35 protein-coding genes, 1 rRNA gene and 1 riboswitch are annotated in these 45,037 nt (G+C 56.0%); of the genes, 25 read left to right on the forward strand and 11 right to left on the reverse strand.

What is annotated here, in order from left to right:
- The first annotated feature begins 209 nt into the window (after positions 1–209).
- A 5S ribosomal RNA gene (gene rrf / locus NG99_RS23045) occupies positions 210–325 on the forward strand.
- 268 nt (positions 326–593) lie between these two features.
- On the opposite strand, the gene NG99_RS23050 is transcribed toward rrf, so the two are convergent.
- From NG99_RS23050 to NG99_RS23060, 3 genes are read right to left on the reverse strand one after another with little or no spacing between them, the layout of a single operon-like run.
- Positions 594–2,273: a M28 family peptidase gene (locus NG99_RS23050; protein WP_034898240.1), complete on the reverse strand. Its 1,680-nt coding sequence runs from the start codon at positions 2,271–2,273 to the stop codon at positions 594–596.
- Positions 2,260–3,066: a transporter substrate-binding domain-containing protein gene (locus NG99_RS23055; protein ID WP_034898243.1), complete on the reverse strand. Its 807-nt coding sequence runs from the start codon at positions 3,064–3,066 to the stop codon at positions 2,260–2,262. The genes NG99_RS23050 and NG99_RS23055 overlap by 14 nt, the downstream gene beginning before the upstream one ends.
- Entirely contained in the window at positions 3,063–4,271 is a 1,209-nt protein-coding gene (locus NG99_RS23060) for a M20 family metallopeptidase (RefSeq protein ID WP_034898245.1), read from the reverse strand. The genes NG99_RS23055 and NG99_RS23060 overlap by 4 nt, the downstream gene beginning before the upstream one ends.
- A gap of 161 nt (positions 4,272–4,432) precedes the next feature.
- Here NG99_RS23060 and NG99_RS23065 point away from each other — a divergent pair, with 161 nt between their 5' ends.
- The 5 genes from NG99_RS23065 (at position 4,433) to aceK (ending at position 11,315) form a co-directional block, all read left to right on the forward strand.
- Complete coding sequence (locus tag NG99_RS23065) at positions 4,433–5,284, forward strand: LysR family transcriptional regulator (protein WP_034898248.1); 852 nt, start codon at positions 4,433–4,435, stop codon at positions 5,282–5,284.
- A 106-nt stretch (positions 5,285–5,390) separates the two neighbouring features.
- Positions 5,391–6,320, forward strand: coding sequence for a homoserine O-acetyltransferase MetA (metA, locus tag NG99_RS23070; RefSeq protein ID WP_034898250.1), 930 nt, complete (start codon positions 5,391–5,393; stop codon positions 6,318–6,320).
- A gap of 329 nt (positions 6,321–6,649) precedes the next feature.
- Positions 6,650–8,248: a malate synthase A gene (gene aceB, locus NG99_RS23075; RefSeq protein WP_034898252.1), complete on the forward strand. Its 1,599-nt coding sequence runs from the start codon at positions 6,650–6,652 to the stop codon at positions 8,246–8,248.
- A gap of 18 nt (positions 8,249–8,266) precedes the next feature.
- Entirely contained in the window at positions 8,267–9,571 is a 1,305-nt protein-coding gene (gene aceA / locus NG99_RS23080) for an isocitrate lyase (RefSeq protein WP_034898254.1), read from the forward strand.
- A gap of 19 nt (positions 9,572–9,590) precedes the next feature.
- Positions 9,591–11,315 (forward strand): bifunctional isocitrate dehydrogenase kinase/phosphatase, encoded by a 1,725-nt coding sequence (aceK, locus tag NG99_RS23085; RefSeq protein WP_034898256.1) that lies wholly within the window; start codon positions 9,591–9,593, stop codon positions 11,313–11,315.
- Positions 11,316–11,635: 320 nt separating this feature from the next.
- Here the strand turns inward: aceK and iclR are convergent, their stop codons facing one another.
- The gene (gene iclR, locus NG99_RS23090) at positions 11,636–12,469 is read right to left on the reverse strand and encodes a glyoxylate bypass operon transcriptional repressor IclR (protein ID WP_034898258.1); all 834 of its coding nucleotides are present in this window, start codon (positions 12,467–12,469) and stop codon (positions 11,636–11,638) included.
- A gap of 150 nt (positions 12,470–12,619) precedes the next feature.
- Here iclR and metH point away from each other — a divergent pair, with 150 nt between their 5' ends.
- A complete protein-coding gene (gene metH / locus NG99_RS23095; protein WP_072017654.1) occupies positions 12,620–16,351 on the forward strand; it encodes a methionine synthase in 3,732 nt (1,243 codons plus the stop codon).
- 24 nt (positions 16,352–16,375) lie between these two features.
- Here the strand turns inward: metH and NG99_RS23100 are convergent, their stop codons facing one another.
- Positions 16,376–17,101 (reverse strand): UTRA domain-containing protein, encoded by a 726-nt coding sequence (locus NG99_RS23100; protein ID WP_034898262.1) that lies wholly within the window; start codon positions 17,099–17,101, stop codon positions 16,376–16,378.
- A 208-nt stretch (positions 17,102–17,309) separates the two neighbouring features.
- Between NG99_RS23100 and NG99_RS23105 the strand changes: the two genes are divergently transcribed.
- From NG99_RS23105 to NG99_RS23130, 6 genes are all read left to right on the forward strand, one after another.
- Entirely contained in the window at positions 17,310–18,371 is a 1,062-nt protein-coding gene (locus tag NG99_RS23105; protein ID WP_034898264.1) for an ABC transporter substrate-binding protein, read from the forward strand.
- Positions 18,372–18,380: 9 nt separating this feature from the next.
- Positions 18,381–19,196 (forward strand): alkaline phosphatase family protein, encoded by an 816-nt coding sequence (locus NG99_RS23110; protein WP_034898266.1) that lies wholly within the window; start codon positions 18,381–18,383, stop codon positions 19,194–19,196.
- Positions 19,196–20,035: an ABC transporter permease gene (locus tag NG99_RS23115; RefSeq protein WP_034898308.1), complete on the forward strand. Its 840-nt coding sequence runs from the start codon at positions 19,196–19,198 to the stop codon at positions 20,033–20,035. Before NG99_RS23110 ends, NG99_RS23115 begins: the two co-directional genes overlap by 1 nt.
- Before the next feature lie 10 nt (positions 20,036–20,045).
- Positions 20,046–20,831, forward strand: a complete 786-nt coding sequence (locus NG99_RS23120) for an ABC transporter permease (RefSeq protein WP_034898267.1) — start codon at positions 20,046–20,048, stop codon at positions 20,829–20,831.
- Positions 20,832–20,833: 2 nt separating this feature from the next.
- Positions 20,834–21,826, forward strand: a complete 993-nt coding sequence (locus NG99_RS23125) for an ABC transporter ATP-binding protein (RefSeq protein WP_034898269.1) — start codon at positions 20,834–20,836, stop codon at positions 21,824–21,826.
- A 124-nt stretch (positions 21,827–21,950) separates the two neighbouring features.
- A complete protein-coding gene (locus NG99_RS23130) occupies positions 21,951–23,576 on the forward strand; it encodes a Na/Pi cotransporter family protein (RefSeq protein WP_034898271.1) in 1,626 nt (541 codons plus the stop codon).
- A gap of 38 nt (positions 23,577–23,614) precedes the next feature.
- On the opposite strand, the gene panS is transcribed toward NG99_RS23130, so the two are convergent.
- From panS to NG99_RS23145, 3 genes are all read right to left on the reverse strand, one after another.
- Positions 23,615–24,532 (reverse strand): ketopantoate/pantoate/pantothenate transporter PanS, encoded by a 918-nt coding sequence (panS, locus tag NG99_RS23135; protein WP_034898273.1) that lies wholly within the window; start codon positions 24,530–24,532, stop codon positions 23,615–23,617.
- Between the two features lie 200 nt (positions 24,533–24,732).
- The gene (gene lysC, locus NG99_RS23140) at positions 24,733–26,085 is read right to left on the reverse strand and encodes a lysine-sensitive aspartokinase 3 (protein WP_034898275.1); all 1,353 of its coding nucleotides are present in this window, start codon (positions 26,083–26,085) and stop codon (positions 24,733–24,735) included.
- A 94-nt stretch (positions 26,086–26,179) separates the two neighbouring features.
- A riboswitch (Lysine riboswitch) is annotated at positions 26,180–26,431 on the reverse strand.
- Between the two features lie 53 nt (positions 26,432–26,484).
- The gene (locus NG99_RS23145) at positions 26,485–28,290 is read right to left on the reverse strand and encodes a cation:proton antiporter (RefSeq protein WP_034898276.1); all 1,806 of its coding nucleotides are present in this window, start codon (positions 28,288–28,290) and stop codon (positions 26,485–26,487) included.
- 217 nt (positions 28,291–28,507) lie between these two features.
- Here NG99_RS23145 and pgi point away from each other — a divergent pair, with 217 nt between their 5' ends.
- The 8 genes from pgi to ubiA all read left to right on the forward strand — a co-directional run bounded on the left by pgi (position 28,508) and on the right by ubiA (position 36,653).
- Complete coding sequence (gene pgi, locus NG99_RS23150; RefSeq protein ID WP_034898278.1) at positions 28,508–30,157, forward strand: glucose-6-phosphate isomerase; 1,650 nt, start codon at positions 28,508–28,510, stop codon at positions 30,155–30,157.
- Positions 30,158–30,793: 636 nt separating this feature from the next.
- Positions 30,794–31,039 carry an exopolysaccharide production protein YjbE gene (gene yjbE, locus NG99_RS23155; protein WP_034898280.1) on the forward strand — a complete coding sequence of 82 codons (246 nt, stop codon included), beginning with the start codon at positions 30,794–30,796 and terminating at the stop codon, positions 31,037–31,039.
- A gap of 77 nt (positions 31,040–31,116) precedes the next feature.
- Complete coding sequence (locus NG99_RS23160; protein WP_034898282.1) at positions 31,117–31,764, forward strand: YjbF family lipoprotein; 648 nt, start codon at positions 31,117–31,119, stop codon at positions 31,762–31,764.
- Entirely contained in the window at positions 31,761–32,516 is a 756-nt protein-coding gene (locus NG99_RS23165; protein ID WP_034898285.1) for a capsule biosynthesis GfcC D2 domain-containing protein, read from the forward strand. The genes NG99_RS23160 and NG99_RS23165 overlap by 4 nt, the downstream gene beginning before the upstream one ends.
- On the forward strand, positions 32,516–34,612 hold the full coding sequence (locus NG99_RS23170) for a YjbH domain-containing protein (protein WP_034898287.1): 2,097 nt from the start codon (positions 32,516–32,518) through the stop codon (positions 34,610–34,612). Before NG99_RS23165 ends, NG99_RS23170 begins: the two co-directional genes overlap by 1 nt.
- Before the next feature lie 100 nt (positions 34,613–34,712).
- Complete coding sequence (psiE, locus tag NG99_RS23175; protein WP_034898289.1) at positions 34,713–35,111, forward strand: phosphate-starvation-inducible protein PsiE; 399 nt, start codon at positions 34,713–34,715, stop codon at positions 35,109–35,111.
- 128 nt (positions 35,112–35,239) lie between these two features.
- Positions 35,240–35,755: a chorismate lyase gene (gene ubiC / locus NG99_RS23180; RefSeq protein ID WP_034898291.1), complete on the forward strand. Its 516-nt coding sequence runs from the start codon at positions 35,240–35,242 to the stop codon at positions 35,753–35,755.
- A gap of 13 nt (positions 35,756–35,768) precedes the next feature.
- Complete coding sequence (ubiA, locus tag NG99_RS23185) at positions 35,769–36,653, forward strand: 4-hydroxybenzoate octaprenyltransferase (protein WP_034898292.1); 885 nt, start codon at positions 35,769–35,771, stop codon at positions 36,651–36,653.
- Positions 36,654–36,964: 311 nt separating this feature from the next.
- On the opposite strand, the gene NG99_RS23190 is transcribed toward ubiA, so the two are convergent.
- The 3 genes from NG99_RS23190 to plsB all read right to left on the reverse strand — a co-directional run bounded on the left by NG99_RS23190 (position 36,965) and on the right by plsB (position 41,941).
- Positions 36,965–37,651, reverse strand: coding sequence for a DUF2931 family protein (locus NG99_RS23190; protein WP_034898294.1), 687 nt, complete (start codon positions 37,649–37,651; stop codon positions 36,965–36,967).
- A gap of 10 nt (positions 37,652–37,661) precedes the next feature.
- On the reverse strand, positions 37,662–39,350 hold the full coding sequence (locus NG99_RS23195; RefSeq protein ID WP_034898297.1) for a T6SS phospholipase effector Tle1-like catalytic domain-containing protein: 1,689 nt from the start codon (positions 39,348–39,350) through the stop codon (positions 37,662–37,664).
- Between the two features lie 167 nt (positions 39,351–39,517).
- The gene (plsB, locus tag NG99_RS23200) at positions 39,518–41,941 is read right to left on the reverse strand and encodes a glycerol-3-phosphate 1-O-acyltransferase PlsB (protein WP_034898299.1); all 2,424 of its coding nucleotides are present in this window, start codon (positions 41,939–41,941) and stop codon (positions 39,518–39,520) included.
- A gap of 128 nt (positions 41,942–42,069) precedes the next feature.
- Here plsB and NG99_RS23205 point away from each other — a divergent pair, with 128 nt between their 5' ends.
- From NG99_RS23205 to NG99_RS23220, 4 genes are all read left to right on the forward strand, one after another.
- The gene (locus NG99_RS23205) at positions 42,070–42,429 is read left to right on the forward strand and encodes a diacylglycerol kinase (RefSeq protein ID WP_034898300.1); all 360 of its coding nucleotides are present in this window, start codon (positions 42,070–42,072) and stop codon (positions 42,427–42,429) included.
- A gap of 115 nt (positions 42,430–42,544) precedes the next feature.
- On the forward strand, positions 42,545–43,153 hold the full coding sequence (gene lexA, locus NG99_RS23210) for a transcriptional repressor LexA (RefSeq protein ID WP_034898302.1): 609 nt from the start codon (positions 42,545–42,547) through the stop codon (positions 43,151–43,153).
- Between the two features lie 103 nt (positions 43,154–43,256).
- The gene (gene dinF, locus NG99_RS23215; protein WP_034898304.1) at positions 43,257–44,579 is read left to right on the forward strand and encodes an MATE family efflux transporter DinF; all 1,323 of its coding nucleotides are present in this window, start codon (positions 43,257–43,259) and stop codon (positions 44,577–44,579) included.
- Positions 44,580–44,820: 241 nt separating this feature from the next.
- The coding region (locus tag NG99_RS23220; protein WP_034898306.1) for a CsbD family protein at positions 44,821–45,037 on the forward strand (217 nt) is incomplete at its 3' end.

The following is a 45,037-nucleotide window of genomic DNA, read 5'->3' on the forward strand; positions in this document are numbered from 1 at the left end:
ACGCCAGAAGCGTTCTGGTGGCGTCTGAGAGACGTAAATCAAAATTCAGCTTGTTAGCGGATAAAGAATTAGCGGGAACGAAAGATTTTGTGCTGAGGCAAGGCGTCAAGTGCAGTGAAGGAAGGAGCATACTTCAGTATGTGACTGAGTTTACAAGCGCAGGCAACGCAGCATCAGTACGAAAGATTCGTTTCATGCACAGGAATTTGCCTGGCGGCTTTAGCGCGGTGGTCCCACCTGACCCCATGCCGAACTCAGAAGTGAAACGCCGTAGCGCCGATGGTAGTGTGGGGTCTCCCCATGCGAGAGTAGGGAACTGCCAGGCATCAAACAAGTAAAAAGGCCACCCGGAAGGGTGGCCTTTTTGCGTTCAGGTCATTCCGAATCCCCGGAAAGCAGTAACGGGTTATCCGGGGCAGTTCGCTACTCTCAGAGAGCAGGACAGACAAACCGGGAGGTGCAGTCTGAACGTTGCAGAGCAACGGCCCGGAGGGTGAACGTGAGTTCATCAACTGCCAGGCATCAAACAAGTAAAAAGGCCACCCGGAAGGGTGGCCTTTTTGCGTTTAAAGCCTCCTGAATCCACAGGAGGCTCAGCGCAGCAAAGCCTGACTTTGCTGAAGCAGGAAAATTGCCCGATCGCGCTGACGGTAAAACTGCGTGGTTGCCATCAGAAAGGCGTGAGGTGATGTTGTGGCCTGCTGATACCCGCGTAAAATCTGTAGGCCGGGATAGGCACCGCCATGGTAACTCCGGTCGTAGTGGAAATCATCGGTCGAGCTGTAGCGAACCCTATGCCACAAGCCGACTGCGACCTTAATCGATTGTTCCCTCTCTTCAGTCCATACTCCTTCCAGAGCCCTAATTTGCTGCTCTATAGCGACCAGCGTCTCTCTCAGGGAAGTCAAATCGAAACGGGGGTCAAGAGACAGCTTTAAGTTGTCCAGCTCTTCCTGCATCTGGATAAGGCAAGCTATGGGATCAACAGGCAGCGCTGTCTCAGTCAGCAGTTCGCTCAGCCAGTGGAGATGGATCTGGCAATCTCGCCATAGCAAAGCGCTGTCCACTTTGTCCCGGGTATCGGCTTCAGTGTGCCACCACCACCCTCCGCCGCTGCCTGGTGACTGACTGGTTCGGGTTTCGGGTTCTTCCCTGAAAGCAAAATGTAGCGGGATGCCGCAGTTCCAGAATGACTGATCGCCGCCTTTACCTAACGGCGCGATCCGCCGGGCATCCTTTCCCGTTATCTTGCGAATTGCCCGGTTCAGAAAGAGAAGATTTTCTGCCCCGCTGGCATTGACCACGACTTCGCTCGCGCCCAGGCAGCCGGGAGAATCGACATTAATATGCGCCACACATTGCTGCTGTAAGATCCTCCTGTAGCGATCGGCGAACCAGGTCGACCCGCCATAGCGAGCGTTCGAGTGTCCGGGCCACCAGGCGATACGCAACCCACGTTTCAACTGGGGTTGCAGGCGATGGAAATGGGCGGCAGCCGCCAGGCATAAAGCGTTGCCCGTTGCGTTATCGGTCATTCCCTCGTGCCAGGAGTCATAGTGGCAGGAGAGCAGAACAAATTCGTCGATCTCGCCGGGAATATCAACAACTGGCAGGCTACAGTCGGCTACATGCTCGTTTAGCTCGGTACGCAATACGGCCATAATGGGGTCGCTATGCTGGCGAAGGATTTCCAGTAATAGCTGGCCCTGTTGGTGGTTAACCGAGATTACCGGGATAGTGGGATAAAGCGGCTGGTCGTCAGGGACTGGCGTCCCCCAAATCGGGCCTACGGTTTCCTCATGTAGCGCTTGTTCAGCGGAGCCCCAGATATGAACCAGCCCCAGCGCGCCAGCGCGATTGAGCCGCTGGACATAGTCCTCGAACCCCTGATCGGCGATGACGATTTTTCCCCGAACCGAAGTTTCCCACGCGGAAACCTCAAGGTCGGGGATAGCTTGCAGGCAACGAACGTCATAAAACAATGGGCCTTCTACGCCCTCAGGGCGAGATGCGGAAAAGGATCGCGTTTTTGCCTGGCCCTGCCATGCGGGCACATCAGGCAAAACCAGCGATCCCATCAGAGGATCGCTCAGCCAAAGCGGGCAGCGGTGGCGCACTGGCGAAAGGCCCATGACGTGGAGTTGCTCAATGAGAATATCGACCGCGCGCTCCGCTTCTTCGCTACCAGACAGACGATGAAGGGGTTCAAAGCTATCCAGCAGATTCTCCATCAGCGGTACAAGGACGTCATCCTGCGCCTCATTTTGCCGCATTCGCCGTCTCCGTGCGGGTAACTTTCATCTCAATGTCGCCGAAGTAGTGCTGTTTAATCTTCTGCCAGGTGCCGTCAGCCATGATTTTCGCCAGCCCTTCATTCAGCATCTTTTGCGTCTTTTCATCGCCTTTGCGCACGCCATAGGCAGAGCCAATACTGAAGATTACATCATCGCGAACTTCCGGACCGGTCAGGGCAAACTCTTTCCCTTCTGGCTTCTGCAGGAAACCAAAGGTGACGGCAACTGCCGGGCTCAGCGCGCCGTCAAGACGCCCGGCGGCCAGGTCCTGATAAATGACGTCCTGATCGGGATAGGTTTTGATCTCCACCCCCTTAGGGGCCCAATACTTATTCGCGTACATTTCCTGAATCGAACCTTGCTGCACGGCGATATTTTTGCCCTGAAGCGATTCTGCGGTGGGCTGTAAGTGAGTGTCTTTACGGGCCACCAGCTGTGAGGGAACGTGATAAATAAAGTGGCTGAAATCGATCGATTTCTTACGCTTCTCGGTGGCGCCCAGCGGAGAAATAAAATCTACTTTTTTGGCCATCAGCGAGGGGATCTCGGCGTCAAAGCTGCTGACGACATACTCGCATTTAACCGCAACGGCTTTGCAGACGGCATTGGTTATGTCGATTTCAAAGCCGGTGGGTTTGCCGTTGACATCGCGATACTGGAAAGGAGGATAGGTCAGGTCGGCGGCAACGCGCAGCGTCTCACCTGAAGCCAGCGCTGATGAGCAGCAGAGGGCTAGCGCCGTCAGCGTCAGAACGGGGGTCATTTTGATCATTGTTTCTCTCCTGCCAGGACCGTTTGTGAGTGCCATTGAATAAATTCGTTTTTCACCGCAGCCAACTGAGCGTCGTCATGGCATAAATCATAAGCGGTCATTGCCAGCGCCTTTGCGGCCGTCAGCATGGCGCTCAGGCCCTCTTCAGACCCCGCCGCCGCAGCGAACTCGGGCGTATGGGGAGTCACGTCGCCGATACGCAGATAAGGATGAATGGCCGCCGTAACCTGGCTGACGTTGCCGATATCTGAGGAGCCAACGCCGCCGCTGGTTGGCGGGTCGTAGCTGTCCACGCCAAGCTGCGTAAGGTTGTCGGTAAAACAGGCGGCCAGCGCCAGATTGTTGTTGCGCTCGGCGTAAATCAAACCTTCGTCAATCTCCACTCTTGCGCCGGTCATTTCGGCTGCGCCTTGCACGACGGCATAAACTTTCCGGCGGACTTCACTTAGTCCGGCTACCGTAGCGGCGCGCAGGATAAATTTGGCTTCAGCATAGGCAGGAACAATGTTCGCGGCGCTGCCACCGTGGGTTATGACGCCATGCACGCGTACGTCATCGGTAAAGAACTGACGAAGCGCGTTGATGCCGTTGAAGGTATGAAGCACCGCATCCAGCGCGCTGATTCCCTGCTGTGGGGCAGAGGCCGCATGTGCCGCTTTGCCATAGAATTTAAACGTGGAGTCATGGCAGGCGAGGGCGCCCCGCAGCACCATATTCTTCTCTCGCGGGTGAAACATCATCACCGCGTCGACACCTTCAAATACACCTTTCTCCACCATGATGATTTTACCGCCGCCATCCTCTTCGGCCGGCGTACCAATCACCTCTATACAGCCAGTAAACTCAACGTCTGCCGCTTTCAACGCCAGCGCTGCCGCAACTGAAGCGGTGCCGATCAGGTTATGACCACAGGCATGTCCCAGCTCCGGCAGCGCATCATATTCCGCCAGCAATGCGATGGTTGGACCGCCCTGTCCTCGTCTCCAGCTGGCGCGAAACGCTGTTTCCAGGCCGCCAGTGCCGGTTTCTATGGCGAAACCTGCCGCCCGCAGCGGCTCGATCAGTTCCGCCGCCGAGCGGTGCTCTTCGAAGCTCAGTTCAGGATGCTGGTGCAGGCTCAACGCCAGATCGCGCATCGCCGGACCGATCCGATCTGTCGCATAAATAATTTTATCTTTCTGCGCGCTGATGGTGCGTTCAGACATAATGGCCCCCCAAAAAGGTGCAGTTAATTTCCGTAAAACCAGTGTCTTAAACAGGTATAGGCTTTTTTATACGCAATTCCCAATTGAGCTTTTTTATGGCTTGCAAAGGTCAGCCAAAAAATATTTTATGGATAAGGCTGACAAGGTAAAACGAGGGTGAGATGAACGAGAAAGACTGGCTGATTATTCGTACCGTCTGGCAGTACAAAAATATCACTCGCGCTGCAGAGGAGCTGTTCACCTCCCAGCCTGCATTGAGCTACCGACTACGGCAGATTGAGCGCAAGCTGGCGATCCAACTGTTTGAAGAAGGGGGGCGTGGTCTGAACTTTACCGCCCAGGGCCGCTATCTGGCGCAGCATGCAGAAACGGTTCTCGATGAACTTCAGCTGTTGCGCACCACCCTGCAAAGCCTGAACGGTCCACAGCAAGGCGAATTGCGGATCGGGGTTTCCAGCAACTTTGCTGCCTACCGTCTGCCGGACCTGCTGGCCGAATTCTGCCAGCGGCATGGGGGAATTAATGTCAGCTTAGTTAGCGGGTTAAGCGAGGAAATGTACCTTAAGCTTCAGCGCGGTGATGTCCATCTTGCGCTGGTGAAAGACGACTATGGTTGGAAAGAGGGAAAGCGGCTGATTGATGAGGATGATTATTATCTGATTAGCAGTCAGCCGATCGATCTGGCGCTGCTGCCACACTTGCCGCAGATTAAAATCAGCCACGGCGGGCATATTACTAAACTTATTGAGCGCTGGTGGAATGCTAACTATTCGCTGGCTCCCCGCGTGGCGATGAGCGTGGATAAGCTGGAAGTCTGCCTCGCGATGGTGGAGCGCGGCCTGGGCTATGCCATTGTCTCCAGCTATCAGCCGCTGGCTCCGTCGCTCTTTCGCACACCAATCGCGGTAGGAGGGGAAGCGGTAAAAAGCCGGACCTGGCTTCTGTATCGCCATGCCAGCACGGACGCCGCCGTGACGCTCCCATTTATCGAGATGTTCAGCGACCAGAGATGAAACATTTTCAACTACCTGATGAAACCTCGACATTTGCCGGTCATCACGTTATCTTTGGCTGTCTGGATGTCTAAACGTTTAAATGGTTAATTGAGGAAGCAAGGTTATGCCAATCAGGGTGCCCGATGAATTACCAGCCGTGAGTTTTCTGCGCAACGAGAATGTCTTTGTGATGACCTCCTCGCGTGCCAGTACTCAGGAAATCCGTCCGTTGAAGGTGCTGGTGCTGAATCTGATGCCAAAAAAGATTGAGACAGAGAACCAATTTCTGCGCCTGCTTTCCAACTCGCCGCTGCAAATTGATATTCAGCTTCTGCGCATCGACAGCCGCGAAACCCGCAACACGCCGATGGAGCATTTGAATAACTTTTACTGTAATTTCGAAGATATTCAGCATGATAACTACGATGGGCTGATCGTTACCGGTGCACCTTTAGGGCTGGTAGATTTTAATGACGTTGCCTGGTGGCCGCAGATCCAGCGGGTGCTGCACTGGGCAAAAGAGCACGTCACCTCAACGCTGTTTGTCTGTTGGGCCGTGCAGGCTGCGCTAAATATTCTGTATGGCATTCCCAAGCAGACGCGTGAAACCAAGCTTTCTGGCGTGTACGATCACCAGATCCTGCATCCTCATGCACTGTTAACCCGGGGATTTGACGATACCTTCCTGGCACCGCACTCGCGCTACGCGGATTTCCCTACTCAGCTTCTGCGTGATTACACCGATCTGGAAATTTTTGCTGAATCGGATCAAACCGGAGCCTATCTGTTTGCCAGCAAGGATAAGCGACTGGCCTTTGTGACCGGGCATCCAGAGTATGATGCTCTGACCCTTTCCGGTGAATATCATCGCGACTATCAGGCCGGGCTGAATCCGGCTATTCCGTTTAATTATTTTCCGCAGAATAACCCGGAACTGCCGCCGCGCGCCAGCTGGCGTAGCCATGGTAACCTGCTGTTTTCTAACTGGTTGAACTATTACGTTTATCAGATCACGCCGTTCGATTTGCGCCATATGAATCCCAGCCTGGACTAAGCTGTCCGGGATAAAAAAAGGGCCGTTCTCTGCAAGAGAATGGCCCTTTTTTATGGTCACAATCCTTATCTCATTGAAGCAAAATCTCATTGATCTTCCTGTATTTACAGAGACTTTTCTGTTTCTCAAATCCAATAATGAAACTCACTTCCCTTCATGTTTTACCTTTAATCATTTTATTATCAATATGTTAAAGTGAAATTAATAATAAAATGGAAATTGTTTTTGATTTTATTATTTGAATGTTTATATTTTGATCCTGCGGGTTAAAAAGCACCCAATGTCACAAAGGTCCTCCTGAGGACGCAACCAGGCTGGGAGTGAAAGCAATGACACAACAGGTAATCAGCACGGAATTGGCGTTCCAAAGCCCTCTGGGTCCGGAAGAAAGACAGATCCTGACCGATGCGGCGACAGAATTCCTCGGCGAACTGGTGGCGCGCTTTACGCCACGGCGCAATGAACTGCTGGAGGTAAGACAGCAGCAACAGCAGCGATTTGATGCCGGCGAGCTTCCGGGTTTTATTTCGGAAACCAATTCCATTAAAAATAGCGACTGGAAAATTCGCGGTATCCCCGCGGACTTGCAGAATCGCCGGGTTGAAATTACCGGGCCGGTTGAGCGCAAGATGGTGATCAACGCGCTGAACGCCAACGTCAACGTCTTCATGGCAGATTTCGAGGACTCACTGGCTCCGAGCTGGAACAAAGTGATCGAAGGTCAGATCAACCTGCGCGATGCGGTTAACGGCACCATCAGCTACAGCAATGAGGCGGGAAAAATTTATCAGCTGAAGCCCGATCCTGCGGTGCTGGTTTGTCGGGTTCGCGGGCTGCATTTGCCGGAAAAGCATGTCACCTGGCGCGGCGCGGCCATTCCCGGCAGCCTGTTTGATTTTGCGCTTTATTTCTTCCACAACGTGGACGCCCTGCTGGCCAAAGGCAGCGGCCCCTATTTTTACCTGCCGAAAACCCAGAGCTGGCAGGAGGCGGCCTGGTGGAGCGAGGTGTTCAGCTATGCCGAGGATCGTTTCGATCTGCCTCGCGGCACGATCAAAGCGACGCTGCTGATCGAAACGCTGCCAGCTGTATTCCAGATGGATGAGATCCTTTTTAGCCTGCGCGATCACATTGTCGGGCTGAACTGCGGCCGTTGGGACTACATCTTCAGCTATATCAAAACCCTGAAGGATCACCCCGATCGTGTGCTGCCCGATCGCCAGTCGGTGACCATGGAAAAAGGCTTCCTTGACGCCTATTCGCGGCTGCTGATCGGGACCTGTCACCGCCGTGGGGCCTTCGCGATGGGCGGCATGGCCGCGTTCATTCCCAGCAAAGATCAGGAGCGCAACCAGTGGGTGCTCAACCGCGTCAAGGCGGACAAAGAGCGGGAGGCGACAAACGGGCACGATGGCACCTGGATTGCGCATCCAGGCCTCGCCGACACGGTCATGGCCGTGTTTAATCAGGCGCTGGGCGATAAGCCTAATCAGCTGGACGTGCTGCGCGAGGAAGACTTGCCCATCACCGCAGAACAGCTACTGGAGCCCTGTGCGGGTGAGCGCACCGAAGCCGGGATGCGTGCCAACATCCGCGTGGCGGTGCAGTACATCGAAGCGTGGATTTCTGGAAACGGCTGCGTGCCGGTCTACGGGCTGATGGAGGATGCGGCGACGGCTGAGATCTCCCGTACCTCTATCTGGCAGTGGATACGCCACGGCAAAACGCTGGACACCGGCGAGCAGGTGACCGAAGCCCTGTTCCGCCGGATGCTGGCGGAGGAGATGCTGGTGATCCAGCAGGAGCTCGGCGACCAGCGCTATTCTCAGGGGCGATTCAGCGAAGCCGCTGCGCTGATGGAGCGCATCACCACCGAACCCGACCTGGTGGAGTTCCTGACTCTGCCTGGCTACAGCTTACTTCACTGACTGACAGGGGATTTTGCTATGACATCTCGTACTCAACAAATCGAACACATTCAGCAGACCTGGCGCGACGCACGCTGGAAAGGGATCGTCCGTCCTTACTCGGCAGAAGAGGTGGTTAAGCTACGTGGCTCGGTAAATCCGGCCTGTACGTTGGCGCAGCTTGGCGCGGAAAAACTCTGGCATTTGCTGAACGGCGGGGCGAAAAAAGGCTACATCAACAGCCTGGGCGCGCTGACCGGAGGCCAGGCTTTACAGCAGGCGAAGGCTGGGATTGAGGCCATATACCTCTCCGGCTGGCAGGTAGCGGCGGATGCCAATCTGGCTGGCAGCATGTATCCCGATCAGTCACTCTACCCGGCCAACTCCGTACCCTCGGTCGTTGAGCGCATCAACAACACATTCCAGCGTGCGGATCAGATTCAGTGGGCCAGCCAGATTGAACCGGGCGATCCGCGCCACGTTGATTATTACCTGCCGATTATTGCCGATGCGGAGGCGGGTTTTGGCGGCGTACTCAACGCTTTTGAGCTGATGAAGGCGATGATCCAGGCGGGAGCGGGCGGCGTGCATTTTGAAGATCAGCTGGCCTCGGTGAAGAAATGCGGGCACATGGGCGGCAAGGTGCTGGTGCCGACTCAGGAAGCGATTCAGAAGCTGGTTGCCGCCAGGCTGGCTGCCGATGTGATGGCGGTGCCGACCGTGCTGATCGCCCGTACTGATGCGGATGCGGCTGATTTGATCACCTCAGACTGCGATGAGTATGACCGCGAGTTTATTACCGGCGAACGTACGCCTGAGGGCTTTTTCCGAACTCATGCCGGCATTGAGCAGGCCATCAGTCGCGGGCTGGCCTATGCGCCATATGCCGATGTGCTGTGGTGTGAAACCTCCACGCCCGACCTGGCGCTGGCGAAGCGCTTTGCCGACTCGATCCACGCCCGCTTCCCGGGCAAGCTGCTGGCCTATAACTGCTCGCCATCCTTCAACTGGAAAAAAAATCTCGACGACGGCACTATCGCCCACTTCCAGCAGTCGCTGAGCGAGATGGGTTACCGCTTCCAGTTCATCACCCTGGCGGGGATCCACAGCATGTGGTTCAACATGTTCGATCTGGCCCAGGCGTATGCGCAGGGAGAAGGGATGCGTCACTACGTGGAAAAAGTTCAGCAGCCTGAGTTTGCTGCCCGTGACCAGGGCTACACCTTCTCGTCACACCAGCAGGAGGTGGGCACCGGCTACTTCGACAGCGTAACCAATATCATTCAGGGGGGCGTATCCTCGGTGACGGCGCTGACGGGGTCGACGGAAGAGCAGCAGTTCTGACCGGTATTCAGGGGGCGGTATGGCGCAACAGGAAACGCTGATAGCGCAGACAATCCTTCAGGGGTTTGATGCGCAGTATGGTCGCTTTCTGGAGGTGACCGCCGGGGCCCAGCAACGCTTTGAGCAGGCCGACTGGCCTGCTGTTCAGGCGGCGATGAAAGCCCGCATTCATCTGTACGATCGACATGTCGGTCTGGTGGTTGAGCAGCTGCGCTGTATCACCGGCGATCGGGTGCAAAATGGGGACTTCCTGTTAAGGGTAAAAGCCATTTATACTGCGCTGCTACCTGATTATCCCCGCTTTGAAATTGCTGAAAGTTTTTTTAATTCAGTCTATTGCCGCCTGTTCGGTCATCAGCTGCTGACGCCCGAACGGCTGTTTATCTTCAGCTCGCAGCCGGAAAGGCGCTTTCGCACCATCCCGCGTCCGCTGGCGAAAACGTTCCCCGTGGTGAGCGACTGGCAAAACGTCCTGAGCAGAGTGCTGAACGATCTGCCGCTGCGCCTTCCCTGGCAGGATATTCAGCGGGATATCGGCTTTGTGGTTGCCCATTTGCAGGAGAACTTCGACCGCCGCGAGCTGGCGGAGGGAGCGTTGGAAGTTGCCAACGAGTTGTTCTATCGCAACAAGGCCGCGTGGCTGGTGGCCAAGCTCCATCTGAGCTCCGGCGTTTACGCTTTTCTTCTGCCGATCCATCGCAGCGAGCAGGGCGAACTGTTTGTTGATACCTGCCTGACGAGAAAGCGGGAGGCCAGCATCGTTTTTGGCTTCGCCCGCGCTTATTTTATGGTTTATGCGCCGCTGCCCGCCGCGCTGGTGGAGTGGCTGCGCGAAATTCTGCCCGGAAAAACCACGGCGGAGCTATACATGGCTATCGGTTGCCAGAAGCACGGTAAAACCGAATGCTATCGTGAATATTTGCACTACATGGCCGCCACATCAGAACAGTTTGTCATTGCGCCCGGCGTGCGGGGGCTGGTGATGCTGGTTTTCACTCTGCCGGGCTACGACCGGGTGTTTAAGGTGATTAAGGATCGGTTTGCGCCGCAAAAAGAGGTCACCCCTGCGCGCGTGAAGGAGTGCTACCAACTGGTAAAGGAGCATGACCGCGTTGGGCGCATGGCCGATACCCAGGAATTTGAAAACTTTGCGCTGGATAAATCGCGTATTAGCGAGGAACTGATGCAGGTGCTACGGCAGGAGATCCCGGAAAAGCTGGAAGAGCAGGGCGATAAGCTGGTGATTGGCCACCTGTATCTTGAACGCCGGATGACGCCGCTCAACCTGTGGCTTGAACAGGCCAACGCTCAGCAGCGGCGAGAGGCGATTGAAGAGTATGGCAACGCGGTGAAACAGCTGGCAGCCGCCAATATTTTCCCCGGCGATATGCTCTTTAAGAACTTTGGCGTCACCCGACACGGGCGAGTGGTGTTTTATGATTACGATGAGATTGGCTACATGACCGAGATGAATTTTCGCGAAATCCCTGCGCCGCGTTATCCGGAAGACGAGCTAAGCCATGAGCCCTGGTACAGCGTCGCGCCGGAAGATATCTTCCCGGAAGAGTTCCGTCACTACCTTTGCGCCGATCCGGCCATCGCGGCGCTCTTCGACGAGATGCATGTTGAGCTGTTTACCGCCAGCTTCTGGCGCAGCGTGCAGCAGCGTGTTCGTGAAGGTCATATTGAGGATGTCTTCGCCTATCGTCGCCGTCAGCGTTTCTGCCAGCGCTTTCCGCAGTAAAGTTACAACCGTAATACAGACCACAATTAAACAGAAGGTGAACATCTTCTGTGCCCTCTTTGGCCTCCTTTCTCCATTGCTTTTCAGCAGGTAAAAGGCCACCTTTACATTGTGCGATGTAAGAGCGGCCTCACTATGATTAACGTCAAGTGGGGCTTTTCTCTTTCTGTCCTGGCAGCCCAGGACAAAAAGATCCTGAGCACCCGCCGCGCAGTGTAGCGCACAACGTTCTTCTCAATGGTTCTGCTTTACTAAACTTCATAGTGGATCTGATTTTCCTGCAACAGTCATGAAATCCTGATGCAAAACTCCGGGGTGCCTCAGCGTGCGCCGCCATATTCACGCGTCACTTCTTTGGCCGCTTTGATCACCAGCGCGCCCAGTTCGGTCACCCGATCGTCAGTCACCCGCGAAACTGGACCGGAAATAGAAATGGCGGCAAACGGTTCATGATGCTCATCATAAATACAGGCCGCCACGCAGCGCAGACCCAGAGCGTGCTCTTCATCATCAAAAGCGAAGCCTGCTTTACGCACCAGCGCGAGGTTCTCTTTAAGACTGTGTGGCGACATCAGGGTGCGGGGGGTGTAATGATGCAACCCCTGGCGATGCAGCAGCTCGCTTACCTGCGCATCATTCAAATTGGCAAGAAATGCCTTACCCGCGCCGGAGGCGTGCATCGGCAGCTTGCCGCCGATTGGCGCGGACATGCGCATCAGTTGGGTACACTGCACCTGATCGATAATGACGGCCTGGCGATCGCTGAGGTCCAGCACCGCCAGATTGACCGTTTCGCCAGAGTCCTCCATCAGCTTGCGCAGCACAGGATGCACCAGCGCCAGCAGATTGCGGCTTTGCAAAAAGCTGCTGCCGACGACAAAAGCGTGGGCGCCGATGGTCCACAGCCCCAAATCGCCAACCTGGCGAACAAAACCCTGCTGCTGCATCGTGGTCAGCAGGCGGTGGGTGGTGGAGTTAGGCAGGCCAGCCTGCTGCGCCAGCTCGGTCAGCGCCACGCTACCGTGCGAGTCGGCGATAAATTCCAGCAGCTTCAGCCCACGGGTGAGTGACTGAACCTGTCCGGCAGGTTGGACGGATTGAGCGGCAGCCGCGCGAGGTTTCTTGCCGCGTTTTGCCACAGCGGGAAGCGCCATTTCTGACTCCTTAATTTTCACCATGTGGAAATCATTTTCGTTTTATTGATTAATAATGCAACGTTAGCCTCACTGGTCGGAGGTGTACGGCGCTGTGGGTGAAAATGTCTCAAGCCAGGTGACTTTTACCCACGTAAAAGTTGTGCCAGTATGGTCCGCTGGCATTTTTGCCGCTGGGTTGAAGTTGAAGGGGCTAGAGTGAGCAACAGAATTGAAGCGCTGCGGGAGCAGTTAACGAAACGCATCATGCTGCTGGATGGCGGCATGGGCACGATGATCCAGAGTTATCGGCTGGGAGAGCATGATTTTCGCGGCGAACGTTTTGCCGACTGGCAAAGCGATCTGAAGGGCAATAACGACCTGCTGGTGCTGACCCGCCCGCAGGTGATTAACGAAATCCATCATGCCTATCTTGCCGCAGGCGCCGATATCCTCGAAACCAACACCTTCAACTCCACCCCTATCGCGATGGCTGATTACCATATGGAATCGCTGTCGGCAGAGATTAACTACGAGGCCGCCAGGCTGGCGCGTGCCGCCGCAGATGAATGGACGATCCGGACGCCAGAGCGGCCGCGCTACGTGGCGGGCGTACTTGGCCCCACCAACCGGACCTGCTCCATTTCGCCAGACGTTAACGATCCGGCCTTCCGTAACATCACCTTTAACCAATTGGTGGAAGCCTACCGTGAATCCACGCGCGCGCTGGTGGCAGGTGGGGCCGATATCATCATGATCGAAACCGTTTTCGACACCCTCAACGCAAAAGCCGCCGTTTTCGCCGTACAAAGCGAGTTCGAAGCGCTGGGCGTTGAGCTGCCGCTGATGATTTCCGGCACCATCACCGATGCCTCCGGCCGTACGCTTTCCGGACAGACGACGGAAGCTTTTTACAACTCGCTGCGCCACGCTCAGCCGCTTTCATTCGGCCTTAACTGCGCGCTGGGCCCGGATGAGCTGCGTCAGTATGTCGCCGAGCTTTCCCGCATCGCGGAAGGTTATGTCACCGCGCACCCCAACGCCGGGTTACCTAATGCCTTTGGTGAATACGATTTAGACGCCGCGATCATGGCGGAACAGATTGGCGAATGGGCGCGATCCGGCTTCCTCAATATTGTCGGCGGCTGCTGCGGCACCACGCCGGAGCACATTGCTGCCATGGCTAAAGCGATTGAAGGCGTTGCGCCTCGTCCTCTGCCCGTGCTGCCCGTAGCCTGCCGCCTTTCGGGCCTGGAGCCGCTGACCATCAGCGCCGACTCGCTGTTTGTTAACGTCGGTGAACGGACCAACGTTACCGGATCGGCCAAATTTAAGCGGCTGATCAAAGAAGAGAAATATAACGAAGCGCTGGACGTGGCGCTTCAGCAGGTGCAGAGCGGCGCGCAGATCATTGATATCAACATGGATGAGGGAATGCTGGATGCGGAGGCGGCAATGGTGCGCTTCCTCAACCTGATTGCCGGTGAGCCGGATATCGCGCGCGTGCCGATCATGATCGACTCCTCAAAATGGGAGGTGATTGAAAAAGGCCTGCAGTGCATTCAGGGCAAGGGCATCGTTAACTCGATCTCAATGAAAGAGGGCGTTGAAGCCTTTATTCATCACGCGAAGCTGGTGCGCCGTTACGGTGCCGCGATGGTGGTGATGGCCTTTGATGAAGTGGGCCAGGCCGATACCCGCGAGCGCAAAATTGAAATCTGCCGTCGCGCCTACAAAATTCTCACCGAAGAGGTGGGTTTCCCGCCGGAAGACATCATATTCGACCCCAATATTTTTGCCGTCGCCACCGGGATTGAAGAGCACAACAACTACGCGATGGACTTTATCGGCGCCTGCGAAGACATCAAGCGCGATCTGCCGCACGCGATGATCTCGGGCGGTGTTTCCAACGTCTCCTTCTCATTTCGTGGCAACGAGCCGGTACGCGAGGCTATCCACGCGGTATTCCTGTATTACGCCATTCGCAACGGGATGGATATGGGGATTGTGAACGCTGGCCAGCTGGCGATTTACGACGACCTGGAGGAGGATCTGCGTCAGGCTGTAGAGGATGTGGTGCTTAACCGTCGTGATGACGGGACGGAACGTCTGCTGGATCTGGCTGAAAAATACCGTGGCGCAAAATCCGACGAGGGCAGCATCAAACCCCAGGCCGAATGGCGCAGTTGGGATGTGGAAAAACGGCTGGAATACTCGCTGGTTAAGGGAATTACCGAATTTATTGAAGAGGACACGGAAGCCGCGCGGCAGAATGTCAGCCGCCCGATTGAGGTGATTGAAGGCCCGCTGATGGCGGGCATGAACGTAGTCGGCGATCTGTTTGGCGAAGGCAAAATGTTTCTGCCGCAGGTGGTTAAGTCAGCTCGCGTGATGAAGCAGGCGGTGGCTTACCTCGAACCCTACATCGAGGCCAGCAAAGAGCAAGGCAGCAGCAACGGTAAGATCGTGCTGGCAACGGTGAAAGGCGACGTGCATGACATTGGTAAAAACATCGTTGGCGTGGTCTTACAGTGTAACAACTATGAAATCATTGACCTTGGCGTGATGGTTCCCAGCGACAAAATCCTCAAAACGGCCAGAGAGCACAATGCGGACATTATCGGCCTGTCGGGGCTGATCACCCCCTCTCTGGACGAGATGGTTAACGTGGCGAAAGAGATGGAGCGCCAGGGCTTTACTTTGCCGCTGCTTATTGGCGGAGCGACCACTTCTAAAGCTCATACTGCCGTCAAGATTGAACAAAACTACAGCGGTCCAACCGTTTATGTACAAAACGCTTCGCGAACCGTCGGTGTGGTTTCTGCGCTGCTCTCCGCCACGCAGTATGAGGGTTTTGTCGCCCGTATCCGGAAAGAGTACGACACGGTACGTATTCAGCACGCGCGCAAAAAACCGCGCACGCCGCCGGTCAGTCTGGAAGTAGCCAGAGACAATCGGCTGGCGTTTGACTGGGAAAACTACACGCCACCGGTAGCTCACAGGCTGGGTGTGAGCGAAGTGAGTGCTAACATCGAAATCTTGCGCAACTACATCGACTGGACGCCGTTCTTTATGACCTGGTCGCTGGCAGGCAAATATCCCCGCATCATGGAAGATGAAGTGGTTGGGGAAGAGGCGAAGCGGCTGTTTGCCGATGCTAACGCAATGTTGGATGAGCTGAGCGCCAACAAATCGTTGAATCCACGCGGCGTAGTGGGGATTTTCCCAGCCAACCGGGTAGGTGACGATATAGAAATTTACGCTGACGAGTCCCGCACTCATGTTTTGAAAGTGAGTCATCACTTACGTCAACAGACAGAGAAGACGGACTTTCCCAACTATTGCCTCGCCGATTTTGTCGCGCCAAAGTCCAGCGGCAAGGCCGATTATCTCGGCGCGTTTGCGGTGACCGGTGGCCTTGAAGAGGATGCGCTGGCGGAGGCCTGGGACGCCCGGCATGATGACTACAACAAAATTATGGTAAAGGCGCTGGCAGACCGTCTTGCCGAAGCCTTTGCTGAATACCTGCATGAGCGCGTGCGAAAAGTGATCTGGGGCTTTGCCGCAACGGAGAACTTGAGTAATGAAGAGCTGATACGTGAAAACTATCAGGGTATTCGTCCGGCTCCGGGCTATCCAGCCTGTCCGGAACACACCGAAAAAGAGACGATCTGGAAGCTGCTGGACGTGGAAACCCACACCGGCATGAAGCTGACGGAATCCTTCGCCATGTGGCCTGGCGCCGCGGTATCTGGCTGGTTCTTCAGCCATCCCGACAGCAAATACTTTGCCGTGGCCCAGCTTCAGCGTGACCAGATTGAAGATTACGCACGCCGCAAAGGGATGGCGGTCAGCGAGGTTGAACGCTGGCTGGCCCCTAATCTCGGCTACGACGCGGACTAACCTTACTTGAACCGGGGGAGCCAGTTATGCGCTGGCTTGCCCCTCTTCTCTGACCTGAACGTCGATATACAACGCATCATAGCGCCAGTACTCATAGTCGCAGTCGATAATGCGGTCGTGCCGATCGCGGTTGATTCGCGTGATAAACAGCGACGGGCTTCCGGCGGCCACTTTAAGTGCGGGCGCGGCGAATTTCGGCAGCGGCATGGGCAGCATCGTGAACCCGACGCGACCATAGCTGATGCCGTACTCCTCCTGATAGAGCGTGGTCAGCGACCGGGTCAGGTCAAAGCTTAGCAGCTCAGGGAAATACTGCGGATTGAGATAGTGCTCCACGTAGAGCACCGCACGACCATCAATGCGGCGCAGCCGCCGGATGCGATAAACCTCCGCGCCTTCCGTCATTGCGAGCCGCTGCGCCAGTCTGGCGCTGGCGCTGACCCTTTGCGCATCCAGCACTTCGGTTGCGGCAGTGCGGCCCTGCTGCTCGGCCATCGCGTGGAAGTGGCTGCGCAACAGCGGGTCATAGGCCAGGCGGGGCGGCGCGATAAACCAGCCGCGACGCAGTTCCCGATAGATAACCCCCTGTGACTCCAACTGACCAAGCGCCTCGCGCAGCGTAATGCGAGTGGTGGAAAACTGTTCGCTAAGATCGCGTTCAGAAGGCAGACGTCCACCGACCGCAAAATCACCGCTGGCGATGCGGTTGGACAGCGTCTGGCAAATGACATCTACGGTTAATGCTTTCATCACATCAAAGCCTCAATTTGGTGCGAAGCTGCACGGAATTCGATCGACAGGGACGCATAAACGCCAATCCGATGCTATCAGATATGTTGGACTAGTCCACAGCCCACAAGGCTCTGACATAAAACTGTCATATCGCCAGGCTAGATTGGCTCGGATCTTGCTGGACTAGTCCAGAAGGCCCCTCAACTTATCATCTGGAGCAGCAGTTATGAAATCTTTGTTCGCATCTGTGTTAGCCAGTGCCATCTTCCTTGCCCTCCCGGCCGCTCACGCTGCCGATAACTCTGTTGCCGAGCTGGAAAAAGCGGCGAAAGCAGAAGGCCAGATCAACAGCGTCGGGATGCCGGACAGCTGGGCGAACTGGAAAGGGACCTGGGAAGATATCAGCAGCAAATACGGTATCAAGCACAGCGATACCGACATGTCCTCTGCGCAGGAACTGGCAAAATTTGCCGCTGAAAAGAGCAATGCGACGGCCGATATTGGGGACGTCGGCGCTGCGTTTGGCCCGGTAGCCATCCAGAAAGGGCTGGCGCAGCCTTACAAACCAACCACCTGGGATCAGGTTCCTGCCTGGGCGAAAGACAAAGACGGTAACTGGGCGCTGGCCTACACCGGCACCATCGCTTTTATCGTCAACAAAGATCAGGTGAAAGACATCCCGCACAGCTGGGCTGACCTGAAAAAGGGCAAATACGTTGTCACCATCGGTGACGTTGGCGTCGCGGCGCAGGCGGCTAACGGCGTGCTGGCGGCGGCTTATGCCATGGGCGGCAGCGAGAAGAACCTGAAGCCAGCGCTGAGCTTCTTCAGCGACCTGGCGAAAGAAGGGCGTCTGGGCGTGACCGATCCGGTGATTGCCAACATTGAGAAAGGCGAAATTCAGGTTGCCGTGGTCTGGGACTTCAATGGGCTGAACTATCGCGATCAGATTGATAAGAGCAAGTTCGAAGTGGTTATCCCTGCCGATGGCTCTATCACCTCCGGCTACACCACCATCATCAACAAATACGCTAAGCACCCGAACGCGGCGAAACTGGCGCGTGAATATATCTTCTCGGATGCAGGCCAGATCAATCTGGCGCGCGGCTATGCCCGTCCTATCCGCGCAGAGCATCTGACGCTGCCTGACGACGTGAAGGCTAAGCTGCTGCCTAACGCTGAATATAAAAATGCGCATCCGATTGCCGATCCTGAAGCCTGGGACAAAGCGTCTAAAATGCTGCCTCGCCTGTGGCAGGAAAATGTCATCGTCAACATGAAGCAATAAGGATTTGGGATGAAAACGATTCTGGTGGTGCTGGACGGTCTGAGCTTTGAAGTGGCGCAACATGCTATGGGGTATCTGCACGCCGAGTGCGCGCAGGGGAACGGACGGCTCTACCAGATGACCTGCGAGCTTCCTTCGCTTTCCCGTCCTTTGTACGAATGCATCCTTACCGGCGTGACGCCGGTAAAGAGCGGAATTATCCACAATGGCGTCAATCGTCTGAGCAAAGAACGCAGTATATTCCACTATGCGCGCGATGCCGGGCTGACGACGGCGGCGGCGGCCTATCACTGGGTCAGCGAGCTGTACAATCGCTCTCCGTGGCAGCCCGCTCGCGATCGCCACACGGAAGACCCCGCGCTGCCCATTCAGTACGGCCATTTTTATTATGACGACGGCTACCCGGACTCGCATCTGTTCGAGGATGCGGAGAGCCTGCGCCTGCGCTTTAATCCTGACTTCCTGCTGATCCATCCGATGAACATCGACGATGCCGGACACAAATTTGGCCTCTCCACGCCGCAGTACCGCAACCGCGCGCGGATGGCCGATGGCTATCTGTCGCACTGGATGCCGGGCTGGCTGGCCGAGGGTTATCAGGTGGTGGTGACCGCCGATCACGGGATGAACGACGATCGCAGCCACGGCGGCGTACTGCCGGAGGAAACGCAGGTGCCGCTGTTCGTCTTTGGCAGCGCCTTCTCACTGCAAAACGATGCGGCGCCGCTGCAAACCGAACTGTGCGGCACGCTGTGCGACATCCTTGGCGTCGATCACGACAAGCCAGTCTGCCCAGAACTGTTGAGCGTTCAGGAGACCGCATGATGAAAGGCAAAGGAATAGCGCTACTCTGTCTGCTGCCCTTTGCGCTGTTCTACATCGCTTTTCAGATCGCGCCGCTAGTCTGGATCGCGATTAACAGCTTCTACAGCGAGATGAACGAAGCGTGGGGATGGGGAAATTACAGCGATATTTTCACCTCAACGTTTTATCAGCAGGCGATCGCTTTCTCGCTGGACATCTCTTTCTGGTCAAGCGTGTATGGTCTGATCATTTCGCTGGTCGGCGGCTATTCGCTGCATCAGTTGGGCAGCGGAAAACTGCACCGTTTCTTTATGTCATTTACCAATATGACCAGCAACTTCGCCGGGGTTCCGCTGGCCTTTGCCTTTGTAATCCTGCTGGGGCTGAACGGCTGCCTGACGCTGCTGATGCGTAAATATGGCCTGATGGAAGGGTTCAAGCTCTACTCTACCGACGGGCTGATCGTGGTTTACACCTGGTTCCAGATCCCGCTCGGACTGCTGCTGCTCTATCCGGCGTTTGACGGCTTGAAGAAAGACTGGGAAGAGTCCGCCGCGCTGCTGGGCGCGAGCCGCTTGCGCTACTGGCTGCACATTGGACTGCCGATCCTGACGCCTGCGCTGCTGGGGACCTTTGTTATCCTGCTGGCGAACGCGCTGGGTGCCTATGCCACTATCTACGCGCTGACCACCGGGAATTTCAACGTTATCCCGGTGCGCATTGCGGCACTGGTGTCGGGCGATATCTCACTCGATCCCAACATGGGCAGCGCGCTGGCGATGGTGCTGGTGGTGCTGATGTCGGTGATCACCGTGGTTCATCAGTGGCTGGTTCGCCGCAGCTACCAGAACGCGCGCTAACGGAGGCCCTATGTCGCGAATGGAATATGTCTATCACCGGGTTATTGTCTGGCTGGTGTTTCTGACTCTGGCGCTGCCGCTGGTGGCTACGTTGCTGTATGCGCTGGCGACCAGCTGGGGGGCGACCATCCTGCCCGATGGATTCACCTTCAAGTGGATGACCCAGCTCTGGAGCGATCCGCGCTTCCTGGTGGCGCTGGGGCACTCGCTGCTGATTTGCTTCGGCGCGCTAATTTTCTCGCTGGTGCTGGTTTTGCCGACAATGTTTGTGATCGCTTACTACTTTCCTAAGCTCGACGCGGTGATGAACATTCTGATCCTGATGCCGTTTGCCGTGCCGCCGGTGGTGTCGTCGGTTGGATTGCTACAACTCTATTCCGAACCGCCGCTGATGCTGACCGGTACGCCATGGATCCTGATCGGCTGCTACTTCACCATCGCGCTGCCGTTTATCTACCGGGCGATTGCCAACAACATGCAGGCAATCAATATTCGCGAGCTGATCGATGCGGCTCACCTGCTGGGGGCCAGCACCTGGCAGGCTGCGCTGCTGGTGGTGTTGCCGAACCTGCGTAAAGGCGCGCTGATTGCCGTGCTGCTCTCCTTCTCATTTTTAATTGGTGAGTTTGTGTTTGCTAACATCCTGGTTGGCACCAGCTATGAAACGCTACAGGTTTATTTGTATAACGTGCGCAATGCCAGCGGTCACTTCAGCAGCGCGCTGGTGATCTCCTATTTCTTTGTCGTCCTGCTGGTCACCTGGCTGGCTAACGCCCTGAACCGCGAGAGAAACTGAAGATGTCTTATTTAAGCGTTAACCAACTGAATAAAAGCTACGGTCCAACCAGCATTTTTCAGGACATCGATTTCACCGCCAGCGAGGGTGAATTTGTCACGCTGCTGGGTCCCAGCGGCTGTGGTAAATCAACGCTGCTGCGCTGTCTGGCGGGTCTGACCCCGGTCGACAGTGGGCAAGTCCTGTTGCAGGGACAGGATATCGTTCCGCTGACGCCGCAGAAACGCTCAATAGGCATGGTGTTCCAGAGCTACGCGTTGTTTCCCAATATGACCGTGGAGCGCAACGTCGCCTTTGGCCTGAAAATGCAGAAGCTGGCGGCCGCAGATATCCAGCGGCGGGTGGGCGAAGTGCTTGAGCTGGTGGAGCTGAATGATTATGCGAAGCGCTATCCGCATCAGCTCTCCGGCGGGCAATGCCAGCGCGTGGCGCTGGCCCGATCGTTGGTAACCCGGCCGCGGCTGCTGCTGCTTGATGAGCCGCTGTCCGCGCTGGACGCGCGGATTCGCCGCCATCTGCGCGACCAGATTCGCCGCATTCAGAAAGAGCTCAACCTGACTACGCTATTCGTCACCCACGATCAGGAAGAGGCGCTGACGCTTTCCGACCGCATTGTGCTGATGAACAAAGGCAAAATTGTGCAAAATGGCAATGCCGAGTCGCTCTATACCCAGCCGGTGGATTTATTTGCCGCAGGCTTTATCGGTAACTACAACCTGCTGAGCGCGGAACAGGCCTCGCGCCTGACGGGCGAGACGTACAGTAGCCAGGTTGCGCTGCGGCCTGAATCCGTCGCCTTCTGCGCCGCCGATCGCGGTATTCCTGCACACATCCTCAGCCACAGCCTGCTGGGTAACGTCATTCGTTATCGGGTAAAAGCGCGTGATGTAGAGCTGTGGGTGGATGTGCTTAACCGTTCAGTCGATGACCTGCACCCGGAAGGCCATCAGGTTGGCCTGCTGCTGGACAAGCTGACGATCAGGGAAGTGGCGTAGTGGAATATATATCACGCTGATTAGAAAGATTTTTTCACCAAATCGACTAAACTCAGTACGATAGGCAGGACGGCCGCGCCCGTCCTGGACGTATTCAGTTTGAGAAGTTGTGAGGTCGATATCTGTGTTAACCCTGCTTAATTTGCTTTCCGCCATTGCGCTGCTGGTCTGGGGAACGCACATCGTGCGGACCGGCATTATGCGTGTCTACGGCGCGGATTTGCGCCGCGTGCTCAGCCGCAGCGTGTCGAAAAAACCGATGGCGTTTGTCGCCGGAATTGGCGTCACTGCGCTGGTGCAGAGCAGCAATGCCACCACGCTGCTGGTCACTTCATTTGTCGCTCAGGAACTGGTGGGGCTGACGCCCGCGCTGGTGATTATCCTGGGAGCGGATGTCGGTACGGCGCTGATGGCGCGAATTCTGACCTTCGACCTCTCGTGGCTTTCCCCGCTGTTTATCTTCTTTGGCGTGGTGTTCTTTCTTGGGCGTAAGCAGACGCGAGCCGGGCAGCTGGGCCGGGCCAGTATCGGGCTGGGGCTGATTCTGCTGGCGTTACAGCTGGTGGTGGCGGCGGCAACGCCAATTACTCAGGCTGCAGGCGTGAAAGTGCTGTTCTCCTCGCTGACTGGCGACGTGATGCTTGATGCGCTGATCGGCGCCGTGTTTGCCATTATCAGCTACTCAAGCCTGGCGGCGGTGCTGATTACCGCCACGCTGACGGCGACCGGGGTGATCTCCTTTAAAGTGGCGCTCTGTCTGGTGATTGGCGCCAACCTCGGCAGCGGGCTGCTGGCTATGCTGAACAACAGCGCCTCCAACGCTGCGGGTAAGCGGGTCGCGCTGGGCAGCCTGCTGTTCAAATTTATCGGTTCGCTAATAGTGCTGCCGTTTATCGATCTGCTGGCCGGATGGCTGCATAAGCTGCCGGTCAGCGACGAAGAGCTGGTGATCTTCTTCCATGTGTTTTACAACCTGATCCGCTGCCTGATAATGGTGCCGTTTGCCGATGCGATGGCCAGGCTTTGTACGAAGCTAATCCGTGATGAACCCGAAACGCAGCTGCGCCTGAAGCCGCGCCATCTGGATGCCAGCGCGCTGGATACCCCTGCACTGGCGCTGGCGAACGCCTCAAGAGAAACGCTGCGTATGGGGGATGTGCTGGAGCAGATGCTCGCTACCTTCAGTAAAGTCGTTCACGGTGAGCTGCGTGAGGAGCGCGAAATTCGCAAGCTGGATGATGATGTCGATGTCCTCTACACGGCCATCAAGCTCTATCTGGCACAGATGCCGAAAGAGGATTTACCGGAGGAGGATTCGCGCCGCTGGGCTGAGATCATTGAAATGGCGCTAAATCTGGAAATGGCGGGCGATATTCTGGAAAGGATGAGCGGCGACGTGGCCGATAAATCGCTGGCCGCACGCCGGGCTTTCTCTGAAGAAGGAATGGAAGAGCTGAACACGCTGATTGAGCAGCTTTCCGCTAATCTGCGGCTTGGGCTGTCGGTCTTCTTGTCGCAGGATGTCACCAGCGCCAGGCGCCTGCGCCGCTCTAAGCACCGCTTTCGCATCACCAACCGCCGCTATTCCCATAAGCATGTAGATCGTCTGCATCAGCATAACGTGCAGAGTATCGAAACCAGCTCGCTGCATCTGGGTCTGCTGGGCGATATGAAACGTCTGAACTCTTTGTTCTGCGCCGTGGCGTATAGCGTACTGGAACAGCCGGATGATGACCGTGAGGATGAGTAAGCTGCCTTCCCCCGCCGGGCAGGCGGGGGAGACACGGACTATTTCTTGTTAATTGGCTTACCGGACCAGTAACCCGCGAGCAGCGAACCTGAGAGGTTATGCCAGACCGAGAACAGTGCGCCCGGCAGCGCGGCCAGCGGTGAGAAGTACAGCTTGCCTAAGGTGGCTGCAAGACCCGAGTTTTGCATGCCCACCTCCAGCGCCAGCGTGCGGCAGGTGGACTCATCAAAGCCGAACAGCTTCCCGCCCCAGTAACCGCCCAGCAGGCCGATGGCGTTATGCAGGATCACCGCCGCGATGACCACCAGACCTACCGAGCCGATAAAGCCCTGACTTCCGGCAACCACTGCGCTGATGATCAGCAGAATGCAGACCATTGAGAAGGCCGGCAGATAAGGCTCGACGCGTTTGACCACGCTGTTCATCGAGTGGTGGATAATCAGGCCAATACCGATCGGCACGACCACAATTTTGACGATGCTTACCAGCATCCCCACCACATCAACCTGAATATGCGTATCCACATACAGCCTGGTCAGCAGCGGCGTGGCAAAGACGCCCACCAGAGCGGAAACGGACGAGATGGTCACCGACAGCGCAACGTCTCCCTTAGCCAGGTAGATCATCACGTTAGACGCCGTACCGCTGGCGACGCTGCCGACCAGGATCATCCCGGCAGAGAGGTCAGGGGGCATATGGAACAGCTTCGCCAGGCCCCAGGCGGCCAGCGGCATCACCAGATAGTGCAGAAACGTCCCGGCAATAACCGGCGCCGGACGCGTTAGCACGCGCTTGAAATCATTGATATTGAGCGTGACGCCCATCCCAAACATGATCAGCATCAGCAGCCAGGTCACCCACGGACCAATGCCAATAAAAGTGGTGGGGGAATAATAGGCGGCAACAGAGAGTAAGACTGCCCATAGTGGAAACAGTCGGGTAACGGTGGCGAACATAGCCAGACTTCCTTTTTTCGATGTTGTGTTGTTTTTGCAGGTTTTGCCATAAGACCGGCCACTTTACCGGAACGAGGAAAAAGTGACCGCCGAATCATAGCATTAAATCCCCGCCTGAAAAGAGGCAGATAAGCGGGAAGGGGAAATTGGTCGGGCATAAAAAAACCGGGCCTGGCCCGGCTTTATCCCGCAGATAACCTCTATTCAAACAGATTGCGGTGCAGGGTCTGAACCACCTGCTCCGCATCGTTGCCCGGCACCAGGAAGCACAGGTTATAGCTGCTCGCTCCGTAGCAGATCAGGCGCAGATTGAACGGATCCAGCACGCCAAACACCTCTTTGCCTACGCCGCAGGCCTGAGACAGCTTGTTGCCAATGATTGCCACCAGCGCCAGGTTCTCTTCAACCTCAACGCGGCACAGCGAAGAGAGCTCGGTCAGCAGCGCCTGGGTTAACAGGCTGTCGCCGGTAGAGGTCGAGCCGGTGGTATCCAGCGTCAGCGCCACGCTCACTTCAGAGGTGGTGATCAGGTCTACCGAAATGTTGTAGCGTGCCAGAATGTTGAACACTTCGGCGAGGAACCCGCGTGAGTGCAGCATGTTGAGGCTGTGCAGCGTCAGCAGCGTCTGCTTGCGGCGCAGGGCCAGCGCGCGGAACAGCGGGAGCTTCTTCGACTCATTGCAGACGAGCGTGCCGCCAGCGGAAGGATCTTTGCTGGAGCCGACGAAAACCGGAATATCGCTACGTACGGCAGGCATCAGCGTTGCCGGGTGGAGAACTTTCGCGCCGAAGGTCGCCATTTCGGCCGCTTCTTCAAAGGTGATCTCATCAATACGCTTCGCTGCTGGCACCACGCGCGGATCGGTGGTGTAAATCCCCGGCACGTCCGTCCAGATATCGATGCGGCTGGCCTGTAAAGCTTCACCCAGCAGGGCGGCGGTATAGTCGCTGCCGCCGCGGCCCAGGGTGGTGGTGCGGCCTTTGGCCTCGCTGCCAATAAAGCCCTGGGTGACGATCAGCGCATCGGCCAGCTTAGGGGCCAGCTGCGTCTGGGTCAGCTCGGCCAGCAGGGTGATATCGGGTTCGGCGCGGCCGAAGCGATCGTCGGTGCGCATCACTTTACGCACGTCAAACCATTGCGATTCCACCTGACGCTGGCGCAGAACCTCGACAAACAGCAGGGTTGAAAGCAGCTCGCCGTGGCTGACCAGTTCGTCGGTCAATGCGCTGGAGGTCGCCAGTGCGGCAGCTTCAGAAAGCATGGTGATATTCTCCAGCACGCGATCCACTTCGTCACGGATCACGTCAGGCTGGGAAAGCTGGTCAACGATGGCGTACTGGATACGGCGGATTTCATCGAGCTGATAGGCCCGCTGCTCCGGTTCCTGCCCTTCGGACAGGGAAACCAGCAGGTTAGTTACGCCCGCAGAAGCCGAAAGCACCACCAGGCGGGTCTTCGGATCGGCAAGCACCACATCGGCGCTGCGGTTCATGGCAGCAAAATCGGCAACGCTGGTGCCGCCAAATTTGGCCACGATCAGGGATTGGGACATGTCTTGACATACCTCGTGTCAGGTTAGATTCTTTCAGCCTTGGCACAAGGAAAGAGCAGAAACGGGGTAGACGTAGAAAAGGCATTACTACGAGTCACCCAGAAGCGCCCCACCTTGTATACCCGCTTACCGGACGCTGCGCCTGAGCTGGCGGCAACACCCGATAATAAGAGTATGGAACGTCCGACTGCCGAACGGTCCTGGTGACAACCCAGAGGATTCAGCCCCTGCGGTCGATACGCTTCGCTCCGCGCGAAGTGTACCTCGGCGTCGCTCCCCCTGATGTGTTTTCTGCGGATTCGGTTCCTCCAACACACTGCCTGGGCGACGCGCCTCTTCTGGCTTGCACACCGAGATGTGCAACTAGGCGACTACAAATATAGATTTATAGCGCCGCTGTCAATCTCTGCCGTCTGAGGAATGTTCATTTTGCACCAGCGCAATCAGCGTATAGGGCAGTGCTGGCGTCTCTTCACCCCGTACAGGGTGAAGCGTGCCAGCTTCGTTCTGCACAAACAACGGGATCGCGCCCTTATTTTTTTCCTGATACGCCAGCCAGCCGAAATTCTCGTTCAGCCGCGTGGCTTTAATCGTGGCCCCTTTTGCCAACAGGCTGCTGAGAAGGGCGTAGGTTTGCTGCTGGCCAAACAGCACTTCATGACGACGGAAACGAGGACTTTCACTGTCCCTTTTGGCGCGCAGCGCGGCGCCGGACCGAATCGCAGCAACGTGGCTCTCGCCAAACAGATGGCTGAAGTGGTAGACCGCCAGCGCATTCTGATGGCGGTTGGGCGAAAGGGCCAGAACCTGAGACGTTTCGCTCAGATCGAGGTAGTTCTCCGCATGTTCCGACCAGGCATTGCCATAATAAGCTGGGATCCCTTCCATGCGGGCCAGCCGGTAATATTCCCAACTGCTGTCGGTGACCAGCACCGGAATATCCAGTTTTTGCAGCGAGGTCGCGAGGGTGCGCGCCACGCTATTTGCGCCGATAATCAGCACGCCGCGAGGTTCGCGCTGCTGTACTTTAAGCAGTCGGGCCAGCAGCGAACTGGTCAGGCTTTGCAGTACAACGGTGCCGATAATAATGGCGAACACCACGGTCACCAATTTATCCGCTCCGGCAAAACCCGTCTTCTCCAGCGTCAGCGCAAACAGCGAGCTGACCGCGGCGGCCACAATCCCGCGTGGGGAAATCCAGCTCAGCATCAGCCGGGCCCGCACCGACAGCGACGAGCCCCAGGTTGAGGCGGCGATACAAAGCGGACGGGCGACGAATTGCACGATTAACAGCACGGCGACCAGCGGCCAGCCCATCGCCAGCAGCGCCTTCACGTCCAGCCGCGCGGCGAGAATGATAAACAACCCGGAAATCAGCAGCGCCGACAGCTCTTCTTTAAAGGCGACGATTTCGGTGAGATCGACATCGCGCATATTCGCCAGCCAGATCCCCATGACGGTTACCGTCAGCAGGCCAGACTCGTCGGCCAGCGCATTGGACAGGCCAAACGCCGTCAGCATCACCGCCAGTACCGCGAAATTTTGCAGGTAGCCCGGTAGCCAGACCCGTTTCAGCGCCACGCCCAGCAGCCAGCCAAAAAGCGCACCGGCAATCAAACCTACGGTCGCCGTCTGGCCTAAAGTCCAGAACAGGTGCGTTAACGATTCAGCTTTCTGACGCAGCACAATGAACTCAAAGACCAGAAGGGTGAAGATAGCACCGACCGGATCGATAATAATGCCTTCCCAGCGTAAAATCTGATTGATGGCTTTCTGTGGACGCACCACGCGCATTAGCGGCGCTATCACCGTGGGGCCGGTTACGACGGTAACCGAGCCAACCAGCGCGGCAAGTTCCGGCGGGAAATCCAGCAGGGCCCAGCAGGCGACGCTAATCACCAGAAAGGTGAGCAACATCCCGACGGTGACCAGGTTACGGACCACCTTGCCGAGACCGCGAATTTCATCGAAGCGCAGCGTTAACGCACCTTCGAACAAAATAATGGCGACAGAAAGTGAGACAAAGGGGAACAGCAGCGCGCCAAACAGCGCATCGGGTTGCAAAATGTGGCATAGCGGCCCCAGGACAATGCCGAAAACGAGCAGCGGCAAAATAGCCGGCAGGCGCAGCAACCAGGCCAGCCACTGGGCGGCCAGCGAACTTAATCCAATGATTACCAACAGCAGTGGGGCGGAGAGCGCCATAAAATTTTTCCTTTCGACAGCAAGAATAGTCATACTGAAACGCTGAGCGGGTAAGCTGACCGCCGCCTGAATTATAAATAGCCCCGGACAAAAATGCGGGAAATCCTGCTAAATGATAGCTGAAACCTGTTACAGGAAGAGGGAAGCCAAAGCGGCGCTTCCGGTAACATGGCGTCCGGTCTGATTTACGGTTCTTAAATAAAAAGAGTGTGTTGTTATGAAAAATATCAATCCGACACAAACCGCTGCCTGGCAAGCGCTGCAGCAGCATTTTGAAGAGATGAAAGACGTTCAAATCGCCGATCTGTTTGCTAAAGATAGCAACCGTTTCGCGAGCTTCTCTGCCACCTTCGACGATCTGATGCTGGTGGACTTCTCGAAAAACCGCATTACCAGCGAAACCCTCGCAAAGCTGCAGGATCTGGCGAAAGAGACCGATCTGCAGAGTGCCATCAAGTCGATGTTCTCCGGCGAAAAAATCAACCGTACTGAAGATCGTGCCGTGCTGCACGTTGCCCTGCGCAACCGTAGCAATACGCCGATTGTGGTCGACGGTAAAGATGTGATGCCCGAAGTGAATGCAGTGCTGGAGAAGATGAAATCGTTCTCCGAACGCATCATCAGCGGTGACTGGAAAGGTTACACCGGCAAACCGATTACCGACGTGGTCAACATCGGTATCGGCGGTTCAGATTTGGGCCCGTTCATGTTGACCGAGGCGCTGCGCCCGTACAAAAACCATCTGAACATGCACTTCGTTTCAAACGTGGACGCAACGCATATCGCGGAAACCGTGAAGGAACTTGATCCTGAAACCACGCTGTTCCTGGTGGCGTCTAAAACCTTCACCACTCAGGAAACCATGACCAACGCCCACAGCGCGCGCGACTGGTTCCTGAAATCGGCTGGTGATGAACAGCATGTGGCGAAGCACTTTGCTGCGCTTTCTACCAACGGCAAGGCGGTCGGCGAATTCGGCATTGATACCAACAATATGTTCGAATTCTGGGACTGGGTGGGCGGCCGCTACTCGCTGTGGTCGGCGATTGGCCTGTCGATCATTCTGTCGATAGGGTTCGACAACTTTGAGAAGCTGCTGAGTGGCGCTCATGCCATGGACAAGCACTTCTCCACCACGCCAGCCGAGCAGAACCTGCCGGTGCTGCTGGGGCTGATCGGGATCTGGTATAACAACTTCTTTGGTGCTGAAACCGAAGCGATCCTGCCTTACGACCAGTATATGCACCGTTTTGCTGCCTACTTCCAGCAGGGCAACATGGAGTCGAACGGCAAAAACGTTGACCGTAACGGCGTCCCTGTCAGTTACGAAACTGGCCCAATCATCTGGGGTGAGCCTGGCACTAATGGTCAGCATGCGTTTTACCAGCTGATCCACCAGGGCACTAAGCTGGTTCCCTGCGACTTTATCGCGCCAGCGGTGAGTCATAACAAGCTGGGCGATCACCACGCCAAGCTGCTGTCGAACTTCTTTGCCCAGACGGAAGCATTGGCGTTTGGTAAATCACGCGATGTGGTAGAGAAAGAGTTTGCCGACGCGGGCAAAGACGCGAAGTCTGTTGAGCACATCGTGCCGTTCAAGGTGTTTGAAGGCAACCGTCCAACCAACTCCATCCTGCTGCGCGATATTACGCCGTTCAGCCTTGGGGCGTTGATTGCGCTGTATGAGCACAAAATCTTTACTCAGGGCGCAATCCTCAATATCTTCACCTTCGATCAGTGGGGCGTTGAGCTGGGCAAACAGCTGGCTAACCGCATTCTGCCTGAGCTTTCCGGCAGCGAGCAGGTCAGCAGTCACGACAGCTCTACCAACGGGCTGATTAACCGTTATAAAAACTGGCGCGGCTAAGCGGTCATCGCTTTGTTAGCCTGTGGGCTGGTGCGAATGCGCCAGCCTTTTATTTTTATAGTACTCGGCAATATCCTTCAGGACCGCCTCTATCTACTTTTGGTCCTGGTTGACAGCCTCATTTTTTCTCCCAGCCGCGATAAGAGGAGCGATTCGCGTAAAAACAGCCGTGAACTGGCGCATCATTCTTCTCATTTATAGATAGAGCGACGATCTTGCTGCTGAGGAAATTCTTAAAATTGCCACCATCCCCGCTATTCTTGCCAAGATAAATCTGAAATCGTCGCGCCGCGATTTCGACATAATTCGTAACTTCTTATTAGTAACTTACTGAAAATAAAATATTTTCATAATAACTGCTGCCGTTTTTTAGTTCATAAAGCAATTCCACCTTGCTCCAGACTATTGTCAGGTAATGGTACTAATAAACAGTTGTAAATCAGTTATTAATTCCAATATATTGAATTAATTAGTCAAATATTGCATTGCAGGGTGAAAACGTGCTTATTTTAGGCAGGCAACAGCGTTGATAGCCCCTACGGGGCTGCCCTCAATTCTGGCCATTTATTGCCTTATACTGAACCGGCCTGAAACCCTTCAGGTGAGGTATCCATTCATTTAATGAAGGGAAATGTTATGAAAAAAGTCTTATGCGCTGCTGCAGCCATAGTGTACTTAGCAAGTGCTTCAGCCGCGTTCGCCGCGACTGAAGCTGGCGCTCCGGCCGGTGATACAGCAGAGAGCTTTGCTGCTGGAAACTCCAATGCCGTGGGCGTAGGTGCGATTGGCGCACTGGTTGGTATTGCTCTCGCAGCATCCAGTGGCGGCGACGGTTCTAATACCGGCACCACGACCACCACGACCACTAGCACCACGCGCTAAGTGCGGTAAATTAATCATAACCACACGTTAGTGTGGTTATTTTTTGACATTGTCAGACTTTGCTCAGGGACACACAGGTGCGCTACCTACCACTGCTGCTTTTATGCCTGCTTCTCCAGGCCTGTACACAAACACAAAAAGGGCTAGGTGAGACGGTAAAACTCGCCCTGCTTGGGCCGGACGATGTTCAGGTCTCTGATGAACAAGTAGAAAGTCTGCCATATGCCAGCATGTACCTGCGCGTGAATCACGGGCAGCGTATCTTTGTGGTGCTGGGCTTTGATGAAAATGGCCAGCAAAAATGGATCACCCAGGACCGCTCGATGGTGGTCACTCAGCATGGCCGCGTGGTGAAAACGCTCGGGCTGAGTGACAACCTCAACGAGGTGACCAATCTGCAGCAGGACCCGCTGGCAAACGCGCTTGAGCTGACCGAGGGCGCCAGCTGGACACGCATCCTGAGCTGGAGCGAAGCGGGTAAATTACGCAGCGCCACGGCCACCTCACGCTTCAGCCGCCTGAAGGATACGGTGCTGACGCTGCCCGGTCAAAACGTTGCCTGTCGGGTCTGGCAGGAAGAGGTTGAGCTGCCTGCCGAGGGTAAATCCTGGGCAAATACCTTCTGGATTGACACCACTAGCGGACAGGTTCGCCAGTCACAGCAAACGCTGGGGGGCGACTATTTCCCCCTTGAAACCACTATCCTGAAGCCTGCGAAATCATGAAAAAAATCACTCTCCTCCTCGCAGGAATTTCAGCCTGCCTCTCGCTCAGCGCGTATGCCGACAGCCAGGTAACCGTCTATTCCCCCGGCCAGTCCCAGACTGCGGTCGTCAGCCATGCGCAAAACCTCGCCCAGTTGGTCGGCAGTCCGGCGCTGAAGGACCAAACCTGGTGGCCGGGAACGGTTATTGCTGAGAAGCTGGCCACGGCTGCCGCGATTCAGCAGCAGCAGCAGGTGCTGGCGCGCCTGAAGGCCTGGAGCAATGCGCTACATGCCGACGGCGATAGTAGCCAGGCGGCGGCGGTCGATAATGTCTGGCAGCAGGTGGCGGCCATCAAGGTGACGGGACGTCAGTTTACCAACCTCGATCCTGACTGGGTACGGATCCGCCCTGAGGCAAACCGCCGACTGGAAGGGGATTACAGCGTGTACACGCTACAAAAACCGACCACGATAACGCTGGCTGGCGCCCTTGGCGGCAGCGGTAAAACCTCGTGGCAGCCAGGTCGCAGCGTGGTGGATTACCTCCAGAATCACGATCATTTGTCAGGCGCAGAGCATAATTTCGCGGTGCTGATTGCCGCAAACGGCGACGTGAGTGAAGTGCCGGTGGCCTACTGGAACCGCCGCCACGTTGAACCTGAAGCGGGCAGCATCATTTACCTTGGCTTTTCCTCATGGGCGCTGCCTGGCGACGCTGAAGACCTCAACCAGCAGATTGTTTCTGTTTTGACGCACCGGATCCCTGACTGATGAAAAAAACATATCTTCTCAGCCTGTTAGCCATTTCTGTTGCCTGCGCCTGCCAGGTTCAGGCGGCGACTTATCCCGATCCGGTTGGGCCTTCACAGTCTGATTTTGGCGGCGTAGGCCTGCTCCAGGTTCCGACGGCCCGCATGGCTAAAGACGGTGAGTTCAGCCTGAATTATCGCTATAACGATCAGTACCGTTTTTACTCTTCCTCGGTTCAGCTGTTCCCTTGGCTGGAAGCGACCATTCGCTATACCGACGTGAAAACCCGCCGCTACAGCGCGGTTGATAGCTTCAGTGGTAACCAAAGCTATAAGGACAAAGCTTTCGATCTGAAAGCTCGTCTGTGGCAGGAGGGCTACTGGCTGCCTGAAGTCTCCGTCGGCGCCCGTGACCTCGGCGGTACTGGCCTGTTCGACAGTGAATATCTGGTGGGCACCAAAGCCTGGGGACCCTTTGATTTCACGCTGGGCCTCGGTTTTGGCTACCTGGGCAACAGCGGGACGGTGAAGAACCCGTTCTGCCAGGCCGACAGTAGCTATTGCCAACGCTCCCGTGGAAACGGCACGGCCGGCTCGGTCAACGGTAAGGACTTATTTAAAGGTCCGGCGGCATTCTTTGGCGGCATAGAGTACCAGACCCCCTGGCAGCCTCTGCGTCTGAAGGCCGAATATGAAGGAAATGACTATCAGGACGACTTTGCCGGACGCCTTGAGCAGAAAAGCAAAGTTAACGTCGGAGCCATCTACCGTATTACCGACTGGGCCGATGTCAACGTGAGCTATGAGCGCGGCAACACCCTCATGGCAGGCTTCACGCTGCGCACCAATTTTAACGATCTGCACAGCGCTTCGGTTGATGCTGCCAAACCGGCTTATAAGCCGCAGCCGCAGGGTGAATTCTTCGACCAGACCACCGTTGCCAACCAGTTGACGGATTTGAAATACAATGCTGGTCTGGACGCGCCCAATATCCAGCGGAAAGGCAATACTCTTTACGCCACCGGGGAGCAATCTAAATACCGCAATACCCAGGAAGGCGTCGATCGCGCTAACCTGATCCTGATAAATCATCTGCCGGCGAATGTCGACACGCTGGAGGTGACCGAAACCCGCAACCGTATGCCGCAGGTGACCACCGAAACCAGCGTCGACAGCCTGCGTCAGCAGCTTGAAGGCTATCCGTTGGGTAAAGAGAAGCCGCTGGATCAGAAGCGGGTTGAACCGCAGGATCCGGGGCGTACCGAGCAGGGATACTACATCGATGCTAACGACTTAGATTACAGCCTTTCGCCGGTACTGAACCAGTCTGTCGGTGGTCCGGAAAGTTTCTACCTGTATCAGGTTGGCGTGATGGCGAATGCGAATTACTGGCTGACGAAGCACCTGATCATCGACGGTAGTCTGTTCGGCAACCTGGCGAATAACTACGACAAGTTCAATTATACTGGGGGGCCAACCGACTCCTCTCTGCCTCGCGTACGTACCCATATCCGCGATTATGTTGAAAACGACGTCTATGTGAATAACCTGCAGGCCAACTACATGCACGAGCTTGGCAATGGTTTCTATGGCCAGGTGTACGGCGGTTATCTGGAAACCATGTATGGCGGTGTGGGAGGCGAGGTGTTGTACCGTCCGCTGGACGCTGACTGGGCGATTGGCGTTGATGCCAACTACGTCAAGCAGCGTGACTGGGACAATATGATGCAGTTCACCAACTACGACGCGAAGGTTGGTAACCTGACGGCCTACTGGCGTCCATCGTTCTTCAATAACCAGGTACTGGTGAAGGCAAGCGTGGGACAGTATCTGGCTGAGGATAAAGGTGCAACGCTGGATGTTTCCCGCCAGTTTGACAGCGGCGTGATTGTTGGGGCTTATGCCACCAAAACCAACGTGTCGTCCGAAGAGTACGGCGAAGGGGACTTCACCAAGGGCTTCTATATCTCGGTTCCAATGGATCTGTTTACCGCCTCGCCAACGCGTGGCCGTGCGCAGGTCAACTGGACGCCGCTGACTCGCGATGGCGGGCAGATGCTGGGACGTAAATATCAGCTGTATGATATGACGACCGACCGGGACATCGATTTCCGTTAATCACCGGTGTCATGCAAAACTTGTGAACTGGCTCACACTAAAGCATATTGTGCGTATCAGGATTATCCTGACGGATAACAGTGACTTTAGAGGGTTTTGCATGATTACCGCCGCGCGTATTGCCTGGATTTTACAGATGCTGCTGAATATCGGACTGATTTTTTTAGCCGGTATTCTGGCCATCTTTTTAGGTAAAGAGACTTTTCATCTGGCCAACGTATTGCTGAACACCGGTGAGCAGACTTCTTCCTACCTGCTGATCGAGGGGATCGTCATTTATTTCCTCTATTTCGAATTTATTGCCTTAATTGTCAAATACTTCCAGTCTGGCTATCATTTCCCGCTGCGCTATTTTGTCTACATCGGCATCACGGCGATCATCCGCCTGATTATTGTGGACCATAAAAACCCGCTGGACACGCTGGCCTACTCCATTGCCATCCTGATTCTGGTTATTACCCTCTGGCTGGCTAACAGCAACCGGCTGAAGCGCGAATAATCCGCTGGCGCGTCCTTTGCGGCGCGCCAACTCCTGCTGAAATTCGCACTATTTCCTCCCTCAGCCGATGTTCTCCCTCTGCCTCTGCGTTACACTATGGCACCCCTGTTATTGCCCGGAGAAGCCAAATGGCTGATAACGCGCTGTCGCAACTGCGCTCCCTTGAATGGCTACCTGCCTCTTCGCCCTTACTTTCCGTCGCATTGCTGGACTGGCTGATGGAAGAAGACTCAATGACCCAGCGTTTTGAGCGCCACTGCCAACAGGTGACGGTGAAAGTGGTGCGGGAAGGTTTTGCTGGTGCAGAGGAAGTAGGCGATGAAGTCTCATTTCTGCCTGAGGAGCCTCGCTACTGGCTGCGTGAGATTTTGCTCTGCGGCGACGGCGAACCCTGGCTTGCCGGGCGCACTATTGTGCCTGAATCCACTCTGATGGGGCCTGAGCAGATGCTGCAACAGCTGGGAACGCGCCCGCTGGGGCGCTATCTGTTTGCTTCTTCAACACTGACGCGCGATTTTATCGAGCCAGGTCAGTTTGAAAACTTGTGGGGGCGCCGGTCCCGTCTGCGCCTCTCTGGCAAACCGTTATTACTGACAGAACTGTTTTTACCTCCGGCACCGCTTTATCAGTCGCTGTCGGTTTGAGGGAGAGAGTGACGTGGAGAGAAGCCTGCCGATGAGTAAATTTCAGGCCTACAGCCGGCTGATGCGAATCGATAAGCCGATTGGTTCGCTGCTGCTGTTGTGGCCGACATTCTGGGCGCTGTGGCTGTCTGGAATGCAGATCCCGCCGCTCAACGTACTGGTGGTTTTCGTGCTCGGCGTCTTTTTCATGCGTGCCGCTGGCTGTGTGGTGAATGATTTTGCCGATCGTAAAATTGACGGCCACGTTAAGCGCACGCAGTCGCGTCCGTTACCCAGCGGCGCCGTCACCTCAAAAGAGGCCAGGCTACTGTTTACCGGGCTGGTACTGATCTCGTTCTGCCTGGTGTTAACTATGAACGCGATGACCATCTGGCTGTCGTTTGGCGGTCTGGCGCTGGCCTGGGTCTATCCGTTTATGAAGCGCTACACCCATCTGCCGCAGGTGGTGCTGGGCGCGGCGTTTGGCTGGGCAATCCCGATGGGCTGGGCGGCGGTGAGTGAAAGCGTGCCGCTGGTCTGCTGGCTGCTGTTCGCGGCCAACATCTGCTGGACGGTGGCCTATGACACGCTGTATGCGATGGTCGATCGGGATGATGACCTGAAAATTGGCGTTAAATCGACGGCGATTCTGTTTGGACGTTTCGATAAGTTGATAGTCGGTCTGCTACAGCTGGCAACGCTGGCGCTGATGGCGCTGACTGGCTGGTTACTGCAGCTGGGCGGGGCGTTTTACTGGTCGCTGCTGCTGGGGGGCGCGCTTTTTGTTCATCAGCAAAAGCTGATTTCAACCCGCGATCGCGATCTCTGTTTCCAGGCCTTTCTGAACAACAACTATGTCGGGCTGGTGCTGTTTATCGGTATTGCCCTTAGCACCTCGCCATTATCTGACTGGCTCTGAGCCTCAGGCACAAAAAAGGGTCGATGATGACGCATCGACCCTTTTGGGGGTTGTACGCCCGAACCCCAACCAGAGTTCTAAGCCACTTTTTGTGATGTCTCTGAAGGGGCTGAGTAACACGACCCGCTTACGTGGAGATATAACCCTTGTCGTGGCCACTTCGACGGTGCACTGGAAAGAAAACGTATGTTAGTGAGGTGACTGTCTGATATATAAATATAATGGATATGGGAGAATGCCATCAAAATCGTGTCTTTTTAATCGAAAAATGGCATTTAATAAGGGCTCCATTTCCCAAATGGAGCCCCACACTACCACTCGCCATATGGATAGGTTTTCCCTTTGATGAACTCGGGTGTCTTTCCGTAATAAATATATCCGTTAGGATGCTTCGTTACTCCCTTACATATCAGCATTTCATCCCCCATCAGGGTAAGTTGCCTGGCGGGATGCTGAAGTACAACGGGATTACGGTTATCTTTCAGCCATACTCTGACTTTTCCTTGTGGGGCCAGACCAATTATCATTTTGTTTCGGTAATATGTATTCCCGGGACGATAGCTATCAGGATAGGCGACAAGCATCTGTTTCCAGGTCTCCCGGCTGAACCAGAGCTCCGTCTCATATGCCTTCTTGTCGATAACCGAGTCCCAGCACACAGTCATCCTGACCGGTAGTGCCTTACCAATATTAAAATTGGCTGGAAAACCACCCACCCGCTCGCTCCACGCCCCCACGCTGCCTTGGCTGGATTCGGTTGGATCAAGTCGCCGGAAGATGCTTTCCCGGATATCTCCGTCCTCCAGATATACCATCGTCACCAGCGCGGGCAGGTTTATGGGATAGAAAAAATTGAATTCCCAGTGATCGTAAGGCAGCTTCTGGCCCCACTGTTCCACGCCGTCCCCTAACAGCGTCTTCACGCCTGCCTGGCGGCCATGACAACCGGTAAGCAGCATGCCCCCCAGCGCTACCACTATTAGTTGTAATCGCTTCATCCCTGCCTCCTCAGAAAAGTCCGTCCAGCGCGTCCGCGTTCGCCCGCGCCCTGTCTTCCCACTGCTGCTGGTCGTCCATCCGCCACACCGTCCGCACCCATCCCTTGCCCGGTGCCATAGGCCACACGAAAGAACGCTCATCCATCGGCGCATAGTTGCTTCGCAGAAAAACTTCCGCCGTTGACGGACTCACCCACAGGCTAAGGTCGGAGTCGATATTACAGTTTGCCGAACAGTGCAGGTAACGGCCGATGGTGTGCATCTCCTCAGCCGTAAAGCCCGCAGACTCCGCGCCGCACCGGACTGCGCGCCCCTGCGCTATTGCTTTGTCACACAGAGGAACCAGTTCAACTGGAAGGGAGGTGTCCGGGTTTTGCGGGTCGATATCACTGAATATCACATCGGCGTCCTGTGCCGCATCCAGCATCACCCGCATACACACCTTTTCCCAGTCGTTCGGCACCGCCTTCCGCGTCATGAATACCGCTGCACCGACTTTCTTCTCAAAAAGGAATGCTCGCGCCTTATTACGGTTAATCAGCGGCCACGAAATCATCTTCGTCTCCACCTCACCGTGCGGCATCAGATACTTCAGCGCCGGAAGCGAATACAGCGCCTGACGCATTTTCTCTGCCCGACGGTACACCGCCGTCTGCATCTCGTCCGCGCTGTCGCGTGTCACCTCAAAGTCCGGCATCGTCAGCAGGGAAATCTCATCCTCCCCAGATTTGTAGCCCCCGCCAATGTCCGAGTGCGCACCCGGCAGCGCCAGCTCCGGCCACATCCCCGCAATACTGTTCAGGCTGAAGTTATACCGGCACTCGTGCATCGCGCTTATCTGAAACACCTTCTGCGCCACTGAAGGTCGCAGTTCAAGGTTCACACCGGGGTTGCTTCGCCCGTTAAGTCCGTAGAAGTTCAGCAGGCTGCCGATGGCCGCCACCGTGTCAAACAGCCCCAGAAAGCGCACCTCTCCGGCAGGCTTTCCGTGGTGCCCCACCATGTCCAGCCCGTTGTCTATCGCCGCCGCTATCGCTGCGTCCTGGTTCATCACCCGGTTGGCAAAGTGGCGCGCCGCCGCCGCACCGCGGCTGAACCCGAACACGTCAAACTGCACCTTCGCGATCGCCACCTCTGTGCTGTTGACGTCGATGAAGTCCTTAAGCGCCGTGCTGATTTTACCCAGCGCCTCATCGGTCTTTGTCACCACTCCCTCAAACTGCCTGATAAGGCTGCTGCCCAGCGCCTTACCCAGCACCGAGTCATTTTCCCCGTCCGCCGTCCCGATGCCGCACACGTAGGCTTTTACCTGTGCCTCTGTCTCGCCGTTTTTAAGTTCATTATGCTGTTGGTAAAGATCGAAAAGCCGGGAAATATTGGTGGGACCGCCCTGCCAGCTGGCGTTACCCAGCCCCGCCCTGGCGTGCTTTTCATACTTCGCACACGCCCTGGCCCGCTCCTCGCCGACCAGCCCGGCACAGTGGGCATACGCCAGCCGCAGATCGTCTGAATTCGCCCGATTGTTGCCCGTACCGTCAAAGAACACCCCCACCGTCAGCGTGATCCCTCTGACCGGCACCCGCCGGCACCGGACGACTTTTTCGGTACAGTGAATGCTGGTCCGGTGGGTGTTGTCCCCGACAATCTCATAACGGTAATAACCAGTATCATCCGGTACTGCTTTCTCGTCAGTTGCCACAGGAAAAATCCTTTTCAATATTACGAGGTCAAGTCCTTTAATTATCCGGCTTCATCCCGACAGAATATGAGCCAGATGAGTGCGCGGGGAAAAGCAGGGAATACCATGACTCCTGTATCTGGCATTCGGCAGTTCCGGCACAAAACCTTTTCTTTTAGCGCCAGTCTTTAGTCGTGCGGGACAGCGCTTTCAATGGTCATTCTCACTTCCTGAGCTATCAGGTCGGCCAGCATTTGATAGACCCTTTGGGTCTGCTCAACCTGCGCATCTCCGGTGTCGCTGATATAGCCTTCATCACGCAGCGTCAGCACCAGAGAGGAGAACACCGCCTTGTCGAAGAACTCCGGCGCGTTAATGCCGTGCAGGACCGACAGGCGCTGGGCCATGGTGCGGCTCTCTTTCTCCAGCGTTCCGCGGTTAATTGCAGGGTTCGCGCTGAGAATGGAGAAGGTGATGGCATAGCGCTGTAGCGTTTCACGCACGCCCGCAGCCAGCAGTTGCAGCGTATGGAAACGCGCCGGACTCAGGCGTAACGTCTGATCGTCGGCCGACAGCAGCCCCTGGCGCGCCATTTCACTGACCAGCGAATCCAGCACCGTCGGCAGCGCCTCTTTATCCCAGTGCAGGAACAGCTCGCTTTTCAGCATCGGATAAATGATACCAATCTGGCTCAGCAGCTCGGTACGGCTCAGCTCGCGGTGTTGAATCAGCATCACCGCTATCAGCGACGGCATCACCAGCATGTGATGGACGTTGTTGCGGTAGTAGGTCATCAGTACCGCCTGCTCACGCGGCAGTACGATAATCTCACCGATATTATCCTGTTCAATCTCGAACTTATTCATGCTCAGCGCGTGGTCAAGTAGCGCCTCCGGCGTCATATCCGGGACGGTGGAGTCTGGCGAATAAGGGACGTTGCGCAGCAGCTGGACGTAACACGCCAACTGCTCGGTCAGCTGTTCCCGGGTCAGCGAGCGCTGGCGGGAGGCCAGCAGGGCGGTAACGCACAGGTTCATGGCGTTAGCCGCACCGGCGTTGTTGATCCTGACCATCACGCGCTGGGCGATATCGTTCACCGCAGGCGTCAGCCACGCCGGGCGCTGCGCCTCGATAGGATCGATCGCGTCACGCCATTCAGGCACGCGCTTGTTGAGGTAGGCAATCAGCGGCAGCGGTTCGCCAAAGTTCACGTAGCCCTGACCGAGGTTACGAAGCTTGCGCAGCCCGCGCACCATCTGCATAAAGCCTTCTTTCTCTTTCGTCGCCCCGCGCAGCTCTTTTGCATAGGTGCCGACTTCCATCACATGCTCATAGCCGATATAGATCGGCACCAGCGTGATCGGACGATTGCCGCCGCGCAGCATCGCCTGAATGGTCATCGATAGCGTGCCGGTTTTCGGGTCCAGCAGGCGACCGGTACGGGAACGGCCTCCCTCCACGAAATACTCTACCGAGTAGCCGCGGGTGAACAGTTCGCCGAGATACTCACGGAATACCGTGGAGTAGAGCTTGTTGCCTTTGAAGGTGCGGCGGATGAAGAAGGCGCCCAGGCGGCGGAAAATTGGGCCGGCGGGCCAGAAGTTGAGATTGATCCCTGCGGCAATATGCGGCGGCACCAGGCCCTGATGATACAGTACGTAAGAGAGCAGAAGATAATCCATGTGGCTGCGGTGGCAGGGCACATAAACGATTTCATGGCCGTCCTGCGCCAGCTGCCGCACGCGTTCGCCGCCGTTGACGTTGATGCCCTGATACAGCTTGCTCCACGTCCAGCCCATGATGCGGTCCGTCAGGCGAATCGCTTCATAAGAGAAGTCCGCCGCAACCTCTTCCATCAGCTCGACGGCATTCTGCTGCGCCTTCTCGTGAGAGATTTTTTTGCTGCGCGCTTCGTCTTCAACCGCTTTGGCAATGGCTTTTGATTGCAGCAGCTTATTGAACAGATCTTGCCGCACGGGCAGACGCGGACCGATCGCCGCCAGGCGCTGGCGGGCAAAGTGCATTCTGGCCACTCTGGCCAGCTTCTGAGCAATGATCTTATCCGTCCCGTGCTCCGTTGCCATACGGCGCAGCGAGACGATCGGCGAGAAGCGCACAAAGCTGTCGCGTCCCAGCCAGAGCACGGCAAAGAATTTCTGGATGCCGTTCAGCACGCGCAGGTGAGGTTGCTCATCACCCTGGACTTCGCGGCCCGGAGCACGGCCAAACATCACCGAGACCGGCACCATCTGCACGTCCAGCAGTGGGTTGCTGCGGTGCAGGTCCAGATAGTCGTGGAACAGCTTGACCGATTCCACGTTGGGAACGAAATAAGGGAAAACGCGCGGGCCATCATGGATAAACACATGACGTGGTAGCATGGTGCCGTCGATTTCCAGCGGATCTAACGGATCGGGGAGATCCAGCTTGCGACACTGCTCGCGCAGCGCCAGCAGATCGGCCTTTGAATCATAAGGCAGCACATACATAATAGGGCGCGACGTATCCAGCGCCAGCTCTGAAACCGGCTCGGCGGGAATCGCCTTACTTTTTACCAGTAACTTAACTGGTAAATTCAATAGGTTATAATATAAGTTACGCCAACCTGACATAGATAACATGAAGCCTCTTGTTAGCACAGCGCCGCAAGCATACCAGAAAGCGCCAGTGAGATCTGTGGTGTTGCAAAATGTGCGCCACCCAGTCATTGACGTTAAACATCTCAAAGGGTTCCCTCATTATGGCAAATAACGTCACTGGATTGACTCGGATAGTTAAAGCGGCTGGCTACTCGTGGAAAGGCATTCGCGCCGCCTGGCAAAACGAAGCGGCGTTTCGCCAGGAAGCGGTGGCCGCCGTTGTGGCGGCGATCGTGGCCTGCTGGCTGGATGTGGATGCCGTTACCCGCGTGTTGCTGATTGGGTCCGTGGTATTGGTGATCATCGTTGAAATCCTTAACAGCGCCCTGGAGGCGGTGGTCGATCGTATCGGCAGCGAGCTGCACCCTTTATCCGGCCGCGCTAAGGATATGGGCTCTGCCGCCGTGCTGCTGACGATTTTACTGGCCGTTCTGGTTTGGGCAATGCTGTTAATTCCCTGATTGCGGCCCGCTTTGCAGATTCTGACAAACTGCTGTTTTTCCGCATCTTTAGGTTTTCAATGCGCAAATACCTGTATATACTCACAGTCGACTGTATAAACAACCAGGGGGCGGGATGAAAGCACTAACGGCAAGGCAGCAGCAGGTTTATGACCTGATACGCGACCATATTAACCAAACTGGTATGCCGCCGACGCGGGCAGAAATCGCTTCGCAGCTCGGTTTCCGTTCCCCGAATGCGGCCGAAGAACACCTTAAGGCGCTGGCGCGTAAGGGCGTGATTGAGATTGTCTCCGGCGCGTCTCGCGGCATCCGTCTGATGATGGAAGAAGAAGAAGGGCTGCCGCTGATCGGCCGGGTTGCCGCCGGTGAACCGCTGCTCGCGGAACAGCACATCGAAGGGCACTATCAGGTGGACCCCAATCTGTTCAAGCCGGGCGCCGATTTTCTGCTGCGCGTCAGCGGGATGTCGATGAAAGATATCGGGATTATGGATGGCGACCTGCTTGCCGTGCATAAAACCCAGGACGTGCGTAATGGCCAGGTTGTTGTGGCGCGCATTGATGATGAAGTGACGGTAAAGCGCCTGAAAAAACAGGGCAATATCGTCCAGCTGCTGCCGGAGAATAGCGAGTTTCAGCCGATTGTCGTCGATCTTCGCCAGCAAACGCTGTCGATTGAAGGCCTGGCCGTCGGGGTGATTCGCAACGGCAACTGGCTGTAAAAGCCTTTCCCGCGCGCTGCTGCGGCAGCGCGACCTCTTGGCCGTAGCGCTGGTTTTCCCTCGCTACAACACTGCGTTTTTGCCCGTCGTACAGTGGATGACCATGCGATTCTTTTCTCCCTCAGATAAGCATCTCTGGCGGCTGGCGCTGCCAATGATCCTCTCGAACGTCACCGTCCCCTTACTGGGACTGGTGGATACGGCGGTTATTGGTCATCTCGACAGTCCTGACTACCTCGGCGGCGTTGCGGTAGGCACCACCGCAACCACTTTTCTCTTTATGCTGCTGCTGTTTCTACGCATGAGCACCACCGGGCTGACCGCGCAAGCCTTAGGCGCTGGCAACAAGCCCGCGCTTGCTCGCGCCCTTATGCAGCCGCTGCTGATTGCGCTGGCGGCCGGGCTGCTATTTATTCTGCTGAAATCGCCGCTCAACCATCTGGCGCTTTCCATCGTCGGCGGCGATGCGAACGTCCTGCATCAGGCCGCGCTGTTTATGAATATTCGCTGGCTGAGCGCGCCCGCCACGCTGGCTAACCTGGTGTTGCTGGGCTGGCTTTTGGGCGTGCAGTACGCGCGCGCGCCGGTAATCCTGCTGGTGGTGGGCAACCTGGTGAATATCGTACTGGACCTGTGGTTTGTCATCGGCCTGGGATGGGGTGTTCAGGGGGCGGCTGCGGCTACCGCAATTGCGGAATACGCTTCGCTGGTGATTGGTCTGCTAATGGTCTGGCGGGTGATGAAGCTGCGCGGCATTTCACTCTCGCTGTTGAAAACGGCCTGGCGGGGCAACATCGGGCGGCTACTGCGGCTTAATCGCGACATCATGCTACGTTCCCTGCTGCTCCAGCTGTGCTTTGTTTCGCTGACTATTTTCGGCGCCAGGCTGGGAAGCGAGGTGGTGGCCGTGAACGCGGTGCTGCTGATGTTCCTGACCTTTACCGCCTACGCGCTGGATGGCTTTGCTTACGCCGTAGAAGCCTGTTCCGGGGAGGCTTATGGCGCAAAGGATGCGGGCAGGCTGCTGTCGATCTGGCGCGCTGCCTGCCGTCAGGCAGGGCTGGTAGCGCTGCTCTTCTCGCTGATTTATGGACTGGCCGGCACGCATATTGTCGCCTTACTCACTTCGCTGCCAGCGTTACAGCAGCAGGCCGACAGCTATCTGTTCTGGCAAATTGTGCTGCCCGTTTGTGGCGTCTGGTGCTATCTGCTGGACGGCATGTTTATTGGCGCGACGCGCGCCAGCGAAATGCGCAACGGGATGCTGGTCGCGGCGCTGGGGTATGGCGTGACGCTGTTTACTGTTCCTGAGTTGGGTAATCACGGTCTGTGGCTGGCAGTGACGGTATTTCTGCTGCTGCGTGGCCTTACCCTTTGGCTTATCTGGCGACGGCACTGGCGCAATCATAGCTGGTTTTCCAGCTGACATATTTGGTTACCTTCCTCTCACGCCTCGTTATCCCCTGATCTCACTGTGTTTTTCAGCGATCCCCTCTCCCTTTCGCCGCTCTGTTCGCAGAAAATTTTGCTCTGGCTGGATAAAGCGCCGTCTTATACTACAATTATCTATACGTAAAGTAGTTAAGCAGCGTTTTGTATTGCTTATATGCGTATATAGTAGATGAAATATCTAAAGCTGTTTAAACCTAAGGTTGAGGAGTGACAAAATGAATAAAGATGAAGCCGGCGGTAACTGGAAGCAGTTGAAGGGTAAAGTGAAAGAAAAATGGGGCAAGCTGACGGATGACGACATGACCGTCGTGGAAGGTAAACGCGATCAGCTTGTAGGGAAAATTCAGGAACGCTATGGCTATGCAAAAGATCAGGCTGAGAAAGAAGTCTCCGACTGGGAAAGCCATAACAACGACCCTGTACACGATTCTG

It is taken from the genome of Erwinia typographi, from assembly GCF_000773975.1.
Lineage (GTDB): Bacteria > Pseudomonadota > Gammaproteobacteria > Enterobacterales > Enterobacteriaceae > Erwinia > Erwinia typographi.

Excerpts from the sequence above, each read along its gene's own strand:
- NG99_RS23115 (WP_034898308.1), top strand. The coding sequence starts at position 19,196 with ATGAAAGGCAAAGGAATAGCGCTACTCTGTCTGCTGCCCTTTGCGCTG.
- aceK (WP_034898256.1), top strand. The coding sequence starts at position 9,591 with ATGGCGCAACAGGAAACGCTGATAGCGCAGACAATCCTTCAGGGGTTT.
- metA (WP_034898250.1), top strand. The coding sequence starts at position 5,391 with ATGCCAATCAGGGTGCCCGATGAATTACCAGCCGTGAGTTTTCTGCGC.
- metH (WP_072017654.1), top strand. The coding sequence starts at position 12,620 with ATGGTCCGCTGGCATTTTTGCCGCTGGGTTGAAGTTGAAGGGGCTAGA.
- ubiC (WP_034898291.1), top strand. The coding sequence starts at position 35,240 with ATGGCTGATAACGCGCTGTCGCAACTGCGCTCCCTTGAATGGCTACCT.
- panS (WP_034898273.1), bottom strand. The coding sequence starts at position 24,532 with ATGTTCGCCACCGTTACCCGACTGTTTCCACTATGGGCAGTCTTACTC.
- NG99_RS23110 (WP_034898266.1), top strand. The coding sequence starts at position 18,381 with ATGAAAACGATTCTGGTGGTGCTGGACGGTCTGAGCTTTGAAGTGGCG.
- NG99_RS23125 (WP_034898269.1), top strand. The coding sequence starts at position 20,834 with ATGTCTTATTTAAGCGTTAACCAACTGAATAAAAGCTACGGTCCAACC.
- NG99_RS23100 (WP_034898262.1), bottom strand. The coding sequence starts at position 17,101 with ATGAAAGCATTAACCGTAGATGTCATTTGCCAGACGCTGTCCAACCGC.
- yjbE (WP_034898280.1), top strand. The coding sequence starts at position 30,794 with ATGAAAAAAGTCTTATGCGCTGCTGCAGCCATAGTGTACTTAGCAAGT.
- plsB (WP_034898299.1), bottom strand. The coding sequence starts at position 41,941 with ATGTCAGGTTGGCGTAACTTATATTATAACCTATTGAATTTACCAGTT.
- dinF (WP_034898304.1), top strand. The coding sequence starts at position 43,257 with ATGCGATTCTTTTCTCCCTCAGATAAGCATCTCTGGCGGCTGGCGCTG.
- NG99_RS23060 (WP_034898245.1), bottom strand. The coding sequence starts at position 4,271 with ATGTCTGAACGCACCATCAGCGCGCAGAAAGATAAAATTATTTATGCG.
- iclR (WP_034898258.1), bottom strand. The coding sequence starts at position 12,469 with ATGGCGCTTCCCGCTGTGGCAAAACGCGGCAAGAAACCTCGCGCGGCT.
- NG99_RS23065 (WP_034898248.1), top strand. The coding sequence starts at position 4,433 with ATGAACGAGAAAGACTGGCTGATTATTCGTACCGTCTGGCAGTACAAA.
- NG99_RS23145 (WP_034898276.1), bottom strand. The coding sequence starts at position 28,290 with ATGGCGCTCTCCGCCCCACTGCTGTTGGTAATCATTGGATTAAGTTCG.
- NG99_RS23050 (WP_034898240.1), bottom strand. The coding sequence starts at position 2,273 with ATGCGGCAAAATGAGGCGCAGGATGACGTCCTTGTACCGCTGATGGAG.
- lysC (WP_034898275.1), bottom strand. The coding sequence starts at position 26,085 with ATGTCCCAATCCCTGATCGTGGCCAAATTTGGCGGCACCAGCGTTGCC.
- NG99_RS23105 (WP_034898264.1), top strand. The coding sequence starts at position 17,310 with ATGAAATCTTTGTTCGCATCTGTGTTAGCCAGTGCCATCTTCCTTGCC.
- NG99_RS23205 (WP_034898300.1), top strand. The coding sequence starts at position 42,070 with ATGGCAAATAACGTCACTGGATTGACTCGGATAGTTAAAGCGGCTGGC.
- NG99_RS23190 (WP_034898294.1), bottom strand. The coding sequence starts at position 37,651 with ATGAAGCGATTACAACTAATAGTGGTAGCGCTGGGGGGCATGCTGCTT.
- lexA (WP_034898302.1), top strand. The coding sequence starts at position 42,545 with ATGAAAGCACTAACGGCAAGGCAGCAGCAGGTTTATGACCTGATACGC.
- aceB (WP_034898252.1), top strand. The coding sequence starts at position 6,650 with ATGACACAACAGGTAATCAGCACGGAATTGGCGTTCCAAAGCCCTCTG.
- pgi (WP_034898278.1), top strand. The coding sequence starts at position 28,508 with ATGAAAAATATCAATCCGACACAAACCGCTGCCTGGCAAGCGCTGCAG.
- NG99_RS23120 (WP_034898267.1), top strand. The coding sequence starts at position 20,046 with ATGTCGCGAATGGAATATGTCTATCACCGGGTTATTGTCTGGCTGGTG.
- psiE (WP_034898289.1), top strand. The coding sequence starts at position 34,713 with ATGATTACCGCCGCGCGTATTGCCTGGATTTTACAGATGCTGCTGAAT.
- aceA (WP_034898254.1), top strand. The coding sequence starts at position 8,267 with ATGACATCTCGTACTCAACAAATCGAACACATTCAGCAGACCTGGCGC.
- NG99_RS23165 (WP_034898285.1), top strand. The coding sequence starts at position 31,761 with ATGAAAAAAATCACTCTCCTCCTCGCAGGAATTTCAGCCTGCCTCTCG.
- NG99_RS23170 (WP_034898287.1), top strand. The coding sequence starts at position 32,516 with ATGAAAAAAACATATCTTCTCAGCCTGTTAGCCATTTCTGTTGCCTGC.
- NG99_RS23055 (WP_034898243.1), bottom strand. The coding sequence starts at position 3,066 with ATGATCAAAATGACCCCCGTTCTGACGCTGACGGCGCTAGCCCTCTGC.